At 50.3% G+C, this 55,309-nt stretch carries 62 protein-coding genes (2 of these 62 only partly in view); 34 read left to right on the top strand and 28 right to left on the bottom strand.

Annotation, left to right across the window (positions count from 1 at the left end):
• Together ACO0LG_RS18610 and ACO0LG_RS18605 are read left to right on the top strand one after the other, a co-directional pair.
• Positions 1–1,025, top strand: the 3' portion of a protein-coding gene (locus ACO0LG_RS18610) for an alpha/beta hydrolase family esterase (RefSeq protein WP_423029049.1). Its footprint begins 70 nt before the window's first position; only the last 1,025 of its 1,095 coding nucleotides appear in the window; its start codon lies off the left edge, out of view; its stop codon occupies positions 1,023–1,025.
• Between the two features lie 227 nt (positions 1,026–1,252).
• Positions 1,253–2,161 carry a hypothetical protein gene (locus ACO0LG_RS18605; protein ID WP_423029048.1) on the top strand — a complete coding sequence of 303 codons (909 nt, stop codon included), beginning with the start codon at positions 1,253–1,255 and terminating at the stop codon, positions 2,159–2,161.
• Positions 2,162–2,428: 267 nt separating this feature from the next.
• On the opposite strand, the gene ACO0LG_RS18600 is transcribed toward ACO0LG_RS18605, so the two are convergent.
• Entirely contained in the window at positions 2,429–2,869 is a 441-nt protein-coding gene (locus ACO0LG_RS18600) for an NINE protein (RefSeq protein ID WP_423029047.1), read from the bottom strand.
• Positions 2,870–3,054: 185 nt separating this feature from the next.
• Here ACO0LG_RS18600 and rpsP point away from each other — a divergent pair, with 185 nt between their 5' ends.
• The 10 genes from rpsP to ACO0LG_RS18550 all read left to right on the top strand — a co-directional run bounded on the left by rpsP (position 3,055) and on the right by ACO0LG_RS18550 (position 10,030).
• Complete coding sequence (gene rpsP, locus ACO0LG_RS18595; protein WP_110255824.1) at positions 3,055–3,306, top strand: 30S ribosomal protein S16; 252 nt, start codon at positions 3,055–3,057, stop codon at positions 3,304–3,306.
• A 17-nt stretch (positions 3,307–3,323) separates the two neighbouring features.
• Complete coding sequence (rimM, locus tag ACO0LG_RS18590; protein WP_423029046.1) at positions 3,324–3,866, top strand: ribosome maturation factor RimM; 543 nt, start codon at positions 3,324–3,326, stop codon at positions 3,864–3,866.
• Positions 3,867–3,891: 25 nt separating this feature from the next.
• A complete protein-coding gene (trmD, locus tag ACO0LG_RS18585) occupies positions 3,892–4,638 on the top strand; it encodes a tRNA (guanosine(37)-N1)-methyltransferase TrmD (RefSeq protein ID WP_423029045.1) in 747 nt (248 codons plus the stop codon).
• A gap of 132 nt (positions 4,639–4,770) precedes the next feature.
• The gene (gene rplS / locus ACO0LG_RS18580) at positions 4,771–5,154 is read left to right on the top strand and encodes a 50S ribosomal protein L19 (protein WP_186954768.1); all 384 of its coding nucleotides are present in this window, start codon (positions 4,771–4,773) and stop codon (positions 5,152–5,154) included.
• 125 nt (positions 5,155–5,279) lie between these two features.
• Positions 5,280–5,948 carry a CoA pyrophosphatase gene (locus ACO0LG_RS18575; RefSeq protein ID WP_423029043.1) on the top strand — a complete coding sequence of 223 codons (669 nt, stop codon included), beginning with the start codon at positions 5,280–5,282 and terminating at the stop codon, positions 5,946–5,948.
• Positions 5,949–6,067: 119 nt separating this feature from the next.
• The gene (locus ACO0LG_RS18570) at positions 6,068–7,018 is read left to right on the top strand and encodes a CobD/CbiB family protein (protein ID WP_423029041.1); all 951 of its coding nucleotides are present in this window, start codon (positions 6,068–6,070) and stop codon (positions 7,016–7,018) included.
• A gap of 97 nt (positions 7,019–7,115) precedes the next feature.
• Positions 7,116–7,589, top strand: a complete 474-nt coding sequence (locus ACO0LG_RS18565; RefSeq protein ID WP_423029039.1) for a GFA family protein — start codon at positions 7,116–7,118, stop codon at positions 7,587–7,589.
• On the top strand, positions 7,589–8,158 hold the full coding sequence (locus tag ACO0LG_RS18560) for a GNAT family N-acetyltransferase (RefSeq protein WP_423029037.1): 570 nt from the start codon (positions 7,589–7,591) through the stop codon (positions 8,156–8,158). Before ACO0LG_RS18565 ends, ACO0LG_RS18560 begins: the two co-directional genes overlap by 1 nt.
• A gap of 65 nt (positions 8,159–8,223) precedes the next feature.
• Positions 8,224–9,297, top strand: coding sequence for an acyltransferase family protein (locus ACO0LG_RS18555; protein ID WP_423029035.1), 1,074 nt, complete (start codon positions 8,224–8,226; stop codon positions 9,295–9,297).
• 97 nt (positions 9,298–9,394) lie between these two features.
• Positions 9,395–10,030 carry a tetratricopeptide repeat protein gene (locus ACO0LG_RS18550; RefSeq protein ID WP_423029033.1) on the top strand — a complete coding sequence of 212 codons (636 nt, stop codon included), beginning with the start codon at positions 9,395–9,397 and terminating at the stop codon, positions 10,028–10,030.
• Positions 10,031–10,058: 28 nt separating this feature from the next.
• On the opposite strand, the gene ACO0LG_RS18545 is transcribed toward ACO0LG_RS18550, so the two are convergent.
• The 5 genes from ACO0LG_RS18545 to ACO0LG_RS18525 form a co-directional block, all read right to left on the bottom strand.
• Positions 10,059–10,286 carry a hypothetical protein gene (locus tag ACO0LG_RS18545; protein ID WP_423029031.1) on the bottom strand — a complete coding sequence of 76 codons (228 nt, stop codon included), beginning with the start codon at positions 10,284–10,286 and terminating at the stop codon, positions 10,059–10,061.
• A 133-nt stretch (positions 10,287–10,419) separates the two neighbouring features.
• Positions 10,420–11,124 (bottom strand): hypothetical protein, encoded by a 705-nt coding sequence (locus ACO0LG_RS18540; protein WP_423029029.1) that lies wholly within the window; start codon positions 11,122–11,124, stop codon positions 10,420–10,422.
• A 1-nt stretch (position 11,125) separates the two neighbouring features.
• Complete coding sequence (locus ACO0LG_RS18535; RefSeq protein ID WP_422971018.1) at positions 11,126–11,623, bottom strand: RNA polymerase sigma factor; 498 nt, start codon at positions 11,621–11,623, stop codon at positions 11,126–11,128.
• Between the two features lie 20 nt (positions 11,624–11,643).
• Positions 11,644–12,906, bottom strand: a complete 1,263-nt coding sequence (locus tag ACO0LG_RS18530) for an acyltransferase family protein (RefSeq protein ID WP_423029027.1) — start codon at positions 12,904–12,906, stop codon at positions 11,644–11,646.
• A 6-nt stretch (positions 12,907–12,912) separates the two neighbouring features.
• A complete protein-coding gene (locus ACO0LG_RS18525; protein ID WP_423029025.1) occupies positions 12,913–13,692 on the bottom strand; it encodes a LolA family protein in 780 nt (259 codons plus the stop codon).
• A 183-nt stretch (positions 13,693–13,875) separates the two neighbouring features.
• Here ACO0LG_RS18525 and ACO0LG_RS18520 point away from each other — a divergent pair, with 183 nt between their 5' ends.
• The 5 genes from ACO0LG_RS18520 to ACO0LG_RS18500 all read left to right on the top strand — a co-directional run bounded on the left by ACO0LG_RS18520 (position 13,876) and on the right by ACO0LG_RS18500 (position 16,194).
• Positions 13,876–14,292, top strand: coding sequence for a DUF2946 domain-containing protein (locus tag ACO0LG_RS18520; protein WP_423029023.1), 417 nt, complete (start codon positions 13,876–13,878; stop codon positions 14,290–14,292).
• Positions 14,293–14,405: 113 nt separating this feature from the next.
• Complete coding sequence (locus ACO0LG_RS18515; protein ID WP_423029021.1) at positions 14,406–14,981, top strand: SCO family protein; 576 nt, start codon at positions 14,406–14,408, stop codon at positions 14,979–14,981.
• A 22-nt stretch (positions 14,982–15,003) separates the two neighbouring features.
• On the top strand, positions 15,004–15,453 hold the full coding sequence (locus tag ACO0LG_RS18510) for a copper chaperone PCu(A)C (RefSeq protein WP_423029019.1): 450 nt from the start codon (positions 15,004–15,006) through the stop codon (positions 15,451–15,453).
• A gap of 10 nt (positions 15,454–15,463) precedes the next feature.
• On the top strand, positions 15,464–15,667 hold the full coding sequence (locus tag ACO0LG_RS18505) for a hypothetical protein (protein WP_423029017.1): 204 nt from the start codon (positions 15,464–15,466) through the stop codon (positions 15,665–15,667).
• On the top strand, positions 15,664–16,194 hold the full coding sequence (locus tag ACO0LG_RS18500) for a YcnI family protein (RefSeq protein ID WP_423029015.1): 531 nt from the start codon (positions 15,664–15,666) through the stop codon (positions 16,192–16,194). Before ACO0LG_RS18505 ends, ACO0LG_RS18500 begins: the two co-directional genes overlap by 4 nt.
• 107 nt (positions 16,195–16,301) lie before the next feature.
• On the opposite strand, the gene ACO0LG_RS18495 is transcribed toward ACO0LG_RS18500, so the two are convergent.
• Entirely contained in the window at positions 16,302–16,721 is a 420-nt protein-coding gene (locus ACO0LG_RS18495; protein WP_110257224.1) for an organic hydroperoxide resistance protein, read from the bottom strand.
• A gap of 233 nt (positions 16,722–16,954) precedes the next feature.
• On the bottom strand, positions 16,955–17,407 hold the full coding sequence (locus tag ACO0LG_RS18490) for a MarR family winged helix-turn-helix transcriptional regulator (RefSeq protein ID WP_423029013.1): 453 nt from the start codon (positions 17,405–17,407) through the stop codon (positions 16,955–16,957).
• A gap of 172 nt (positions 17,408–17,579) precedes the next feature.
• On the opposite strand from ACO0LG_RS18490, the gene pyrF reads away from it, so the two are divergent.
• A complete protein-coding gene (pyrF, locus tag ACO0LG_RS18485; protein WP_423029011.1) occupies positions 17,580–18,401 on the top strand; it encodes an orotidine-5'-phosphate decarboxylase in 822 nt (273 codons plus the stop codon).
• Positions 18,402–18,408: 7 nt separating this feature from the next.
• Here the strand turns inward: pyrF and ACO0LG_RS18480 are convergent, their stop codons facing one another.
• The 3 genes from ACO0LG_RS18480 to ACO0LG_RS18470 form a co-directional block, all read right to left on the bottom strand.
• Positions 18,409–19,173 carry a substrate-binding periplasmic protein gene (locus ACO0LG_RS18480; protein WP_423029009.1) on the bottom strand — a complete coding sequence of 255 codons (765 nt, stop codon included), beginning with the start codon at positions 19,171–19,173 and terminating at the stop codon, positions 18,409–18,411.
• A 165-nt stretch (positions 19,174–19,338) separates the two neighbouring features.
• Positions 19,339–20,427, bottom strand: coding sequence for a porin (locus ACO0LG_RS18475; protein WP_423029007.1), 1,089 nt, complete (start codon positions 20,425–20,427; stop codon positions 19,339–19,341).
• Between the two features lie 418 nt (positions 20,428–20,845).
• Positions 20,846–24,487, bottom strand: coding sequence for a hydantoinase B/oxoprolinase family protein (locus tag ACO0LG_RS18470; RefSeq protein WP_423029005.1), 3,642 nt, complete (start codon positions 24,485–24,487; stop codon positions 20,846–20,848).
• Positions 24,488–24,966: 479 nt separating this feature from the next.
• On the opposite strand from ACO0LG_RS18470, the gene ACO0LG_RS18465 reads away from it, so the two are divergent.
• From ACO0LG_RS18465 to ACO0LG_RS18430, 8 genes are all read left to right on the top strand, one after another.
• Positions 24,967–25,929, top strand: coding sequence for a TRAP transporter substrate-binding protein (locus tag ACO0LG_RS18465; RefSeq protein WP_423029003.1), 963 nt, complete (start codon positions 24,967–24,969; stop codon positions 25,927–25,929).
• A gap of 244 nt (positions 25,930–26,173) precedes the next feature.
• Positions 26,174–27,451, top strand: coding sequence for an ABC transporter substrate-binding protein (locus ACO0LG_RS18460; protein ID WP_423029001.1), 1,278 nt, complete (start codon positions 26,174–26,176; stop codon positions 27,449–27,451).
• 134 nt (positions 27,452–27,585) lie between these two features.
• Positions 27,586–28,452 carry a branched-chain amino acid ABC transporter permease gene (locus ACO0LG_RS18455; RefSeq protein WP_423028999.1) on the top strand — a complete coding sequence of 289 codons (867 nt, stop codon included), beginning with the start codon at positions 27,586–27,588 and terminating at the stop codon, positions 28,450–28,452.
• Between the two features lie 20 nt (positions 28,453–28,472).
• Entirely contained in the window at positions 28,473–29,543 is a 1,071-nt protein-coding gene (locus tag ACO0LG_RS18450) for a branched-chain amino acid ABC transporter permease (protein WP_423028997.1), read from the top strand.
• A complete protein-coding gene (locus ACO0LG_RS18445) occupies positions 29,540–30,253 on the top strand; it encodes an ABC transporter ATP-binding protein (RefSeq protein ID WP_423028995.1) in 714 nt (237 codons plus the stop codon). Before ACO0LG_RS18450 ends, ACO0LG_RS18445 begins: the two co-directional genes overlap by 4 nt.
• Complete coding sequence (locus tag ACO0LG_RS18440) at positions 30,253–30,957, top strand: ABC transporter ATP-binding protein (protein WP_423028993.1); 705 nt, start codon at positions 30,253–30,255, stop codon at positions 30,955–30,957. Before ACO0LG_RS18445 ends, ACO0LG_RS18440 begins: the two co-directional genes overlap by 1 nt.
• A 105-nt stretch (positions 30,958–31,062) precedes the next feature.
• Positions 31,063–32,709 (top strand): methyl-accepting chemotaxis protein, encoded by a 1,647-nt coding sequence (locus ACO0LG_RS18435; RefSeq protein ID WP_423028991.1) that lies wholly within the window; start codon positions 31,063–31,065, stop codon positions 32,707–32,709.
• Between the two features lie 163 nt (positions 32,710–32,872).
• Positions 32,873–33,436: a winged helix DNA-binding protein gene (locus tag ACO0LG_RS18430; protein WP_423028989.1), complete on the top strand. Its 564-nt coding sequence runs from the start codon at positions 32,873–32,875 to the stop codon at positions 33,434–33,436.
• 57 nt (positions 33,437–33,493) lie between these two features.
• On the opposite strand, the gene ACO0LG_RS18425 is transcribed toward ACO0LG_RS18430, so the two are convergent.
• On the bottom strand, positions 33,494–33,769 hold the full coding sequence (locus tag ACO0LG_RS18425; protein ID WP_423028987.1) for a hypothetical protein: 276 nt from the start codon (positions 33,767–33,769) through the stop codon (positions 33,494–33,496).
• A gap of 245 nt (positions 33,770–34,014) precedes the next feature.
• On the opposite strand from ACO0LG_RS18425, the gene ACO0LG_RS18420 reads away from it, so the two are divergent.
• Entirely contained in the window at positions 34,015–34,872 is an 858-nt protein-coding gene (locus ACO0LG_RS18420) for an HDOD domain-containing protein (RefSeq protein WP_423028985.1), read from the top strand.
• A 28-nt stretch (positions 34,873–34,900) separates the two neighbouring features.
• On the opposite strand, the gene ACO0LG_RS18415 is transcribed toward ACO0LG_RS18420, so the two are convergent.
• The 9 genes from ACO0LG_RS18415 to ACO0LG_RS18375 form a co-directional block, all read right to left on the bottom strand.
• Positions 34,901–35,647 carry a LytR/AlgR family response regulator transcription factor gene (locus ACO0LG_RS18415; RefSeq protein WP_423028983.1) on the bottom strand — a complete coding sequence of 249 codons (747 nt, stop codon included), beginning with the start codon at positions 35,645–35,647 and terminating at the stop codon, positions 34,901–34,903.
• A complete protein-coding gene (locus tag ACO0LG_RS18410) occupies positions 35,644–36,717 on the bottom strand; it encodes a sensor histidine kinase (RefSeq protein WP_423028981.1) in 1,074 nt (357 codons plus the stop codon). Before ACO0LG_RS18410 ends, ACO0LG_RS18415 begins: the two co-directional genes overlap by 4 nt.
• Positions 36,718–36,758: 41 nt before the next feature.
• Positions 36,759–37,445 carry a LiaI-LiaF-like domain-containing protein gene (locus tag ACO0LG_RS18405; protein WP_423028979.1) on the bottom strand — a complete coding sequence of 229 codons (687 nt, stop codon included), beginning with the start codon at positions 37,443–37,445 and terminating at the stop codon, positions 36,759–36,761.
• A 32-nt stretch (positions 37,446–37,477) separates the two neighbouring features.
• Positions 37,478–37,837: a LiaI-LiaF-like domain-containing protein gene (locus ACO0LG_RS18400; RefSeq protein WP_423028977.1), complete on the bottom strand. Its 360-nt coding sequence runs from the start codon at positions 37,835–37,837 to the stop codon at positions 37,478–37,480.
• A 194-nt stretch (positions 37,838–38,031) separates the two neighbouring features.
• Positions 38,032–38,403 (bottom strand): hypothetical protein, encoded by a 372-nt coding sequence (locus ACO0LG_RS18395; RefSeq protein WP_423028975.1) that lies wholly within the window; start codon positions 38,401–38,403, stop codon positions 38,032–38,034.
• Between the two features lie 125 nt (positions 38,404–38,528).
• On the bottom strand, positions 38,529–38,975 hold the full coding sequence (locus tag ACO0LG_RS18390) for a DUF2214 family protein (protein ID WP_423028973.1): 447 nt from the start codon (positions 38,973–38,975) through the stop codon (positions 38,529–38,531).
• Between the two features lie 130 nt (positions 38,976–39,105).
• The gene (locus ACO0LG_RS18385) at positions 39,106–39,876 is read right to left on the bottom strand and encodes a DUF1223 domain-containing protein (protein ID WP_423028971.1); all 771 of its coding nucleotides are present in this window, start codon (positions 39,874–39,876) and stop codon (positions 39,106–39,108) included.
• 62 nt (positions 39,877–39,938) lie between these two features.
• Positions 39,939–40,871: a fused MFS/spermidine synthase gene (locus ACO0LG_RS18380; RefSeq protein ID WP_423028969.1), complete on the bottom strand. Its 933-nt coding sequence runs from the start codon at positions 40,869–40,871 to the stop codon at positions 39,939–39,941.
• Positions 40,872–40,894: 23 nt separating this feature from the next.
• Positions 40,895–41,731, bottom strand: coding sequence for a hypothetical protein (locus ACO0LG_RS18375; RefSeq protein WP_423028967.1), 837 nt, complete (start codon positions 41,729–41,731; stop codon positions 40,895–40,897).
• Positions 41,732–41,987: 256 nt separating this feature from the next.
• Here ACO0LG_RS18375 and ACO0LG_RS18370 point away from each other — a divergent pair, with 256 nt between their 5' ends.
• The 3 genes from ACO0LG_RS18370 (at position 41,988) to ACO0LG_RS18360 (ending at position 43,751) form a co-directional block, all read left to right on the top strand.
• Positions 41,988–42,245, top strand: coding sequence for a hypothetical protein (locus ACO0LG_RS18370; RefSeq protein WP_423029206.1), 258 nt, complete (start codon positions 41,988–41,990; stop codon positions 42,243–42,245).
• Between the two features lie 13 nt (positions 42,246–42,258).
• The gene (locus ACO0LG_RS18365; RefSeq protein ID WP_423028966.1) at positions 42,259–43,104 is read left to right on the top strand and encodes a PA4780 family RIO1-like protein kinase; all 846 of its coding nucleotides are present in this window, start codon (positions 42,259–42,261) and stop codon (positions 43,102–43,104) included.
• 110 nt (positions 43,105–43,214) lie between these two features.
• Positions 43,215–43,751, top strand: a complete 537-nt coding sequence (locus tag ACO0LG_RS18360; protein ID WP_423028964.1) for a GNAT family N-acetyltransferase — start codon at positions 43,215–43,217, stop codon at positions 43,749–43,751.
• Between the two features lie 21 nt (positions 43,752–43,772).
• On the opposite strand, the gene ACO0LG_RS18355 is transcribed toward ACO0LG_RS18360, so the two are convergent.
• The gene (locus ACO0LG_RS18355; RefSeq protein ID WP_423028962.1) at positions 43,773–44,477 is read right to left on the bottom strand and encodes a hypothetical protein; all 705 of its coding nucleotides are present in this window, start codon (positions 44,475–44,477) and stop codon (positions 43,773–43,775) included.
• A 247-nt stretch (positions 44,478–44,724) separates the two neighbouring features.
• The gene (fabF, locus tag ACO0LG_RS18350) at positions 44,725–45,993 is read right to left on the bottom strand and encodes a beta-ketoacyl-ACP synthase II (protein WP_423028960.1); all 1,269 of its coding nucleotides are present in this window, start codon (positions 45,991–45,993) and stop codon (positions 44,725–44,727) included.
• A 180-nt stretch (positions 45,994–46,173) separates the two neighbouring features.
• Here fabF and ACO0LG_RS18345 point away from each other — a divergent pair, with 180 nt between their 5' ends.
• The gene (locus tag ACO0LG_RS18345; RefSeq protein WP_423028958.1) at positions 46,174–47,205 is read left to right on the top strand and encodes an AraC family transcriptional regulator ligand-binding domain-containing protein; all 1,032 of its coding nucleotides are present in this window, start codon (positions 46,174–46,176) and stop codon (positions 47,203–47,205) included.
• A 104-nt stretch (positions 47,206–47,309) separates the two neighbouring features.
• Here ACO0LG_RS18345 and phaP read toward each other — a convergent pair whose 3' ends face one another.
• The 5 genes from phaP to ACO0LG_RS18320 all read right to left on the bottom strand — a co-directional run bounded on the left by phaP (position 47,310) and on the right by ACO0LG_RS18320 (position 51,962).
• Positions 47,310–48,362, bottom strand: a complete 1,053-nt coding sequence (phaP, locus tag ACO0LG_RS18340; protein WP_423028956.1) for a TIGR01841 family phasin — start codon at positions 48,360–48,362, stop codon at positions 47,310–47,312.
• Between the two features lie 280 nt (positions 48,363–48,642).
• Positions 48,643–49,335: a TorF family putative porin gene (locus tag ACO0LG_RS18335; RefSeq protein WP_423028954.1), complete on the bottom strand. Its 693-nt coding sequence runs from the start codon at positions 49,333–49,335 to the stop codon at positions 48,643–48,645.
• A 43-nt stretch (positions 49,336–49,378) separates the two neighbouring features.
• Positions 49,379–50,686: a S8 family peptidase gene (locus ACO0LG_RS18330; protein ID WP_423028952.1), complete on the bottom strand. Its 1,308-nt coding sequence runs from the start codon at positions 50,684–50,686 to the stop codon at positions 49,379–49,381.
• Positions 50,683–51,363 carry a zf-HC2 domain-containing protein gene (locus ACO0LG_RS18325; protein ID WP_423028950.1) on the bottom strand — a complete coding sequence of 227 codons (681 nt, stop codon included), beginning with the start codon at positions 51,361–51,363 and terminating at the stop codon, positions 50,683–50,685. The genes ACO0LG_RS18330 and ACO0LG_RS18325 overlap by 4 nt, the downstream gene beginning before the upstream one ends.
• Entirely contained in the window at positions 51,360–51,962 is a 603-nt protein-coding gene (locus tag ACO0LG_RS18320) for an RNA polymerase sigma factor (RefSeq protein ID WP_423028948.1), read from the bottom strand. Before ACO0LG_RS18320 ends, ACO0LG_RS18325 begins: the two co-directional genes overlap by 4 nt.
• Positions 51,963–52,449: 487 nt before the next feature.
• Here ACO0LG_RS18320 and mrtJ point away from each other — a divergent pair, with 487 nt between their 5' ends.
• From mrtJ to ACO0LG_RS18305, 3 genes are all read left to right on the top strand, one after another.
• The gene (mrtJ, locus tag ACO0LG_RS18315; RefSeq protein WP_423028946.1) at positions 52,450–52,758 is read left to right on the top strand and encodes a JDVT-CTERM system glutamic-type intramembrane protease MrtJ; all 309 of its coding nucleotides are present in this window, start codon (positions 52,450–52,452) and stop codon (positions 52,756–52,758) included.
• A gap of 28 nt (positions 52,759–52,786) precedes the next feature.
• Positions 52,787–54,949 (top strand): choice-of-anchor D domain-containing protein, encoded by a 2,163-nt coding sequence (locus tag ACO0LG_RS18310; RefSeq protein WP_423028944.1) that lies wholly within the window; start codon positions 52,787–52,789, stop codon positions 54,947–54,949.
• A gap of 65 nt (positions 54,950–55,014) precedes the next feature.
• Positions 55,015–55,309, top strand: partial view of a TlpA family protein disulfide reductase gene (locus tag ACO0LG_RS18305; protein ID WP_423028942.1) — the 5' portion only. 218 nt of this gene lie beyond the right edge of the window; the window shows 295 of its 513 coding nt (coding positions 1–295); the start codon lies at positions 55,015–55,017; its stop codon lies off the right edge, out of view.

Genomic DNA, 55,309 nt, shown 5'->3' with positions numbered 1-55,309 from the left:
CGGCAACGCGGACTGGTGTCAGTGCGATTAAACAAACACTGGCAGCAGTCGTACCTAAGACCGTAAAACGCAATCCAGCCAGATTACTTAAAGCAGCCAAATCAGTTGCATCAACAAAATCAAAAAAATCAACGACATCAGTTGCAAGCTCAGTTCGAAGCACAGTTCAAAGTGCCAGTTTGACCTCGGGCATGACAGCTGGAATGGCAGGCTTGCGGCGCTATTACCTGTACCGTCCACCTGGCGTCACGCGCTCTGAACGTCTGCCGCTTGTGGTGATGCTGCATGGCTGCTTGCAAGATGCTGCTGCACTAGCGGCCAGCAGCAAAATGAATCAGCTTGCCGCCCGCAAGCGTTTTCTCGTGCTTTACCCTGAGCAAGAAAAACTCTCGAATGCCCAGGCTTGCTGGAACTGGTACGACACACGTTCTGGCCGGGCACAGCGTGAGGCCATGTCCATTGACGCCGTGATTGATCAGGTATGCCTGTTGCAGCCAGTGGACCAGCACCGGGTTGCGATAGCTGGGCTGTCTGCCGGTGCCAGCATGGCCGCACTGCTGGCGGTGAGCCACCCGAGACGCTTCCGTGCGCTAATCATGCATTCAGGTATCGCAACAGGACTTGCGCACTCTTCAGCAACGGCCATCATGGCAATGCGTGGGAGGCGTTTGACTGCAACGCCTCTGCCTGCCGGCATCAAGCTGCCTGCTTTGCTGGTGATACAGGGTAGTAAAGACCGCATCGTTTTTCCTGTCAATGGCACGCTGGTCGCTCAGCAATGGGCTATGCAGGCCGGTGCGAAAACTGGCAAGCCGCGCACTGTGCAACGTGGTGCGCGTTATCCATCAACGATTACTGATTATCGTAGAGAGGGACAAGTCGTCGTCAGCTTGTGTGAGGTAAATGGACTGGATCATGCCTGGAGCGGCGGTGCCAAGGGGTTTGCTTACAGTGATCCAAGGGGGCCAGATGCAACTGCCATGATCTGGGCTTTTGTTAGCAAGCAGTTTGCTTATTCACCCTGATCAATCGTGATCAATGTAGATCAATCCAATTAAATATCGATCGCTGTTGCGCGAATACATCTCCTGCTTTTATCTGCAAAAAATCCTTGACCAGTGTTAAACAACACACAGACGTAAGCCGCACTGTCGCCTATTCTGAACCTGTTCTCTGGTCATTCTTGATCAACAAAAAAACCTGAGATTTTATTGCATAAATCCTAATCAAATGAAAGAAGATGGATACCTATATGAATAACAATACTACTGAAGCAAACATGTTGGTAGTCACTCAAGAAAATGCATCCCGTACCGGTACTTCCGGTGTGTCCTGGGGGGCGGTGATTGGTGGCGCAGTGGCGGCAGCAGCGCTGTCGCTAATCTTGTTGATGCTGGGTGCCGGCCTTGGCCTGTCCGCAGTGTCGCCGTGGTCTTATAACGCGACGGTGATGGGGATATCCACAATCGCCTGGATAGGCTTCACGCAACTTGCAGCCTCCGGCATTGGTGGTTATATCGCAGGCCGCTTACGCACCAAGTGGAGTAACGTGCATGACAATGAAGTGTACTTCCGTGATACGGCCCATGGCATGCTGGCATGGGCAGTTGCCTCGTTGTTGACGGTGGGCTTGCTCGCCAGTGCAGCGCAAAGCATGCTCAGTGGCGCAGCAGATGCCGCAGGCACTGCAGTGACTGCAACAGCGGCAGTAGTGGGTAATGCCAAAGTCAATCCGGCAGATTATTTTACGGATATGCTTTTGCGTAATGAGCAAACGGCGGCCGCGCCGACCGATGGTGCCAGTGCTGGCGCCGGTAATAGCAACGGAGTGCGAACGGAAGTTGGCCGCATCCTGGCGACGGGTATTGCCAACGGCTCGCTGTCACCAGGTGATCGTGATTACCTGGCCAAACTGGTTGCCAAACGCACCGACATGACACAGGTAGATGCGACAAAACGCGTTGATACTGTATTTAATCAACTGAACCAGTCAGTTACCGACGCAAAAAATACGGCTAAAACCGCCGCTGACCAAGCCCGTAAAGCGGCTGCAAACTCTGCATTGTGGATGTTCGTGGCCTTGCTGCTGGGTGCTTTCGTCGCCAGCCTGGCAGCAACTCTCGGTGGTCGTCAACGTGACGAAGCACATGTGATTGTATAAGGCAGCAAAAATAAATCAGCAAAAACATCTGCTTAAAACTCAGCCTTGCTCCAGAACGGAGCAGGGCAAACAACAAATTATTATTATCTGGAGCCTATCATGCGTTCAATTCTGCTTTTGTTACTCGGCATACCTCTTCCTATCGTTATCCTGATTGCCTTGTTTGTACGTTAAAAAAATGTCTGCAATCAGATTGCAGGCATTGCAATAAAAAATGGCTTATCTTTACGATGAGCCATTTTCCTTGGGCGCTGCATTAGACAATTATCAGCCGTAAGCACCACCGGTATACAACAAATCAAAAGTGCGTGCGATGGCAGCAATCAAGGCAAACGCGCCTACAGCCAATGTCAATACAAGTAGCAATGCCAGTGGCCAGTTGGATTCGCTGGTCTTTCCGGATTTACTATTATGGCGGGCATCCCATTTTTCATCTGGGGTCAGTCCCATCACCAACGCTTCGAGGATGGCGATCAAAAAAGACACTAGCAAAAAGCTGTATTGAACAATATCGGGTTTGCCAAAATAGAAATAGTGGATAAGCATGCTGATCGGCAGCGTGATGAAGTGCAGCCAGCCCCATTTGTCTTTTTTTCCACCCAGGTAAAAGCGGTGCAAGCCTATGGCACCAAAGACGGCTGCCAATAAAGTTGCCAGGGTTTTATTTTTATGTGGTGTTGTATAGCTGCTTGTATCTGTGGATGTCATTGCAAAAACCATCAAAGTAGGAGCTGTGATTGTATGCGATGACGGTATGATGTGTCTCAATAGTCACGCTGATCAATAAAATCACTCTCTGGCAAGGGAAAAAGTGGGATAGTCCTTGCGACTTACTCAATAAGCGGGCTATAATCTACAGCTTTTTCCGCGTTCAGACATTTTTTGGAAATATTATGGTCGTTATTCGTTTAGCTCGTGGTGGCGCAAAAAAGCGCCCTTTTTACAACATCGTTGCAACTGATTCCCGTAATCGTCGCGATGGTCGCTTTATCGAGCGCATCGGTTTCTACAATCCAGTAGCTACTGGCAATGCAGAAACAGTACGCGTTGCAGCTGATCGCCTGGCTTACTGGCAAGGTGTTGGCGCTCAATTGTCTCCAGCAGTTGCTCGCCTGGTAGCTCAGTCCGGTAAAGCAGCAGCTTAATCGCTGCAAGCTGTATCATGACTGCTGCAGTCCATGCTCCTGATGATCTGGTCCTGGTTGGCTATATCTCGGGAGCATTTGGTATTCACGGCTGGGTAAGGATACGTCCTTATTCTGCTGATGCTGACGCATTGATGTCAGTAAAAACCTGGTGGTTGGATAAACCTGAGTTGCGTGATGTTGATCGTCTGGAAGTTAAAATCCAGGGGGAAGATGTAGTTGCGCGACTGGTGGGTGTGCCTGATAGAAATTCGGCAGAAGCACTGAAAGGTGCAACTGTGCAAATTTCTCGCAAGCATTTTCCTGCTTTGGCGTCCGGTGAATTCTATTGGTTAGATCTGATAGGTTTGCAGGTAGATAATCTTCAGGGTGAGAATTTAGGTGTGGTCAGGGATTTGATGGATAACGGTGCGCATCCGATTTTACGGGTGGCGGCAGCGGATGTGCCTGAAAATGAACTGGCGAAGCACGAACGCCTGATCCCTTTTGTAGAAGCTTTCGTCAAGGAAGTCGATCAAAAAGCAGGCAAAATCCAGGTCGACTGGGGTAGTGATTATTAACGTGATGCAATCAGAAGGCATAAGCATGCAATTTGATGTCATTACGCTGTTCCCCGAAATGTTCGCTGCCATTACACAATCAGGTGTAACAAGGCGGGCCTTCGAGCAACAAAAATGCGAATTAAAGCTGTGGAATCCGCGTGATTTTACGACAGACAGGCATCGTACCGTGGATGATCGGCCTTATGGTGGTGGCCCGGGTATGGTAATGCTGGCAAAACCCTTGCAGACCGCAATCGAGTCTGCCAAGGCGCGCCAGACTGCCTTGTCTGCAGTGGCACCCAAAGTGATTTATCTGTCACCACAGGGTAAGCCACTGACACATGAAAAGGTCATGCAACTGGCGGTAACGCCGGGTTTGGTCTTGTTATGTGGTAGGTATGAGGCGGTAGATCAGCGCCTGCTGGATAATTACGTCGATGAAGAAATCAGCCTCGGCGATTTCGTTTTGTCTGGCGGTGAATTGCCAGCCATGGCCCTGATGGATGCTGTCATACGGCAAATCCCTGGCGTCTTGCATGATGACGCCTCGGCAGTGCAGGATAGTTTTGTCAATGGTTTGCTGGATTGTCCGCATTACACCAGGCCAGAAGTCTTTGAAGATCAGGTTGTACCAGCCGTGTTAATGGGTGGCAATCATGCCGAAATCGAAAAGTGGCGACGTCAGCAAGCACTGGAAGCCAGTCAGTTAAAGCGCCCGGATTTAATCATCGCAGCGCGTGCGGCAGGCTTGTTAAGCCGTGCCGACGAAAAGTTTTTAAGCAGTTTGTAGTATTTTCCTGCTCTCGGGCGGGAATTAATAAGCGTGAATCTTCAATGATTCACATGTTAAACCCCATCCTCTACCGGGCATCAGCCAGAACCAGATTCTGCGGCGTCGGCAAGATGGTCATTGGAGTAAAAAATGGATCTGATCCAAAAATTAGAGCAAGAAGAAATTGCTCGCCTCGGTAAGAGCATCCCTGACTTTGCGCCAGGTGATACAGTAGTGGTGAGCGTCAACGTTGTTGAAGGTACTCGCAAACGTGCACAGGCTTACGAAGGTGTAGTTATCTCCCGTCGTAACCGTGGTTTGAATTCCAACTTCATCGTCCGTAAGATTTCTTCCGGCGAAGGTGTTGAGCGTACATTCCAGTTGTACTCCCCACTGATCGCTTCTATCGAAGTGAAACGTCGCGGTGATGTACGTCGTGCAAAACTGTACTATCTGCGTGAACGCTCTGGTAAATCTGCTCGTATCAAAGAGAAATTGCCAGCACGTAAAGTTGTTGCAGCAAAAGCAGAGTAATATCTGTTCTAGCCGTATTGAAAAAGGATGCTCCGGCATCCTTTTTTTATTGGCAAGCGGGGAGTTGATGTTCGCTGCCATACAAGTCAAGAATATACAGACCAACAATAAAGTTAATTGTCATTGTGAGCAAACCAGTTTTTGATCCTGAAAGCTTCCCTATACATTCATTGGGTGAAGAGAATGCTGTGCCTGTGGCACATCTTTCGCCAGCATGGTTGCGCCAGCGCTTTTTGCAGGAACGTGTATGGACACCGGAAGTTGTCGATGAGAGTTTTTTCTCCAAAAACCTGCCTTTCCGGCCTGCCTCGGTCCTGATTCCCATCGTCATGCGCGATGAGGGCCTGACCATGCTCCTGACCGAAAGGGCGGCGCATCTGAATCATCATCCTGGCCAAATCAGCTTTCCTGGCGGGCGCTATGAAGAAGAGGACCTCGATCCTGTGACCACAGCCCTGCGCGAGGCAGAAGAAGAGATAGGCTTGCAACGTGAATATGTAGAAATTCTGGGGAGTCTGCCAGAATATAAAACTGGCACAGGCTACCAGGTCAGTCCCATAGTCTCATTGATCATGCCCGGTTTCCCCATACGTACCGATCCCTCAGAAGTAGCCTCGATTTTTGAAGTGCCTTTGAACTTCCTGATGGATGGCAAAAATCATCAGCGCCGCAGCTTTGATTTACCTGACAATGCAGGCAAACGGCATTTTTATGCGATGCCATACCAGCAGCATTTCATCTGGGGCGCAACGGCGGGCATGCTGCGCAATCTGTTTCATTTCCTGCGCGCCTAAAACTCTAAAGTCTTTCCCAAGAGAACAAAGCTTCATAATCTGGGCAAATCGGTTTACACTTGCCGCATTTGCAAATTGATTGTTTGCAGCATTGCGCTGCAACATAAGCCCAGTCTACCATGACCTTTATTTCTATCCTGTTAGCGCTGTTGATTGAGCAGCTCAAGCCCTTGCGGGCAGATAACCCTATCTATACGCAAATCCAGACGCTGTCTGACAAAATCGAAGCATCCTTCAATGCGGGCAAGGTCAAGCATGGCCGCCTGGGCTGGTGGATAGTCATCGCCTCGCTGACACTGCCAACGGCGCTGATCTATTGGCTGTGCCTGCGCCTGAACCCGATTGCCGCCTTGTTGTGGAATGTACTCATCGTTTACCTGACTTTGGGTTTTCGCCGTTATAGCCATTATTTCACCTCAATACAATTGGCCCTGAGCTCTGGTGATGAGGATACCGCCAGGCGTTATCTGGCCGAGTGGACGCATCTGGATACTACCGGCCTGGAAGTGTCAGAAATTTCCCGCCTTGCCGTCGAACGTTCATTGATCGCCACCCACCGCAATGTATTTGGTGTTTTCTTCTGGTTCCTCATGCCTGTGGGTCCGGCCTGTGCTGTCATGTACCGGGCAGCAGAATATTTGTCGCGCGCCTGGAATGAGCCTGAACATATGAAAAACGAAGAATTTGGTATCTATGCGGCCAAAGTCTTTTACTGGATAGACTGGGTGCCAGCCCGCTTGACAGCTGTCGCCTTTGCCGTAGTCGGCAATTTTGAAGATGCCGTGTATTCCTGGCGCAATTATGCTGACCGCTGGTCGGATGAACTGGTTGGCATCCTCCTGTCCGCTGGTGGCGGTGCCCTTGGTGTTCGCCTTGGTGAGCCAGAAGAAAAAGCCATGGTCTTGCAAGCAGATGCGACAGCAGTCGATGTCGATAGCCTGGAGCTGGAAAGCCAGCCGGGAGCTGAAGCCTCACCCCGCGCCTTGCAAAGCGCAGTCGGCCTGGTCTGGCGGGCATTATTGTTGTGGATGCTGTTGTTATTGCTCCTTTCCTTCGCAGTCTGGATATAATTTAAAAGCTGGCTCTGTTAAAACGGTGCCAGCTTTTTTGTTATGACAGATCTGAATATCGCGTGATGATATTCAGAGTAGAAGGAGCATCATCTTTATGTCAGAGAGCTTTGCAGGCCAGTGCCAATGTGGCGAAGTGCAATACCAGGTAAAAGGTGAGTGCCTGACTTTGTTCACCTGCCATTGCCAGGATTGTCAGCGGCAATCATCCAGTGCTTTTGGCATGGCACTCTGGATACGTCTTGGTGAGATGCTGTTAAAGACTGGCCAGCCCAAATTATGGCTGCGAAAAATGCCTTCCGGGCGCGAGATGGAGTGCAGCTTCTGTCCGACTTGTGGCACACGCTTGTTTCATCGACTGCTGGGCCAAACAGAGATCATCAGTATTAAACCGGGTACACTGAACGATACCAGCAGTTTGCAAGCGGTTGCTCATATCTGGACCAGGAGTGCACAACCCTGGTTGAATCTGGATAAAGATTGCTTGCAATACGCTGGTAATCCAGACGATTTCCAAACGCTGATTGCAGCGTGGGAAAACAAAATTTTTCCGGATAAAATGAAACAATAATGAAAAAAATTACTGCCCCTGGTATCTGCCTGCGTGCTTATGGGCTTGATGATGCTGACATGTTTGCTGCCGTAGTCCGTGAATCAATAGAAACCGTAGGTCGCTGGATGGGCTGGTGCCATGCTGATTTCAATAGTGACCACGCTCGTGACTGGTTTGCGGCATGCGATAAGGCGCGTGAAGAAGGCACGGCCTATGAGTTTGGTATCTTTAGCGAAGATGGCAAAGTATTGTTGGGTGGTGCGGGCTTGAACATGATCAGCAAGCTGCATAATTACTGCAATCTTGGCTACTGGGTCAGGCAGTCTGCGCAAGGGCGGGGCATCGCGAGTCAGGCGGCGATATTGCTGGCAGACGCGGGCTTTAAGCAACTGGGTTTTTACCGCATAGAGATTGTCGCTGCCGAAGGTAATGTCGCCAGCATTGCCGTTGCAAAAAAAGTTGGTGCGCAACTGGAATGCATGGCACGTAACCGCCTGGTGGTCAGCGGTGTACCAGTGACGGCCGCTGTACATGCATTATTGCCGCAAGACTGGCAGGCCAAATTGAATTATCTGGTACAAAAATAAAAGCTTGCGGGCAGCAGCTTGCAGGCATCAGCCCGCAGCCCGCTTGCTTCCATCTATGGAGATCCATGTCAGAGCGCAACACCAGTATCGATATTGCCAAAGGCATAGGCATCATCCTGGTTGTCTTTGGACACAACTGGATCATCGCGCATGATCATGGCGAGCTGTTCCGCATTATTTTTTCTTTCCACATGCCCCTGTTTTTCTTTTTGTCCGGGGCTGTCTTGCATCAGGAGACTGGTTTCAAAGACTTCCTCGCCTTCAAGATTGATGCGCTATTAAAACCCTTTTTCGTCGTGCTGTCAGTGTGGGGGCTGGCACGCATAGTCTGGTCAGGCATCGATGCCCGGGGCTATTTTCTGGGTATGTTATATGGCACAGGCAGTACCATAGAATGGGTGCCGCTGTGGTATTTACCCCACCTGTTTCTGGCCATTATATTCGCCTGGATAATTTTGCGTCTTATGCACCGTCTGCGGCCCGGCATGTTGTTGCCCTCACTGAGTATTATCATCCTGTTAGCCTTGGGCATCATCATGACTCAGCAATTTGCCGGGATGGATACCCAAAAGTTTGAAAGTCTCAATCTTGTGCTGGGGAACCGGCAGCACAATTTCCCCGGCTTGCCGTGGAGTCTGGATCTGGCAGGTGTCAGTACCGCTTTCATTTTGCTTGGTTATGTCATGCATGAGCATGTCATGCGCTTTCGATTCCAGCCCTGGATTTTTGAGATTGCCTTGCTCCTGTTCGCTGCCTTGCATTTCTTTTTTGATGAGACCATAGACCTGAACATGCGCCAATATGGCAACTGGTGGGTCTCAACCGCCCAGGCCTTACTGGGTATCTACCTGGTGCTGTCGCTATCGAGTTGCCTGCAATATGCGGGCAAGCCAGGTAAGGTACTGGCTTATCTGGGCACCAGCAGTTTATTCATCATGATCTTCCATTCTTGGATAGAGTGGAAAGTATTTGGCCTGCTGTCGCGGGTGAGCACATATGCCTATCTGAACGCGAGCCTGGCATTTGTGGCTGGACTATTGCTACCCCTGTTGTTATTGATGCTGGTCAAAAAGAACAAGTTCTTGCATAGCCTGCTCTTGCCCAGAACTCATGTACCCAAAGTGCGCGGCAGTACCTGATCAGACCGTGTGCGTTTGCGTTTGCTTTTACATATTGCGCTAAATTGATTATTAATTTGCGATGCATGTACCAAGGTCAAAAAGGACAGTGACTATCATGACCAGTGAGCTCCTCGATGAGATTTATAAACGTGCAGAAGATCTGTCAAAGACAGATCTTCATCCCAGCCATGTGGTAGAACTTTTGGAAGTATATGTAAAATCACGTCCCCAGCACGCCAGGGCCTGGTCACTCTATGGTGTGGCTCTCAAGGATCTGAGCCGGAATAAGGAGAGTTTGCAGGCCCTGATCACCGCCTATGAGCTGGCACCCGAAACTTACAAGGGGTTCGTCGCAATGCAGATTGCTGTATTGGTGCAGGATTTTCAGTCCCCCAAAGATGCACGTCCCTGGTTTGAGGCGGGTTGCAAGCATGCCGATATTGATCATGGCTGGCCATGGATACTCAAGGGGGCAAACCTCTTGTACATGGAGGAATTTGATGCAGCGATTAGCTGTTTCGAGACAGCTTTGCGTGAAGATCATGACTTGAAAGATGAGGCGTATTTCAATTTGGGCCTGGCTTACCGCGCACAAGGCAGGTATGAACAGGCAATCGACAGTTTTAAAAGTGCACTACAGATTAATCCCGCTCATGAAGAAGCGATTAATGCACTCGCCGGGATGGATAATTTGCTTGAGACATTCAGGCTGATAGCAGAGTACAGAAAAAATTCTGGTGAAATACATTAAATTAATTACTCAGCATATTTCAACATATTCATGCGACTAATTTATTGGCCAGCCTGCCCCAACGGTACACGGATATAACTGCCACTGAGTAATTGCAATTCAAACGGCTGGCCTGCATCGGCAATCGTCTCATCACTGTTGTATCCCGGGGTTTGCCTTCCATGTCACCACGTTCAAGCGGGTTTTTCCCCATTGTCTGTACGGGTTCTGTCAGCGTGACCAGCGCATCAATACCCTGCGCTAAAGCAGGGGGCAAGTTCAGAGCAAGAACAAGAGCGGCGAGATTAAGGCACAAACGCATGTGTCACCTGAGAGCCAAAGAAAGCGAAGTGATGTCTTTAAAAGTGGACCATAAAGATAACATAATTAATAGAAACGGATTTTAAGAATCAGTTGCTTTGATTGCTGGCGTGCGTGCTGAATTCATCCGGCATTTCTTCAAACTGTGCAATCCTGGCCAAGAATTGGCGTGTCCGGATAATGTCATTACCTGCCAAGATATCGGTAAAAGCCTGGAAGCGGACAGAGTGCTGCAAGCGGCCCGACAACAATTTGGAAATACCTATTGCCAGCGGGATGAACAAGACGCCACCTAACAGGCTGGGGCCGATGAAGTTAGCGGTTTTAAGGTACAGATCTACGCCAAATACACCCTTGAACAGCACCAGTATGAAAGGAATGAACCAGACTATCTGCCCCAGCAAAAATGCCCACTTGAGCAGGTTCAGGCGCCTGGTCTTGTGTTCTGCCAACTGCTTTTGCACGACAGTGACGGGCTGACTAAAATCCATGTCCTGCAAGGCATGGCGCAAGCGGTGATTGCATATCGGCATGGCGACGGTCCATGCCAGCAGGGCAAATGCAGGCAAGGCAAATTGCCAGTTGCTGATGTGATGCGAAAGAAACCAGATCAGGTATATCAAGACTGGTGTGCCAGCGATGATTTCATATTTATCTGTCCAGCTCCATTTAGCGATGTCGCGCCTATGCTGCTCCAGCAAGGATAATCGCAGCATCTGGGTATTCATTCTGACGGCCTGTTCCAGGCGCTGGTCGCGGGCTTGCCATTCGGTTTTCAAGAGATCGAGATTCATGTCAGCTACTTTCTGCAAAACGGGTTTGCAATTTCTGTTTGATGCGCGTCATGCGCGTGGCAACATTGGCGGCACTCAGCCCCATGATGCTGGCGATTTCGTCATTGCTGTGGCCATCCATGAACAACAGGATCAGGGCGCGGTTAAGTTCATCAAGCTCGCTGATGAGTTTATCAAGCGTGCGCATATTGTCACTCTGGGCGTTGTAAAGCTGGTCTGCCTCGGCAATGTCGAGACCAAATTCTTCCAGCGGCAGGGTATCGCGTACCTGTCGCGTCTCACTGCGGTAGTGTGATATAGCGACATTCATGGCGATGCGGTACATCCAGGTAGAAAACAGTACACGCTGATCAAAACTGCGAAAAGATCTCCACAACTGCATGACCATGTCCTGCACCAGGTCACGCCTGTCTTCTGCTTGGCGGCAATAGCTATAGGCGAGCTTATACAGCAGGCGTTTATGCGCGGCGAGTTGCTGCAAGAAGAGTTCTTCGTCCATATGCCCGTTCATATACTCGTTCATATACCCCGGGCCCTCGCAGGCCGCGGGCCATTCAAGTGCTTGCCTATCCAGGTAAACCTGACCAGATAGTGATAACTGAGCAAAGCCACAGCCAGCGTCCCCAGCAAGACCGCTGCCAGTTTGATGGCCCAATGCCACTCACTGCGCGACACCAAAGCCTGCAAAGCCATCACCAAGGGCAGGTGCACCAGATAAATCCAGTAAGATGCATCAGCCAGATAGCGTACCCTGGTGTTTGCCTGCCTCATGCAGCTTAACGCCACACCAGTCAGGCCAAAACAAAAATGCCAGGCAGCCGCCGCATATAGCCAGGCAAAAATCAATTTGCTTTCATCGTGCACTGCGGGCACCAGTCTTGGTACCAGGCCGCCCAGATAAAGACAGATAGCGCTCATCAATAGTGCAAGACCCAGGTGCCAGCGCCAGCGTTGCTGCCACCGTGGCAATGTAGCAGGTGATTGCTGCAACATCCAGCCAAAGCCAAACGCCATGCCAAAACTGACCCAGGCTGCCCGGCCAGGGTAGAGTGACTGATCTGGCGTAGGCACGCCAAACCAGCTCACCCAGTAAGGCGTATAAAACAAGGCAAGCGCCACCGGCAGTGCCAGCAACATGGGGCCAAGCCAGCCTGACATTACGGGCATGAGCCAATCTGCGCAGCGTCTCATTTGCGGCAAGATACCCAGTTGCCTGCAGACAGCCCAAAGACCCAGATATATCACATACAGCAGCGTCAGCATATACAAAAACCACAAGTGCGCAAGCGGGAAACTGTCAGCCGTAAAAGCCGGTGGCGGCGGTGACTTTTGTGGCAGGCTACCGCCATTGCGCACCCAGGCAGCCAGCACGATGGCGGCAACGATCGCTGCAAATATCACAGGCCAGCCAAGTAGCAAGGGCAGGGTGATGCGTTTGAGCCTGTCCTTGATAAAACCAGCCCAGCCTTTCTTTTGCAAAACCAGGTGGGCAAAATAACCAGCCAGCATAAAGAATAAAGGCATCCTGAACATATGGATGACAAAAAACACTGGTCCAAGCAGCTGGGTTTTTTGATCGTCACTGACCATCCAAAAAAATGTGGCGCCAGGCAAAAAAGAAATGCTCGCATGCAAAAGCATGCCCAGCAACAAAGCCCCGGCACGCAAGGCATCCAAGCCATGCAGACGCTCGCCAGTTGCTGCCGTTTGCACGGTACTGACATGTGCAGGTAATGTAGATTGGTTTGCATTACCTGCATTAATAGTGGCATCGCTCTGCATGATGGCTCAGTTCGCTAAATTCGCAGCGCGTTGAAAACGGCTGGCAGCAATTGCCGGATTATTTTCCACCGCATCCACCACTATGCTCATGCGCTGCGCAGAACCTTTGGTACCTATCTCAAAACGATAAGCCACCATCAGGCCATCATGCAGGCGATAATCACTGGTATAGACTTCCAGCTCAGTCATGCGACCCATGACAGGGCGCTTTTGCAGGCGCTTGATCTCCAGAAAACTGTCGGCATCCAGATAGATAGTCGATTCACCCGTAGCAGGAATGCTGACCTTCAGCACATGCACACGCCGCCCATCAAGCTTCTCCATACCCGCATATTGCAAGGGGAACCCGCGCTTTTGCGACGCCACCAGTATCCCGTCAAAATAACTTTCTTCGAGCATGGCAGGCAATTCTTCGGCTGATAAATCAACCGCCTTTTTGCCACTAGTCAGAAAGGGGTCTATCTTCCACGCATCTTTACCATCATAAGCCGATACCTGTGTTTGCCCTTGCACCAGCACATCCCGCCGTAACAGGTTGGGGCGCTTTGCTTCTACTGTCACCGGTATGTCAAACGGCGCCATCCCTATGATGCGCAATTTAACGCGGCGCGACTGCGACTTGCTCACATCCCCCAGCGCCGCCAGATGCGCTTGCATCACGCGCTCCAATGTTATATCGGCATTGGCTGGCAAGCTGGCTTTGGCAGGCTGCGCAAATGCGCTGCAAGACCAGCATGCATAAAATAAGACAAGTATAAAACCGCGCATTAAAATCAAACCGTACATGATATCTCCCGGAAATAATGAGTTCATGTCTAGCGAGCTTGATGCATAGCTTCGCTAAACCCTTGCTCTGTTATTCGCCGGGGATAAGAAAAATTTACAGTTTTTCTGAAATTTTTTTTATAGACATGAGAGCACGAATTCTCATGCATGGTTAATCAGCTCTGCATTGGTTATAATCTGCCCATGCGCATTTCTTCCTCATTCCGGCACCTGACGATATGGCTTGCATGTCTTGCCTTGTTGCTCAATGGTTTGCTGCCAGCCATGGCTGGCGGGATGGGGGCGGGCGTGCCTGTTGTCGTTGCGCCTGGGGTTGTCGAGGTTTGTAGTGTTGAGGGTGTCAAGCTTGTTGATGCCGTGACGGGCAAACTGATCAAACTGGTTGCGGGCAAGTCTGCGCAAGACAAGCAGCATATGGCGGCGCATTGTGCTTATTGTGTGCCGCACGCAGGGCATGATTTTGTGTTGCCTGGTGCTTTGTCCTGTCCGCCAGAGGGTAAGTTGGCAGAGGCAGCGCCTTTGTTGTTTTATCAATCTCCCCACGTTTTATTCATCTGGACGGCGGCGCAGCCGCGTGGCCCGCCTCTCCATCTGGTTTGATTCTCCCTGCTGTTTTGCCCCTTGCTCACCGGTGTTGTTCGTGAGCAGGTAAGACGATATCAATCCATCATCTCATTATGATTAATGGCGATGAATGAAGAAAAGAAATCAACATGAAACGTCGTTCTGTACTGACCCTGCTGGGCAGCCTGTCTTTGCTGGCTTGCAGCCGCACGCCTGTGACTTTTACCGGCATTGATATTACGGGTGCCAATTATGCCAATGATTTTCATCTGCGCGGGCATGATGGCAAGGACTACAGCCTTGCCAGTTTCAAGGGTAAGCATCTGCTGATATTCTTTGGTTTTACCCAGTGCCCGGATATTTGCCCAACAGCCCTGAGCCGTGCAGTACAGATACGCAAATTGCTGGCAGACAAGGCTGAGCAATTGCAGGTTATTTTTATTACTATAGACCCGGAAAGAGATACACCTGAATTGCTGGCACAATACATGAAAGCATTTGACCCCAGCTTTTTGGGCCTGTATGGCGACATGAAAGAGACGCAGGAAGCGGCCGCAGCCTTCAAGGTGTTTTACCAGAAGGTGCCCAGCGGCAGCTCTTATACCATGGACCATACCGCAATCAGCTATGTGTTTGATGACAAGGGCAAGATACGCCTGGCATTGAAGCACGAACAAACCGCAGATCAATGTGCAGCAGACTTGCGCACACTGATGACTGCCTGAACTACATTAAAGGAAAAAAACGATGAACAAAATCAATAACATCATGATGGCGGTAGCTACTACTGTATTTGCCATCTCTGCACAGGCACAGGTCACGGTCAGTGATGCCTGGGTGCGTGCCACGGTTGCGCAGCAAAAGGCGACAGGTGCTTTCATGCAGATCAAGTCCGTCAAGGATGTGCGCCTGCTGGAAGTGCGCTCGCCAGTTGCAGGTGTGGCCGAAATTCATAAAATGGAAATGACCGACAATATGATGAAAATGCGCCCCGTCGATGGTATAGACCTGCCTGCCGGCAAGTTGGTGGAACTCAAACCCGGCTCTTACCACATCATGCTGCTGGACCTGAAGGCGCAGGTCAAGGAAGGGGATGTGGTACCTGTGACCCTGGTTGTCGAGGGCAAGGACAAGAAGCGTGAAACCCTGGAGATCAAGGCTATCGCCAAGCCCCTGAACCAGGCAACGCCACATTGATGGAGGCCATATGAGTACAAGCAGAAGAGCAGGGCGTAACAGTTTTATCGAGCTGTTGCAGTGCTTTAATGTTGCGGCAATCTGTGCGCTGGCAGTGTGGCATGCCTATGCATTTTATTTGCATCAGGCCATGTCGCGCGTAGCCAGGCCAGCCGAGATAGAGTTTTTGCCATTGCCTGCGCATCAGCAAACTAACCCGAGGATAATCACATGAAAAAATTTCTGTTTATCAGCATGTTCACCGCAAGCAGCCTGCTGGCACAGGCAGCCCATGCCCATGTTACGCTGGAGCAGGCTACTGCTGCCGCAGGCGCCTACCATAAGCTGACATTCAAAATCGGCCATGGTTGTGAAGGTAGTGCTACTAATGCGGTCAGGGTCAGCATTCCTGAAAATGTCAGTGGTGCCAAACCCATGCCCAAGGCGGGCTGGAAGATCGATACCAGTGTACAAGCGCTCAGCGTACCTTATAACTCGCACGGCAAAACTATCACTCAGGATGTGCGTGAAGTTAGCTGGACAGGCGGCCCTTTGCCTGATGCTTATTATGATGAGTTTTCAATACAGGTGAAATTACCTGAGAAAGCAGGCAAGGTGTATTTCAAGGTCACGCAGTTATGTGAAAAAGGCAGGCTGGACTGGGTGGAAATCCCGGCAGATGGCCAGACTGCCAAAGGCTTGAAAACACCAGCACCAGTGTTGGAAATATTAGAAAAAACAGAAGTAGCGCATCACCATTAAGTATTTTTGTGCGCTTGAAAAATCCCCCATCGTGAAAACACGATGGGGGATTTTTTTCTTATTCACATGCCGTGGCCCGATTTGTCTGCCGAGTCTGGCACATGAATTTACAGGATATTCAAAGTTACTTCGATATTGCCGCGCGTTGCATTGGAATATGGGCACACTTCATGTGCCTTGTGTACCAGGGCTTCTGCTTCGGCACGGTCCATACCAGGCAGACTGACGTTCAAGGTAACAGCCAGACCGAAGCCGCCTTTGCCATTTGGACCTATGCCAACCAGGCCATTGATGGACACGTCAGCAGGCAGTGCGATTTTGCCAGCGGCGGCAACAAATTTCATCGCGCCGATAAAGCAGGCGGAATAACCGGCAGCAAACAATTGCTCAGGATTGGTGCCTTCGCCACCTGCGCCACCCAGTTCTTTTGGTGTCGTCAATTTGACGGAAAGTTGATTGTCGCTGGAAACGGCGCGGCCATCACGACCGCCAGTTGCTGTTGCATTTGCTGTGTAAAGTACTTGCATGGTGAACTCCTGATGTCAATTGACTGGTTGATTTACTGCTTATTTACTAGATTATTAAGTTCGACCGCTGAGTCGATGAATGAACTATAGCGAACAATTTAATTGTGTGCAATCTAAATGTCGATTGTCTTTTTCTATCATCGCGATAGCATCAGTAAGCCAGAATAGTACAAACGATGAGAAATGTTAAGTATTTAGTAATTGATGGAATCATTAACTCAAGAATGATTCGGTCAAGGATTTAATAATTCATTGCGCAAATCACTGAGCTGGCTACGCAATTCCATCAGCGTCTCCTTGCTCTGCCCACTGGCGCAGAGGATTTTTTGTGGAATGTCGAGCGCAGCGTTTCTTAAATCCTTGCCTGCAGGTGTCAGGGTAATCCTGACCTGGCGCTCGTCAGTCTCGTCGCGATGCCTTTGCAGCATGCCATTGGCTTCCAGCCGTTTCAGTAAGGGCGTCAGCGTGCCTGAGTCAAGGAACAGGGCATGGCCTATGTCTTTGACCAGCACATCATCCTGTTCCCACAAGACCAGCATGACCAGATATTGCGGATAAGTCAGGCCCAGCTCTTCAAGCATGGGCTTGTAGGCCTTGGTCAGCGCCAGTGAGGATGAATACAGGGCAAAGCAAAATTGATTTTCCAGTGCCAGCATGTTGACGGGTGTTTCTGCGGGTGTTTTCATTTTTGGGACTCTGGAAAAATTCTTAAATGGATCATATGCAAGCATGATAAACAGTTTTTGTCAGCGCCGTGCTGAACTTGCTTGCACGCAGGCTGACTCCTGAGGAGGTGCTGCAAGGTATAATGTCGGCCATTGCGCGTGCACTGCCACGCCCCACTGTAGGAGGTAAACCGTGACTTTCATAGAAAAACTTTCCGCTGTCTGGACAGCCAATAATTCCCTGCTGTGCGTAGGCCTTGACCCTGATGTCAGCCGTTTCCCGGCAGAGATAGCTGGTAAACCAGATGCCATTTATACATTCTGCAAAACCGTGATTGATGCGACCGCAGAGCTGGCTTGTTCCTTCAAGCCACAAATCGCCTATTTTGCTGCCCTGCGCGCTGAAGACCAGTTGGAAGAAATCTGCCGCTATATCAAGACTACTTATCCGCATATTCCAGTGATACTTGACGCCAAGCGTGGCGATATAGGCGCAACAGCGGAGCAATATGCGCGCGAAGCTTTCGAGCGTTATGACGCAGATGCTGTGACAGTCAATCCTTACATGGGTTTTGATTCAGTCGCGCCTTACCTTGAGTGGAAAGACCGTGGCGCCATCGTGCTGTGCCGCACTTCCAATGCGGGTGGCTCTGACCTGCAATTTCTTGATGTCGGTGGCAAGCCCTTGTATCAACATGTGGCGCAACTGGTGGCGGATAAATGGAATACCAATGGCCAATGCGCACTGGTGGTGGGTGCTACCTTCCCAAAAGAACTGGCGCAGGTGCGCGCAGTCATCGGTGACATGCCTTTGCTGGTGCCGGGCATAGGTGCCCAGGGTGGCGATATTGCCGCGACTGTGCAGGCAGGTAAAACAGCAAATGGCACAGGCATGATGATTAATTCTTCACGGGCCATTTTGTATGCCCAGCCAGTTGCTGGTGAAAGTACGGTTGATGCCATCCGCCGTGTGGCTTTAGAAACACGCGACGCTATCAATGCACACCGTGAATAAATGATATTCACCGGGGTATCACGATATCCCGGTATTTCTTCATGATCAAATCATAGTAACCATTTTGCTTGAGCAGCTTCAAGACCTCGTCCAGTTCATCCCTCAGCGCTTCAAAATGCGCCTTCTTGGCAAAGCCGAAGTAGGTTTCCTGTTCCTGTAAGACAGGGTGGAGCACCTTGGAATTATTCAGCAAGCCCATTTTCTTCATGTCATGAATAGCCCCAAAATGGTTGCTGATGAGGATATCGAAGCGCTTAGCCAGCGCCATGTTGATGGCATTGGTCTGGTCGCTGGCCAATTCTACGCTTAACAAACCGCTCTTGCTGAATTCATCAAACTTGCTGCCATAACTCATACCCCTCACTGCACCAAACCTGTATTGCGACAGGTGGCTGAGTTCGCCATCAAAGCTAATATTGCTATCATTCTTCACCCACAGGCTGATGGTCAGCAGCAAGACGGGTTCCTTGGTGTAGGTGATGAATTTTTCGCGTTCAGGAGTTTTGAAAGCCGTAAAGATGCGATCAACTTCACCGCTTTTTACTATCTCCAGGCTGCGCCGCATGGGGTAGACATGGATGGTGACCTGATGCCCCATCAGCCGGAAAGCTTCTTTAACGATATCAACGGCGATGCCTTTAACCTCACCTTGTTCTACATACTCGTAGGGTGGGGAACTCAGACTTGCCAGTTTGAAAGTGGCGGCAATACTATCCGGAGTGAGCAGCAGGGCCAGCACGATTGCCAGCAGCGATAGAAAAATGGTGCGCATCTGGTTACCTCTTTCAGATGCCACACTCATCAGGTGGACGCGCAAAAATGTGGTGAAATCCGGATGGCAATGAGTCTGCGCAAAAGACGCAAACTCATTGCCCGCAGCAAAGTCAATTCATTGTGTCGCTTGATAATGTGCGCTTATTTTGCATTGTGATCTGCATTAGAAACTGTGACGTATGCCCACATGCAGGGCACTGTCACCGGAACCGGCTTCAATGGCGCTGCCTACTGTGTAGCCAGCACCATTCTTGTTGTCTATCTTTGCGTAAGCCCCATACAGATCCGTTCGCTTGGACAATGAATAGATATAGGCCACTGCCAGTTGGCTTGCGTCCTGATTTTTCACGGTCTTGTCGTCTTTGCGGATATACGATGCCAAAATCTTGTTGTTACCAAATGGCACAGTTACACCCAGTAAGAAATCTGTGGAATCTGTTGAAGCTGTCGGTGCAATCAGGCTGCCGAAAGGATTGGCTGTATTGCGCAATGGTGAGCTGTTCAGGCCTTTGTTAACGCCGTAGGCCAGATGGGCTTTGGCCATACCAAAATCGTAGGTGGCAGCCAGCAAAGTGGTCTTTCCATCGTCCGTATTTTTCAGTATGGCCGTGTCATTGTTGCGGTTGTGGTAGCCCAGACGCACAGCGAAGGGGCCAGAGGTATAGGCAATGGCAGCACCAAGCTGGCGACTGGCAGAGTTATCACCGGCAGTTTCGCCAAAGCCATATGCCAGCTCACCCGTCAGGCCATCAAAAGAAGGTGTGACATATTTCAAGGTATTGTCCATACGGCTGGAGCCTGTGCCGGAATTAGGCATGATGTTGGCGGCGTCACCCGCGAAACCGGTACCAAAAGGATCTGCAAAAGCCAGTGTCAGGTATTCTGGTGTGTACTGACGACCAGCAGTCAGCGTACCAAAATCACCCTTGACGCCGACATAGGCCTGACGTCCAAACATCAGGCCACCCTGGCCCGATGAGCCTGTATCGACATTGATGCCGCTTTCCAGCAGGAAGAATGCAGACAGACCGCCACCCAGATCTTCAGTGCCTTTAAAGCCCAGACGAGAGCCGGAACCGATGCCACTGGTCAGTTTACTGACAGAGCCTGCGCTGCTGCCTCTTTCCAGCGCGATGCCCATATCGACGATGCCGTAAATGGTCACAGAAGATTGTGCAGAAGCGGCGCTGGCAAAAATGCCAGTAGCGCCAATGGCGCTAAGTAAGGCTAAAGCAAGGGAGGTCTTTTTCATTTGATTCTCTCAAAAAATAGATAAGGAAACGATGTCGCTGTTAAAAGAATCGCCGTTGCTATGAAGCTTCACTGGGTGAATGCATGCTTGCGCGCTGCGTATCCATTTGATCCGGGATCAGCGATAAGGGCGATTACCAACCGAAAATCCTGTGATTGCAGTCGGTAATTTATTATCGATGAAAAATAAGATATTTACATATAAATTATTAATAAAACGTTGATAAATAATTGAAAATGCGTTGTTAAAAAGTTGAAATTGAGTAGAGGGAAATATTTTTAATGAAGAATCTTGTCTAAAGATTTTTAGACATGCGTTTAAAAAAATAGCCAGTGACATGCCGTCACTGGCTATTTTTTCTTAGCTCATGCTTTCGCCGTAAATGATGGGATGAGGAATGATATAAATCATATAAAAATCATGCCTTGCCATACCCACCACCACCCGGCGTTTCAATCACGAAAATGTCGCCAGGCTGCATCTCGGTGCTGGCAACAAAACCCAGCTCTTCAGTCCGGCCATCATTCCTGAAGACATAGTTTTTACCGCAGGCACCAACGGCACCGCCGGCGGCACCAAAGGGCGCATACACGCGATTATTCGAGAGTATTGAAGCCGTCATCTTTTCCAGGAAGCGTATCTTGCGCACGCCGCCATTGCCACCATGCCAGCGGCCAACACCGCCTGAATCTGGCTTGATTTCATAGCTCTCCAGCCTGACGGGGTAGCGCCATTCCAGTATCTCCGGATCAGTCAGGCGTGAATTCGTCATATGCGTTTGCACTACGTCGGTACCATTGAAACCTTCACCCGCACCAGAGCCACCAGAGATGGTTTCATAGTATTGATAATCATCATTACCAAAGGTGAAGTTATTCATGGTGCCTGGTGAAGAGGCCACCACACCCAGCGCACCGTAGAGTGCATTGGTGATGCAACTTGAGGTTTCCACATTGCCGGAGACTACAGCTGCCGGATAGCGTGGATTGAGCATCGAGCCTTCAGGGATAATGACTTTGAGTGGTTTCAAACAACCGGCATTGAGCGGGATGTCGTCGTCAATCAGGGTCCTGAACACATATAAAACCGCAGCCATGCAAATCGCGCTCGGTGCATTGAAATTGTTATTCAGTTGCGGCGAGGTGCCGGTGAAATCGACTTCGGCAGAACGTGATGCATGATCTACGCGAATGGCAACCTTGATGATTGCACCATTGTCGAGCTTGTATTCATAGCTGCTGTCTTGTAATGCGGTGATGACACGTCTTACCGCTTCTTCTGCATTGTCTTGCACATGACCCATATAGGCCTGCACGACATTGAGGCCATAGTGCTGCACCATCTTGAGCAATTCATCGACACCTTTCTGATTGGCGGCAATCTGTGCCTGAAAGTCAGCCAGGTTTTGATGGACATTGCGGCAAGGGTATTTGCCGGAAGAGAGCAGGGCGATGGTTTCTTTTTCCAGTAACTTGCCCGCGCTGACCAGTTTGAAATTATTGATCAACACACCTTCTTCTTCCACTACCGTGCTGTCTGCCGGCATGGAGCCAGGTGTGATGCCGCCTATGTCGGCGTGGTGGCCGCGTGAGCCTACATAAAACAGCACTTCGGTGCCTTCTGCATTAAATGCAGGTGTGATCACCGTCACGTCAGGCAGGTGTGTACCACCGTTGTACGGGTCATTGAGCATATACACGTCACCCGGCTGCATGCTGCCTGCATTGGCGCGGATGATGGTCTTGATACTGTCGCCCATGGAACCCAGATGCACAGGGATATGTGGTGCATTCGCAATCAAATTGCCTTCTGCGTCAAACAGGGCGCATGAGAAATCCAGACGCTCTTTGATATTGACCGAGAAGGCCGTATTTTGCAGGCGCAAGCCCATTTGTTCGGCGATACTCATGAACAGGTTGTTGAATACTTCCAGCATCACCGGGTCGGCCTTGGTACCTATGGCCTGCCGTTTGGGGCGTGCTTCCAGGCGGGTGAATACCAGATGATTAAGTGCGGTGACTTCTGCACCCCAGCCTGGTTCTATGATGTTGGTGGCATTTTTTTCTGCAATGATGGCCGGGCCCTTGATTTTGTCACCAGGGCGCATGTCGTCACGGTCATACAAACCTGTGTCATGCCATTGTCCGCCTGAGAACAACCGGACGATTTCCACTGGCTGCAAAGCCTGATCATCTTCTCTTGGCGGCAGGTAGTCAGGGCTTTCATTACCTTCACCAGAGTGTCCTATGGCTTCTACAGAAATCGCTTCAATGACGAGCTGCTTGTTGGACATAAGGAATGAATAGCGTTTTTTGTAGGCAGATTCAAACTGATAAGTCATGCTGGCAATATCCTGCATGGCCACCACGATAACAGAGTCAGTACCCTCATAGCGCAAGTGCACACGCTGCTTGACGCTGAGGTTTTCTGACGCAACACCCTGGCTCAGTAAATCATTGCTGGCTGCATCGGACAAGCGCGCCAGTTCTTTTTCCAGTGCGGGTATGGAGGTGGGCGCCAGCGGCAATTCCATGGCCAGTTCGCGCATGGCAGTCTGGTCTGCCAGGCCCATGCCATAAGCAGACAAGACACCTGAGAATGGATGGGCAAATACCTTGGTCATGCCCAGCGCATCTGCCACCAGGCAGGCATGCTGGCCGCCTGCGCCACCAAAGGTAGTCAGGGTATAGTCAGTCACATCATGGCCGCGCTGTACAGAGATAAATTTAATGGCATTGGCCATATTGCCAACCGCAATTTCAATAAAGCCCTCAGCTACTTCTTCAGGGGACTTGCGTATGCCTGTGGCTTTTTCTATCTCTGCTGCCATGGCGGTGAATTTTTCTACAACGGCATCACGGTCAAGTGACATGTCTGCTTTGGGGCCAAACACTTTGGGGAAATAAGTTGGCTGGATTTTACCCAGCATCACATTGCAATCAGTCACCGCCAACTGACCACCACGCCGGTAGCTGGTAGGGCCGGGATTGGCACCAGCACTGTCCGGGCCCACGCGATAACGGGTACCGTCAAAATGCAGGATGGAGCCGCCGCCAGCAGCAACGGTATGTATGCTCATCATCGGTGCCCGCATCCTGACACCGGCAACCTGGGTTTCAAACTCACGCTCGAACTCACCAGCGTAGTGAGATACGTCAGTCGATGTGCCGCCCATGTCAAAACCGATGATCTTGTCAAAACCTGCAGTCTGGGCAGTACGCACCATGCCAACGATGCCGCCTGCCGGGCCTGACAAGATAGAGTCCTTGCCCTGGAAGCGGTGAGCATCTGTCAAGCCGCCATTGCTTTGCATGAAGAACAGGCGCACGCCATCCATCTTGCTGGCGACCTGGTCAACATAGCGGCGCAGAATAGGGGACAGATAGGCATCCACTACGGTCGTGTCACCACGCGAGATCAGCTTCATCATCGGGCTGACCTTGTTGGAAATCGAAATTTGCGTAAAGCCCGCTTCAGCGGCCAGCTTACCTATGATGTCTTCATGCTGGGTATGTCGGTAGCCGTGCATGAGCACAATGGCCAGTGCGCGGTAACCATCTTTATAGAGAGTAGCCAATTCATTTTTGACCTCAGCTTCATCCAGGGCTTGCAACACATTGCCATGTGCATCGATGCGTTCATCAACTTCCACGACTTTTTCATATAAGAGTTCTGGCAAGACGATATGGCGGTCAAACAGGCGAGGGCGGTTTTGATATGCAATGCGCAGGGCATCGCGAAAACCTTTGGTAATAATGAGCGCAGTCGGGTCACCCTTGCGTTCCAGCAGGGCATTGGTGGCAACGGTGGTGCCCATCTTGACGGCAGACACCAGCTCAGGCGAAATATTCTGGTCGGCTGTCAACCCCAGCAGGCCCTGTATGCCTGCAACGGCTGCATCTTTATATTGTTCAGGATTTTCTGACAGCAGTTTATGGGTCAGTAATTTGCCATCCGGGCGGCGCGCCACGATATCGGTAAACGTACCACCTCTATCTATCCAGAATTGCCAGCGTTGATCTTCAACGAAGTCATTGTGTGCCTGTTTCTGTTCGTTCATTTTGCAACCACCTTTCATAAAGAGATGTTGCCGTTTTGCCGGCAAAGTCTTATCTCGGTCTGGAGCCATTTCCGCCCGGGCCTGCAAACTTTGTGTCAAAAATCAGACATATATTTGTTTGCATTTTATGCCGGGAAATATCAGAAGTAATGGATACCTAATATTAAAAAAGCAAAAATTTCACTGTTCTTGTGCATTGCCGCCACTGCGTGGTGCAGTTCTTTTCATTCTGGTTTTCATCTTAATAACAGCAAGGAAAAAAAATTTATAAACATCTTGTAGATTTTTCCTTTGATGATATTGTAGTAGTTATTGAGATTAAATGTAAGATATTTTATTGACGTTTTATCGATAAAACGTTTACGATATAAATGTAGAAGCGCACATGGAAGAGGCAAATGATGTCGGATTCAATTAGCAACAAGCTTAGTTTTTCCTGCGTATTTGCTCTTTCTCGCAAGAGATTTGCTGGTATTTATATGTTGGTGGCAGCAGTCATCACTACAAATGCACAGGCTGAGGCGATGGATATACGCATCGCCACCGCCTATGCTGCAGATAACTTCCAGACCATGAATTTGCAACAGTTCGCCAGGGAAGTAGCAGGTGCCAGTAATGGCCAGGTCAAGATGACTGTGTTTCCTGCTGGCAGCTTATTAAAACCGGCAGAGATATTTCCTGGTGTAGTGAACGAAAAAGCCGAGGCTGGTGAAGTCATCATGTCCAGCCTGGCAAAAGAGATACCGGTGTTTGGGCTTGATTCTTTACCATTCACCGTCAGGGGTTATGAAGATGCACATAATCTGTGGATGGCTTCCAAAACGGAAGTGGAAAAAGCACTGACCAAGCGTGGTTTGAAGTTACTGTATTCAGTACCGTGGCCACCTCAGAATCTGTATTCCAAAAAGCCGCTGAGTTCGCTGGCAGATTTCAAGGGTATGCGCATGCGTAGTTATAACCCGGCCAGTGAGCGCATCGCCGAGTTGGCAATGGCGACTGCAGTACCAGTACAGGTGATAGACCTGGAAAAGGCGATCGCCAGCGATAAACTGGATGTGATGATTACCTCAAGCTGGACCGGGGTAGAAACCAAGGCCTGGAGCAAGATGGCGTATTACTATCAAGCGAACGCATGGATACCAAAAAATATTGTCTTCATCAGCCAGAAAGTGTTTTCCAGATTAGCTGCCGAGACGCAAAAGAAAATGATGGATGCCGCCCAGGCCGCAGAGAAACGCGGCTGGACTATGAGCCGCGAAAGTGATGCTGGCTTTGAAAACCAGCTACGCAATAACAAGATCAAAGTAGATCGGGTAGATGCACTATTAAGAAATAACCTCGACAGGCTGGGAGAACAGTTTGTCAGGGAGTGGTTAAAAACAGCAAGCAGCGAAGAAGTATCGATTTTGTTGAAATACACGACTGAAAGGTCGATGAAGTAAATCTTTGGCTGACAAGTACCAAGGAATCTTTGATTAAGTGTAGCGAGCGGCGCTAGTTTTGGGTTAAGAAGCGCAGTCGTACGATTGTACGGCGAGCATCGCAGGCCCAAAATAGCGCCGCGCAGTAACTTAATCAGAGATTTCCTGGCGAGTGCAGGCAAAGGCAGATGTGGCAGCATAGGAAATGGCTCTCTTCAGAGTAAGAGTAGAGGGCTTACATTTAATTAAATTGGAGCGTTTAATAATGTTTACAAATACCATCAAAAAAATTGCCCGTGCCGGCCTTCTGGTCAGTTTGGGGCTCAGTTTTTGCTACTCTGCCTATGCGCAGCAAGAAATCAAGATAGGCGTTATCTATCCATTGTCCGGTGCTGCTGCATCCTCAGGCAGTGAAATGAAAAACGCGCTGGAACTGGCTGCTGATATCGTCAACAACGGTGCCAAAAGTGTTCCCAACCTGCCATTTTCTGCTGGTGGTGGCTTGCCTAATCTGAAGGGTGCAAAAATTAAACTTGTATTTGCTGACCACCAGGGTAATCCGCAAATCGGCGCGACTGAAACAGAAAGGCTGATTACGCAGGAAAAAGTAGTCGCCATCGTTGGTGCCTACTTTAGTAACGTGACGGCAACGACCAGCCAGGTGGCAGAAAAATACAAGATCCCCTATGTGAATCCTGAGTCATCTTCATCGACGCTGACGCAGCGCGGCTTCAAATGGTTTTTCCGCACTACAGCCCATGATGATTTGTTCGTTCATAATTTCTTTGAATTTTTCAAAGAGCTGGAAGCCAAAAAAGGCATCAAGGTCAAGCAACTGGCCACTTTCAATGAAAACACTTTGTGGGGTAATGAGACCACCAAGCTGGAAACCAAGCTGGCAGCAGAAAAAGGCTACAACCTGGTAAAGACGATCGTCTATCCCGCCAAGAGCACGCAACTGACTTCTGAAGTTCAGCAATTGAAATCAGCCAGCCCGCAAGTCGTCATGCAGTCTTCTTACTTGGGTGACGCCATCATGTCCATGAAAACCTATAAGGAACTGGGCTTTTCACCTGACATGATCCTGGCGAACAATGCTGGCTTTACCGATACAGAATTCCGTCGCACGCTGGGCAAGGATGCTGATTACGTCATCACCCGCGAAGTCTGGTCACCAGATCTGGCAAAAAATAATCCGCTGATAAAACAAGTCAATGATTTGTATAACAGCAAATACAAGGCTGACTTTACCGGCAACTCTTCGCGCACTTTTACTGGTCTGATGACACTGGTTGACGCGATTAACCGCGCCGGTTCTACCGAGCCAGAAGCCATCCGCAAAGCATTGACTGAAACCAATATCCCTGCCAATAAACTGATTATGCCTTGGAAGGGTGTGAAGTTTGATGAACATGGTCAGAACGTTTTGGGTTCCGGCATCCTGGTGCAGATCATTGATGGTAAATACAACACAGTATGGCCGTTTGACCTGGCGACCAAGGATGTGGTGTGGCCAATGCCTAAGTGGGATCAACGCAAATAATAAAGCTCGTAAAACATGAAACATGCTCGCCGGGCCCTTGGCTGGGTGAGCAAAAAGATACTCAGTAAATTGTCTGACGAATACCTGACGTCGGTTTTACATAGCTATACATAAGAGGAAGTGCGAGGAGAAATATGTCCCTTGAAATTATTATTCAAACCCTGGCGTCAGGGATCTTGATCGGTTTGATCTATGCGCTGGTGGCGATAGGGTTGACGCTGATATTTGGCGTCATGGATGTCGTCAATTTTTCCCATGGTGAATTTCTGATGTTCGGCATGTATTCCAGTTTCTGGATGTACTCGCTGTTTGCATTGGACCCCATATTTACCCTGCCTTTAACGGCGCTGTTTTTATTTGCGCTTGGTGTCATCCTGTACAAACTGATCATCAAAAAGATCACCAATGCACCCATGCTGTCGCAGATTTTTACTACCTTTGGATTGATGATGTTGTTCCGCGGTCTGGCGCAGTTTTTCTGGAAACCAGACTTCAGGACGGTTGATCATTCCATCGTGTCTGGCGCGGTACAAATATTCGGCATACAGGTGGGCATGCCGCAGGTGACTGCGGGTGTCGGAGCTATTCTGGTAACGATGGGCATTTATCTGTTCCTCACCAAGACCCGTGCCGGTGCTGCGCTGGAAGCAACCGCTGCAGACAAGGAAGCCGCACAACTGATGGGCATAGATTCACAAAAAATGTTTGCCATGGCCTGGGGCATAGGTGCGGCTTGCGCTGGTGTGGCGGGTGCTTTGCTGTCCACCTTCTTTCCCATCTTCCCGGAAGTGGGCGCGAACTTCATCCTGATTGCTTTTGTGGTGGTAAACCTGGGTGGTTTCGGTAGCGTAATTGGTGCCTTGTTTGCCGGGATTATTGTCGGTGTCATTGAGGTCATGGGAGGTTTCCTGATCGGGCCGCAATATAAATTGGCATTGGTGCTTGGCTTGTTCCTGGCGGTGTTGATGTTCCGTCCGCAAGGACTGATGGGTAAGCAATAGCGTAGAAAAAAGGTAGAGATATGAACATACAAGACAAAACCGTGATCTCGGCGCATGAATTGCTGGCACCAGACTCACATGGCAATTCATCGGTGAAGTACATACTGCTGGCCCTGTGTTTGGTTGCTGCGTTGCTGGTACCTGTGGTGGTTAAAGACCCGTCACACCAGAATCTGGCAATATTGATTTTGATGGCTGCACAATTGGGCGTTGCCTGGAATATCGTTGGCGGTTATGCGGGCCAGGTCTCGCTGGGGCACGTCGCCTTTTACGGGCTGGGTGCTTACACCTCGACACTGCTGTTGACGCAATTTGGCCTGAACGCCTGGGTGGCCATGATCTGTGGTGGCGTATTGGCGGCGGCAATCAGTCTCATCATAGGCTGGTCATGCTTTCGCCTTAACGGACATTACTTTGGCATGGCAACCATTGCGGTGGCTGAAATCATCCAGATCATTTTTACCAACTGGGAATACGCTGGCGCTGCCGTTGGCCTGACCATACCGATGGACCAGCAAGGCTGGGGCAGCATGATATTTACCGACAAGGCACCGTATTACTACATCGCCCTCGGCCTCTTGCTGGTGACGCTGGCAGTGAATTACTGGATAGAACACAGCTATCTTGGCTATTACTTCCGCGCCATCAAGGATGAACCAGATGCTGCGCGCAGTCTAGGTATCAACCTCAGCCGCTACAAGCAAATCGCTTTTGCCGTCAGCAGCTTCTTTACCGCCATTGGTGGCAGTCTGTACGCTCAGAAGGAATTGTATATAGACCCAGGCTCAGTCCTGCACACAGGTCTGTCGATCAAGATGGCACTGGTATCTATCCTGGGTGGGGTAGGTACTTTGCTGGGACCAGTCATCGGTGCAGGTGTACTCACTTTCATTGAAGAAGGTACGCGTGCCCTGTTTGGTGGGTCAGGTCGTGGTACTGATCTGGTGATTTATGCAGCATTGATCGTGGTGATTGCCGTGTATTACCCGACAGGCGTATTGGGCTGGATCAAGCAATTTTTTGCGCGCAGAAAAGCCGTCAAGGCGCAAAAGGAACAAGACGTACAAGAAGCAAAAAGGGAGGCAGCATGAGCTTGTTGCGAGTAGAGAGCGTCAGCAAACGCTTCGGCGGCATCACCGCCAACCAGGATGTCTCATTTGAAGTGGGCGCGGGCAAGATCGTCGGCCTGATAGGTCCGAACGGTGCAGGCAAGACCACGATGTTCAATTGCATTGCCGGATATGCGCCGCCAACTACCGGTGAAATCTGGATGAATGATATCAAGGTATCCGGCATGCGCCCTGAGCAATGCGCGCGCGCTGGCATAGGCCGCACCTTTCAGGTGGCACGTACTTTCACCAGCATGACAGCGCTGGAAAACGTCATGGTAGGTGCCTTCCTGATCAACAAGAATGTGGGTGATGCGAGACAAAGTGCGGCAAAATTGTTGAGCTTTGTCAACCTGGGCCAATTCAAGGACAAGCCTGCCGGCAGCATGACCATCAGTGAACAGCGCCGCCTTGCCGTGGCACGCGCGCTAGCCGTCAGGCCGCGATTGCTGCTGATGGATGAAGTCATGGCGGGTTTGAATCCGACGGAAGTCAAAGAGACGGTGGACGTGGTCTTGAAAATTCGTGAAGAAGGCATTTCCTGCCTCATCGTAGAACACGTATTGGAAGGCATTATGCCGATTGCAGATGCCATTGTCGTGCTTGATTATGGCAAGAAGATAGCCGAAGGTAGTCCTGAACAAGTATCTAACGATCCCAAAGTGATCGCTGCTTATCTGGGAGATGAATGATGCTGCAAGTAAGAAATCTGAGAGTCAGTTATGACGGTGTGCTGGCCTTGTCCAAAGTCGATATCGATGTAGAAAAGGGCAAGATCGTCGCCCTGGTCGGCGGTAATGGCAATGGCAAGACCACCACTTTGCGGGCCATTGCCGGTTTGAATGCGGCGGATGCAGGCCAGATCGTATTCGATGGCAAACCACTGGAAAAAATCCCGGCCAGCAAACGGGTGGGACTGGGGCTGTCGCTGGTACCGGAAGGGCGGCGCATCTTTGCCCGCCTGACGGTGGAAAGGAATTTGCAACTGGGTGCCTATACCCGCCGTGATGATGACGAAGTGGCTGAATCCATAGACACCATGTACACGCTGTTCCCTATTCTTAAAGAAAGGCGATATCAACTCGCCGGCACCATGAGTGGTGGTGAGCAGCAAATGCTGGCGATAGGCCGTGGCCTGATGGCGAAACCAAAATTGTTGTTACTGGATGAACCATCCTGGGGTATCGCTCCGAAATTTGTCACCAAGGTGCTCGACACCATACAACTGATTAATCAGCAGGGTATGTCGATACTGCTGGTCGAGCAAAACCTGCATAAGGCGCTGGCAATTGCGCATAACGGTTATGTCATACAGACCGGCCGTATCGTCATGCAGGGTACGGGGCAGGAATTACTCAACAATGACGATGTCAAAAAGGCGTATCTAGGCGTCTGATCCATATGAAGTTGAACGGACCGACAGCAAGTGCCAGCACTTGCTGCTGGTTTGTTGCGCCCTGGATTTTGGCAGGAATAATGTTTTACTCTTTAGGGGCTAACCATGCTGAACAAGTATATCAGGAACTGGAAGATAGGCCACAAGCTGGGCCTGGGTTTTGCATTTGTCATCTTGCTCATGCTGGCCCTGACTGTGACGGGATATACACAATTGGGTCGGGTCAACCAGGGCGTGAATCTCGTCGTCAAGGAGGTCTACCCCAAAACAGCGACAGTCAACCGTATCAAGTCTGATCTTGATCATATCGCCAGAAGTATCAGGAATCTCTTGCTGCTGTCTACGCTGAATGAAAGAAAGTCCGAGCAGGCGGCAATAGACAAATCAGGCAAACAGATAGAGCTTGATCTGGCGCAGTTTGGCAAACAGGCCAGCTCAGCAGAAGAGAAAAAACTTTTGCAGGCCGTGCTGACAGCAAAGCTGCGCTATCAGCCTGTGCTCGATAAATTCCTCAAGCTGGTGGTGGATAATGAAGTCGAGCAGGCCAAGGACCTGGTCTTGCCCGAGATCGCTCCTTTGCAGGACCAGTATTTTTTGGCACTTGATCAACTCGTGGCCTTACAGGCCACTCAGATGGAGCGCAGCGGTAGTGATGCAGCCTCTATATCTGGTGCCGCACAGATAATGATGATCATCTTGCTGGCGTTTGCAGGTGCAGCGGCAATCCTGATCGCCATCTTTACGACCAGGGCGATTACCGCTTCATTGAAAGCGGCTATCCTGCTTGCCGAGTCGGTAGCGGGCGGCGATTTGCGGGCTGACATAGAAGTCAGGAATAATGATGAAACAGGTCAATTGCTGACATCGCTGAACCAGATGAGCCAGAGTCTGATTAATACCGTAGGCCAGGTCAGGAAGAGTTCAGAAAATATCGGTCTTGCCTCACGCGAAATTGCCAATGGCAATATGGATTTATCCAACCGTACCGAGCAGCAGGCATCTGGTCTGGAAGAAACTGCGGCGTCGATGGAACAACTGACAGCGACTGTCGGCCAGAATGCAGAAAATGCCGCCCAGGCACATGATTTGGCTGGCAAGGCTTACCAGCATGCGAGCAAGGGTGGCAAGGTGATTGATCAGGTAGAACTCACCATGGGCGCGATCAAGGCCAGTTCCAATAAAATAGTGGATATCATCGGTGTCATTGATGGCATCGCTTTTCAAACGAATATCCTGGCCCTGAATGCCGCAGTAGAAGCTGCTCGTGCCGGTGAAAACGGGCGTGGCTTTGCGGTGGTGGCTGCAGAGGTACGCAACCTGTCGCAAAGATCAGCCAGTGCTGCGAAAGAGATCAAGACTTTGATTGCCGATTCAGTCGGGCAGGTGGATGCCGGTGGTAAACTCGTCAATGAAGCCAGCCTGACCATGCGCGATATCGTCAGCTCAGTCCAGCATGTGGCCCAAATCATCAGTGAAATCAGCGCGGCCAGCCATGAACAAAATACCGGCATCGTACAAGTCAACCAGGCCATCAGCATGATGGATCAGATGACACAGCAAAATGCAGCACTGGTAGAGCAGGCGGCTGCCGCAGCCAGGAGCATGCAGGATGAAGCAGAATTGTTGGTCGATACTGTGGCAGTTTTCAAGCTGGAAAAAGCCATACAGGCAAGTCCGGCAAGGGTGGATATATCGGTACATGCAAGACCGGCACTGCGCATGTCCAGTACTAGCAAAGTGCTGCCTGGTTAAGGTGAATATGGCAGGCGAAGTATGAGGGCTGTGGATAAAAACATAAAATATCGATTTTTTATTGATAAATCAATGTGAAAAGACTGACTTTTTGCTCAAAGAAGATAAAATCAGACTATGAATTACGCCAGTCTTTTATTCAATTTATCTTTAAAGAATCATTATGTCCACGACCAAGCCTGTCAAAAAAGCCACCCCAAGTCCGGCTGCATCTACTGCCACGCCGAGGGTACCTATCGTCTCCTCTTCCCATCTGGCTGAGGGCAGGAGTGCAGAATTGAGTGAATTTGAATTTGGAATGATTATCGCCAGCAATGCCTTTAACCGCTGGGCGGTCAGGTGCATGGCTGCGGTGGGTATGAAAGACATGACAATCACCGATGTGTTAGTGCTGCACCATATCAACCACCGGGCGCGCGAGAAAAAATTGGCCGATATCGCCTTCATCCTGAATATTGAAGATACCCACATCGTCAATTATTCATTGAAAAAACTGCAAGCCCTTAAACTTGTGCAGACAGAAAAGCGTGGCAAGGAAATCCTGTATTCGACCAATGAAGCAGGCCGTGATATCTGCCGCCGTTATTCTGAAGTGCGTGAACAGGTACTGGTATCCGCATTGACTGGCGATGGCACCGAGAGTTTCGAATTAAGCGAACTGGCGCGTTTCCTGCGGGTCTTGTCTGGCTTGTATGAGCAGGCGGCCAGGGCTGCGACATCTTTGTAGGCGTCTTATGATCCCCCCCCTTTGCTGCATTAGCTGCCAAGGAGGAGTTGGTTGTAGTTATTGCTCTTGTTGCAATTGCCTGGCTTGCTTCTGGTTCTTTTTGAGATTGATCGCCAGCAAGATGACGATGAGTTTAAAGATCATGAAGGCAATGAAAATACTCAAGGCCAGCGGCAAGATCATCAGGGCAACGGCAATTGCCACGCAGATCGCTGCTAAATGTGGTAGCGGCAATGCCATCATTGCGACAAAGGCTTTGCGGCAAAAATAATAAAATTCGTGAGCAGCCTGGCGCATCAGCACGAATAATTGTTCAGTTTGAGCAGATTTCATTTTATTTCCTTTTATTTTCTGGTTTTATGATGTTACAGCGATGAGTACAGATTACGCCTTCGCGCACTTATCTGCATGGGCTATGCGACGAACTGCAGAAATGCGGGATCAAGAGGTGGTCAGTACCTGTTAAACGAATTTACCCGGTCTCATAATGGATAATTCATGTAAGCAGACTTTGCCAAGCCTGCATAAACAGGTTTCGCAAGGTACAATAAAAAATCGTCAGCATCCTTATTGCTATCATGACAGACCAGAAAAACACTGAATTCGCTTTCCTTGAAGCCTTTACTGCGGAATTGTCTGCCAAAAAGCTGGTATTCCCCACGTCTTTGGGGGCAACCATGAAGATCAGGAAGGCGCTGAGCCAGGCAGACATCTCCACGGACATGGTGACACGCATCATAGGTACTGAGCCAGTTTTGTCTGCCAAAGTGCTGCATTTGAGTAATTCTGCCAGCTTTAATCCCCAAGGCAGGAAAATCACTGATCTGCGTTCTGCCACCAATTTGCTGGGGTTTTCTGCAGTACGCAATCTCGCGATCTCCATAGGCATGAAGCAACTGGCAGAGAATAAATACAATGGAAGCCTGTCTGCCCAGATGGATGGCCTGTGGCGGCGCAGTCTTCGCGTAGCAGCCCTGGCCATGGTGATTGCCAGGACCTATACCCGCCTGAGTGCCGACAAGGCCATGCTGGCTGGTTTGCTGCACGATATAGGTAAGTTCTATATTTTGAATCGCGCCAATCATTACCAGGAGTTGTTCAGTTCCGAGCAGGTGCTATGGGATTTGATCGATCACTGGCATGCCAGCATAGGCAGCGCGATACTGGAAGATTGGGAAATTTCTGAAGATATCCGTGTTGCCGTGCTTGACCACCGTGATCATCAGCCTGGCCCGACGCATAAAGTTGGCCTCATTGATGTGGTCACCGTAGCAGACTTCCTGGATGCGCATTTCGTCAATGAAAGCATCGCCGAACTGGACTGGAATACCGTACCAGCCAGTTTCAAAATACTGAATATCGATAAAGATAATATTGATGCCCTGATGCAGGAAACCAGGACCGAACTGGCTTTGGTTTTGAAGGCTATTAACTAGAGTTGCAATTCCGGCTTCAATTCTGGTTTCAATTCAGCAATGCTCGTATACGTTCGTAACCAGCACGACTAACCGGTACTTGCTCGCCATTTTTCAGGACAGCAACCTGGCTGTCCTTGCTGGTCTTTTCCATCGCTTGCAATGCACTGATCTGTAACAGGAAAGAACGGTGCACGCGTACGAATTTGCTCGCATCTAGTTGCGCTTCCAGATCAGACAGGCTCTGGGTTTTCATGTACGACTTACCGGCTGCGTGGATAAGAATATAGTCATCCTGCGCTTCAACATAATCTATGCTTTCCAACGACACCACATGCACCTGGCCACGGTCACGTATCAGCAGGCGTTGCAGTTTTTCGCTTTGCTGCGTCACTAACGTTTGTATGGCTTGCGTTGATGACAGGGTTTGCTCTGCGAGCAGCTTGCGTGCCTTGATCAGTGCCTCATCAAAACGTTGTTGTGAAAAAGGTTTCAATAAATAATCGACCGCATGCAGATCAAATGCTTTCAATGCGTATTGATCATAGGCAGTCGTAAAGATCACGCCACTGCGCCTGCCAGTTAATTCGAGCACTTCCAGCCCTGACAGTTGCGGCATTTGTATATCCAGCAAGACCAGGTCAGGATTGAGTTTGCTGATGGCATCGACGGCTTCCAGCCCGGTCTCGCATTCACCTATTATTTCTATATCCGGGTGCGCACGCAAGTACTCTTGAGACAATCTTCGGGCCAGTTCTTCGTCATCGACGATCAAGACTTGTAAGCGCTTATTCATGTTTGTTCATGATTGTGTGGTTCAAAAGGCAAGGCTATTTCCAGTATAAATTTTTTGTCTGACCGCTGCCAGCTGACGCGCGCCTGTTCTCCATACAAGGCCAGGAAACGCTGACGCAGATTGCTCAGGCCCAGTCCATTGCCTGTGCTGTTACCTGGGTCAGCGCTGACTGGATTTTCTACTGCAATATGCAACCACCGGTCACGTTGAAATATCGCGACATTGATAGTGCCGCCCTTGGGTAAATTGCGTATGCCGTGCTTGATCGCATTTTCCAGCAGGGGTTGCAATATCATCGGCGGGATCAGCGCAGTTTCTGCTTCAGTAGTAACTTCAAATTCCATGCCCAGTTTTTTACCAAAGCGGATTTTTTCCACTGCCAGGAAATTTTCGCAGAGTAGCAATTCTTCTTTCAGGGTGATTTTTTCTTTCCCCGCTATCGCCAGGGTTTGCCGGAAAAAATCAGCAAGTGCGATCGTCATGGTACGTGCGGCAACGGCATCAATCGTCGTCAGGGCACTGATGGAGTTGAGACTGTTGAACAAGAAGTGCGGATCAATCTGTGAGCGCAAAACTTGCAGTTCAGCGTCCCTGGCCAGCAGGCGTGATGCCGCTTCTCGCCGGTCTGACTCACGGATATTGTCGAAAGCGATGTACACATCAAATGCCAGCAACGCCAGCAGGTAAACGGCAAAGCCGGTGATGAAGAACAGCACCGATAAATGACTGCTCACATGCAGTACTTCCACATCATCTGACGCCAGCACCAATACCTTGTTCCAGCCGTAGCAAAGCCCCAGCCAGCTTATGCCAGAAATCAAGGATGCACTGGCAAAAACCAGCGTCGCCAGGCTGAAACTGCGGCGATTGAAGGGCAGTGAGCGACAAACAAAATAAGCTGAAGAAGTCAGGAAGCTGCCAAACAGCGCCATTGGCAAAGCAAAGATCAATGCAAACGACCAGTTTGCCAGATCAGCTGCCACCAGCAATCTGGCGATCAGCACGCCTGTCATCATCCAGGCAGTGAGATAAACCAAAAAGCGGCGGCGGTCTGACAAAATAGGGTGCATGCAGTGACTTCTTAGTTATTGACTTCTTAGTTATTGACTTCTCAGTTAGTGACTTCAACACCACCCATGACGGCATAACCCTTGATGTAAAGCTTTTTCGCATTCAACATGGGCGGTACCGTTTTATCATCAAAGCCACCGAGTATGGGCGAGCCGTGTGACACCACAGTCCAGTCGTTTGGTACTTTCAGGACGATGCCACCCCACATGGCAAAAACATTCAGGGTCGCTTCTGATTGCATGGACGCGGTGCGTAAATCCAGTTCTACTCCACCCATGATGCAATTGATTTCACCCCCACGAAATTCCTGTGAACTGTTTTGTAACTTGTTGCCACTCATGACAGCGACGATATTGCAAACAGCATCCTGATTCGTGCCATTGTTGATTATTTTTTCCTGATCGCCGATCTTGCCTTTGAATATCACCATCAGACCAGCAAAAATCAGGAAAACAGGCCACCAGTCACGCATGCGGAAATAAATGATGCCCATATGATGCAGGATCAGCAAAGCACCCAGGCCAACAAAGCCACAGCCTATGATATAGCCAGCCGTGGTGTCACTTTTTGATATTTTCAAAGCACCGACGAAGATGAAGACCAAGGGCCAGAAGTGGAAGACTTCACGTACGTTAAACAGATTCAGGTTGTCTAACAGCGCCAGCGCACCAAAAATCAGGAGCATGGCACCAAGCAGTATGCGGCCCTGGGGATTATCGTTTTTCATGATAGTGATCCAAAAATTGTGAGCGTTAATTTTTATTTCTGTACTTCTCTGCTGGCTAGCAAACCACCGACGAGATGCTGGATGCCAAAGGCAATCAAGAGCAAAGGCCAACTGCTGCGGAAGTTCCAGCCCCACAGCTGTTCTATGGATATATACAGCCACAGGGCAAATACCAGGCTGAAGCAACCTTTAGCAATATGCTCAGGCTTGCCGGGACTGACAATATCAACCACGCCGCCAATGGCGATCATGGCTGGCAGTAAAAACCAATAATCAAAGGCGCGAATCAAATCGAGGCGGTCCATCAAAAAGACACTACCCGCGACGATCAGGGTCAGGCCAAAAAACAGATTACCCTTGCTGGGACGCTGTGCTTCAGAATTGCCAGACATATCTTATCCTTTCATTCATCAAAAACTTCTGTGTTTTTGTTTCATGAAACGAGAATACTGAAAGCGCGGATGCTTGTCGCCTCAATTTCGGCGAATGACGGTGCTTCGTCGGTGACTGACGAAAAGCTGATGGAACGAGGTTGGATATGCCGGCAGAGTCAGCAATGTATCAACAGGGCTGACTGGCTATAGCTTTAGCTCAGCAACTGTATGAAATGCTCGGCAGTACGTACGATGCGCTTGGATTCAGTGCCAAACACATCATGCGTCTCTTGCACGATAAATTCATTGGAGCCCTTGGTGCAATACAGCAAACCACGGAAATTCGTGCCCAGATAGGTAAACGGCGCCAGCTTGGTCTTGACTGGCACGTCGCTCCCTATCAGGGTACGCAGTTTGCGTTCAACGTCATACAGGCTTTTTTCATCCAGGGTGACCGTCGCGCCCTTGGGCGTGGGGAAAGTCGACTGAAAGGACGGACTTTGTCCCATGGGATTTCTGAAGGTGATTTTGATACCCAGTTTTAAAAACTTGGATACTGCAGTGAAGTCATTTTCGTCGTACATGGCAATGTCCCGGATTATCGTGCCCGCAAGTAGGTTGGCAGCACTTTATGGTATAGAAAGATTGCCAGAAATCAGTTATTTGCACAACTTTTCTTGTGTGAACATGAGTCAAAAAGACGGGCGTTTTACATACTGTAACCCTTGGCCATCAGCACTGCACCTGCAAGTATGAACAGGATGCCAGCCAACTCCAGCTTCAAAATCGTTTGTACGGTGTTGGCTTGCGCCTCAGGAAATACCGGCAACTGGTTTTGTTTTACCACTTTGCCCCAGCGCAGGAACACCAAAGTGGGGTAGACAGACAGCAAGCCCACGATGATAAAGGCAGTCATCTTGAGCAAGAATGCATGATTATGCAGATAGTAATCCTGGCCTTTTTCAAAGTACATCACACGCAAGACACCCAGCACGATGATGAGCATGGCGCTCACGCCATAGATACTGTCGATAAAGCGCAGACTCCTGGCCGATGAGACAGTCAGGGGCTGGCGCACCAGCACGAGTTCTGCCAGCAGCATGCTGACCAGGGTAAAGGCAGCGATATGATGCAGCAAGGCGACGATGATATTCATAGCGATGGCTCCTTTGACGGCTGGCAGGGTAGTGCAGGAAGTCTAAGCCATTTATGCCTTGCTTGCTTAAAAAATAAGATCAAGCTTGTGAACTTTGTCGCCAGCCACCCAAAATCTGGCGTGAGCAGTGTTATTGCTGCATAGCATCACAGAGCGGCAGGCTAAGCGCCTGCAGGATATTGCCTTGTTTGTCCTGGGCAAACGCCAGCACTGAGAGGTTCTTGCGTTTGGCATTGGTTGGCACATTCAGCTGCGTGGCAAAACTTGCCGGCTTGCCAGCGGTGAGTGGGTAAGTGTCACCCCATTCCCTGGCGACAAAGTCATGCTGCAAAGTGGCGCTGCGGTTTTCACCCGCCTGTATCTTGCTGACCAGGCCTTGCTCAAGCAGGGCAAAATGCAGCTTTGCATCTTGCATGCTATTGCCTTGCAAATTGAAGTACAGCTTGTTGTCGGCGAGTTTTTCTATCCCCAGGCGTAGTGATGCCGTGGCTGGTTTTTGATTAATTCGGCGGATGTCATCTGCCATGCCATTGCGCCAGCTACGCAGTTCTTTTCCGGCGATGAAGATTTCTGGCGTATAGACAGTGCGGCTATTCGCCAGATCAGCCAAAGTCCTTTGTCTGTCGGCATAAGTCTTTTTGGCAAACACATCTTTCCAGCCCAGGTAATCCCAATAATCAACATGCAGGGAAACGGGAATGACCTGCTCACTGTTCAAGCCTGTGCTTTGATACAGACGACTGATGGTTTTGTCGGCGGGCGGGCAGCTATCGCAACCCTCAGAGGTATACAACTCAAGCAGGGCAACGGTGTGTGCAGAGCTGGATTTACTACAGATTTCTGCGGCTTGCATATTGCTAACGGCACAGGAAAAAACGGCAAGTAAGAGCAGGGCTTTCATGAACTATCCTCAGTGGGTGGATATTCATTGGTCGTTGCCTGCCGGGTTTCCTTACATACGTTTTATTGGACTGCCTGCTTTTTCCAGTCCGCATAGTTTTGCGGGACATTGACGTCTGGCACCATGATAGTTGACAGGCTTAGCTTGAGTGCGGCCAGTTCTTCTTCTGGGTCAACGTAACCAGCAGACAAGGGCAGGCTGAGCAGCTTGTCCTGCAATGCAGAAAATTGCAAGGATGGATGCTGGTCTGACAAAGCCTTTATTGTATGTTCATTGACCTGATTCAATGCACCCTTGATGGCATACACAATGAGGTTGTAGCTGTCAGGTGAACGCGTCCAACTGACCTGGCTTGCAAACTGCTGGCGCAAGCGGCTCAACATGCCAGTCAGGGCACTTGGTTTGCCCCAGACATTGGCGACCATGATGCCGTTCTCCATCAGGTTAGCATGGCAGATCGCATAAAACGCTGCCGTATTCAAGTCCGCTACCAAGCCATTTTCATCATAGGCGTCCAGCAGCAAGACATCGGCATCATAAGTATTGTCCTGCAAGTGAGTCACTGCATCGCAATGGATTACTTGCAGGCGTTCATCGTCCGGCGGCAGCATGAATAGCTCACGCATGGCGATCACGTCTGCATTGATTTCCAGCACAGTGATGCGGCAGTCTGGCAAATGGCGATAGCAATACTTGACCAATGAGCCACCGCCCAGGCCTATCAGCAGGATATGACGAGGCTGTGGGTGGAACATGAGCATGCCCATGACAGTGCGTGAGTAGGCACATACCAGTTCATCCGGCGCATCCAGCTTCATCGCGCTTTGCATGCACTTCGGGTTCAGATACATGATGCGTAGATTGCCATCATCGAAGTGAAAGGGGCGGCCCTCGTGCACTTTTTGTATTTCTTCGAGATGGCGGATATGCTCGCGTTCAGCCGCTGGCACCTGTTTCAGGAACAGGCTGGAAAGGCTTTTCCGGGGTTTTTTCATATCCGCCTCCTTTAAGTTGCTGTTCAACCTGCCAGTTGGGCTTTCAGTGCCGCAATTTGGCTCAGCAATTCACTGTTCTCAGTTTGCAAGTGCATAACTTGTTGACGCAGGCTGCTGAGTTCATCTGCATTTCCAACATTGCTGCTGGCGCTGTCTTGCCTGCCTTCCATCGCTGCAGGCGCAGCCGCTTCAGCGGCAACAGCTTTGGCAGGTGCTTTTTGCTCACGCACTTTTTCCCTTACCTGACGGGCGGCCTGTTGCAATTCCTTGCGGCCACCGGCAACAGCGGCGACTTGATCTTCATTGGGCAGCGAGGCAATTGCAGCTGCCGCACTGATGGAGATTGTGCCGTCGCGCACGGCTTGCACAAGTTCAGGTGTAGCGGCTTTCTGGATTTTTTCTATCTGTACTACGGCATTGCTGCTGATACCTGCCAGACGGGCGATTTCCTGTCGGCTTTGCGTGGGCTTGACCACAGGGACGGCAACATCGCTTTCCGCATTTTCTGAAGGAGCCTGCTCCTCCTGCGCCTTCATACGGGCCAGGACGATTTCTTTTTTGCGCAAGGCCAGCATGCCGCGCTGGAAGTCAGTCACACTACGGCGACCCAGATGATTGTCTATCATCCACAATTGCACGTCTTCGATATTACTGAAGTTGTCGTTTTGAACAATATTGTAGGGCAAGTTATGACGCTGGCAGATCGCATAGCGGTTATGCCCGTCTATGAGGATATCACCCCAGCATACCAGAGCGTCACGGCAGCCCTCAGTCAGGATACTGCGCTCCAGAGCAGTAAATTCATGCTCGGTCAGGGGGTCTATATAGGCGCGCAGGGCCTCATGAATGATAATACTCATACAATAATATCCAGGCTGGAATGTTTCGGGGAAGGCGGCATTGTAGCCGAGAACAGGCGTAACACCGTTGTCAGCTGGTAGCGCGTGTACAATACTGCTCTTTCGGCGTAATCTTTCAGGCGTGGTGAGCGTAACAAGCGCCATGGAGCACGCCCATTTTATTGATCAAATTCGTTGTAAAAATTGCCATGGGTGAAATGCATCCACAGCCGCAGTTTCCAAACGCACTTCATGACAGACAGGAAAAACCAGCATGATGACCTATGAAGAATATCTGGATGAAGTCACGACTTTAATGACAGAGAGATTTGACCTCAGCGACGATGAAGCCATCAAACATGTGATGCGCGCCCAGGCCGCTGAGTTTTTTAGCAAGCATGACGATATTCCGGAAATGCGCACCCAAGAGCGGGCAGAGCAGGATGCCAAGACGATTTATGACATGCGCAACAAATCACGCGGTCATGCTCCAGTCAAGCTGGTAAAAACTGGCGGCAAGCCCCGCAAAGCCTGAGCACGCTGACCGGATGAAAACACCAAAACGACTGCTGCCCCTGCAGGAAGAAGGTTTGATCGACGAAGTCATGCGCCAGCTCATGAGTGGCAAGGAAGCCACTGTGTATGTCGTGCGCTGTGGCGAGGAAATTCGTTGTGCCAAGGTCTATAAGGAGGCCAGCCAGCGCAGCTTTAAAAATGCTGCCTCTTACCAGGAAGGCCGCAAGGTCAAGAACAGCCGTCAGGCCCGCGCCATGGAAAAAGGCACGCGCTATGGCCGCAAGATGCAGGAAGAAGTCTGGCAAAACGCCGAGGTCGATGCTCTGTATCGCCTGGCTGCTGCCGGCGTCAAAGTTCCTAAACCCTATATCTGCCATGAAGGCGTATTATTGATGGACCTGGTGACAGATGCCGATGGCAATGCCGCTCCCCGCCTCAACGATGTCGAATTGACGCCAGAACTGGCACGGAAATACCATGCCCAGCTATTGCACCAGGTTGTGCTGATGTTGTGTGCTGGTGTCATCCATGGTGATTTGTCTGAATTCAATATCCTCGTCGATGAAGAAGGACCAGTCATCATCGATCTGCCACAAGCGATTGATGCCGCCAGCAATACCGAGGCTGGCGTCATGCTGGAACGCGATGTGAACAATCTGGCGACGTACTTTGGCCAGTTTGCGCCAGAACTCAATGGCAGCAAGTTTGGCAAGGAAATCTGGAAGCTGTTCACCGCAGGCTTACTGACACCCGAAACGGTATTGACTGGCATCGTTGCACAAGACACCCGCCCGGTTGATCTGGGCGCTGTCATGGAAGAGATTGAGTCAGCCATCTTTGAAGAAAAAGAACGGCAAAGGCGTTTGCTGGAAATGTAATCCTTTAATTATGTGGTGGCGATAATTTCCAGGCTTGATAGGAACTCTCGCCCTTGATCCTTGTCCATCCTTTACATTGGTAAGCAAATGCAATTGTTTAGTACAGGGAGATGAGTATGATTATAGGAAGTTGTTTTCACCTTCGCCACGTCAGAAAAGAGGATGTTACGGCGCTGACGGATATGATGAATCACCCCGATGCCAAGGGTGATTTCTTATCTCAGGAATTGCTATTGCCAGGTGCGGCAGAGAAGAAATTTGACGATGAATCACGTTCCAAAGAGCAGTCGGAGACGTTGTTAATCATCGATGAAAACGGCAAGATGATAGGCCGTGTTTTTCATTTCAAGACGGTGCCATATTTTAATTCCCGCGAAATCGGCTATGGCATGTTTGTCAAAAACCTGCATGGCAAAGGCATCATGACCGAAGCTGTGAAATTGCTCAGGGATTATCTGTTCAGTACCATGCTGATCAACCGCCTTGAAATCCACATGAACACTGACAATATCGCTTCAGAAAAAGTGGCGGTCAATTGTGGTTTTCAAAAAGAAGGCGTCGCACGCGGTGCGATTTTTACGCGCGGCAAACACAGGGATATTGCCATGTATGCCCTGCTCAGGGATGAATGGGAAAAACTGGCGTAGTCAGTTTAGTTTCATCACGCTTCATTTCTTAACCGGATAAATCTTGAGCAAAGCAGTATTGATTTTACGCATTTGCTCAGTCGTCACATCCTTGCTGCAAACGATGTAACGGTTCAAGCCTGAAGGCATGCCTTGCAAATCCATTTGTGTGGTCTGGTTCAGGCTTTCTTCCTTGTCTTTCAGGTATTCCCAGTCTTCCCTGTCTATCAACATATAGGATGCGCGGTTGGCTGCAACCATACGTGCCATGATCATGGGCAGGGTAGTGCTGCGTTCGACTTTGTTCTTGGTGGTGACGAACATCGCATCAAGTTCAGGGCCATAAGAAACGGCATCAACGATGCCCAGTGTCAGGCTGGGGTCAGACATCAGGGACTTCAATGTCGGATGAGCGGCGACCAGTTTGGTAGCAACAGGGCTGACCAGCAAGGTATGCGGCGGGTCAGTATGAAAAATCTCGGAAAACTGCACCAGTGCTTCTCTCTCGGCGATTCTGTACCAGCCAAATGAACAATAGTTTTTGGTGCCACCAGAAAAATTACTCCAGATACGTTTTGCCGGTTCTTCGACAAAACGATAGGGGATTTGAGCGTTGCTGAAAACCTGTTTGGCACGTTCCAGTAGCACACCTTTTTCTACGCCATTTTCCAGGTATTGATGGGGCGGTTTGATACGCCATGCAACAGTGATGGCATCTTGTGCAAATACATTTTGAGCTAGTGTCAAGATGCCCGCCGTACATATCACGCCCGTTAACTGGTAAAGATTCATTTTATTATCGCCAGATGTTTGATTCATTCTAAGCGATCAAATGACACTGCAAGGGGATTTCAACCCTAAAAGACGGGGAATAAATGTAATTTTTGCTTCAGAGATACATTTTTCATGATTGTCTGCGATACTTGTAGGCCACAGCGTCAATCACTGACCCTGCGGCCTGCATTTCAAATTTTCTTCCAGCGCACCATAAAAATCAAATGCGACGGAATACAAGACTGGCATTGACACCACCAAAGCCGAAGCCATTGGAGATTGCATAGTCCGTAGCTATTTTTCGTGCCGATCCGGAGACTATGTCTATGCCCGCCGCTGCCGGATCAGGCTGCACCAGGTTCAGTGTCGGCGGTGCGATCTGGTCGCGCAGGGCAAGCACGGTGAAGATCGCTTCCACGCCACCAGCCGCACCGAGTAAATGCCCGGTCGAAGATTTGGTGGCAGATACTGCGGGGCCGCGGCCTGTTCCGAATATCGCCCTGATGGCAGCTAGCTCACTGATGTCGCCTACTGGCGTTGATGTTGCGTGGGCGTTCAAATGCCCTATCTGTCCGGGTATTAGTCCGGCTTGCCGTATCGCCAGTTCCATGGCGCGCCGGCCACCGTCGCCATCGGCTGGCGGAGACGTCATGTGATACGCGTCGGCGCTGGTGCCATAGCCCAGCAGTTCTGCAATCGGCGTGGCGCCCCGGCGCAATGCATGTTCGAGTTCTTCGATAACCAGCATGCCTGCTCCTTCTCCCATGACAAAGCCATCACGCTCCATATCAAAGGGGCGCGATGCCTGTGAGGGATGTTCATCAAAGCTGGTGGACATGGTTCTTGCGGCAGCGAATGCGCCAAAGCTGACGCGGTCTATACAGGCCTCGGCCCCGCCACACAAGGCAATATCGGCTTCGCCAGCACGTATCAGACGCGCTGCGTCGCCAACCGCCTGCGCACTGGCGGCGCAGGCGGTGACAGGTGCGCCTAGCGGGCCACGAAAGCCATGGCGTATGGAAATGTGCCCGGCTGCCATATTGGCCAGAAAACTCGGGACGGTAAATGGGGAAAGCCGTTTTGGTCCGCGACCATCAGTGGTTCTCACGGCATCGACGATAGCACCGAACCCGCCCACACCCGAGCCGACGATGGTTGCCGTCCTTTCACGTTCGCTGTCGGTGCCGGGCTGCCAGCGTGCCTGGTTCAAAGCCTCTTGCGCTGCGGCCAGGGCAAACAGGCTGAACCTGTCCATTTTCTTGTGGTCCTTGGGTTCCACAGAGAGGGCAGGGTCGAATCCCCACGGACGGTCTGGCGATAAGTCCGGCACGAGGCCAGCAACTTTGGCTGCAATCCCTTCAGTGACTTCTTCAGGCAGTAAAGCCAAGCCTGAATGTCCATTCAAGAGACGTTGCCATACAGTTTCGACACCGCAGCCCAGCGGCGACACGATACCCATGCCTGTCACGACAATTCGTCTTGTGTTCACATCATGCTCCTGTTTTGATCAATGAAAATGCGCAGATAGCGATAAGCAAAATACGCCATGCAGCGGCCAAGCACACACCGCAGTTGCCGTAGACATCATGGATAAGTATAGGTTGGTAGTGAAAAAAGAATCGGCACATCACGCCAATGAATATGCAAAATGCGCCATAATGAGAGAACTATGACGCTATCCTGGCAAAGCACTCTTACTGTTTCAGCCCATTTCCTGCATGGCATGCTGCACTTTGTGCGCACCCATCATGGAGAAAAAGTGGCAGCGCAGGTATTGGCGAGCGCGGCTATTCCTCAGTCTCTGCTGCAGCAGCCTGATGCACGGCTGACGCGTCAGCAGTACGTCTCGCTTTACAGGACAGTAGCGGCGACACTGGATGACGAGATGCTGGGGCTGTGGTCCCGGCCTATCCGTACGGGTACCTTGAAATACCTGATGCTCAGCCTGCTGGACGCGCCGACGGTGCTGGTCGCCTTGAATCGTTTTGTCCGCTTCTGGAATTTGTTGCTGGATGATTACCGGCTGCAGATTTCAACCAAAAATAATCTGGTAAGGCTGGCTCTGGCAGAAAGAACACTTGGTACGCAGGTCACGCCACTCGGGCATGAGTTGATGATGAAGCTGATACACGGCATCGCGTCCTGGCTGCTGGGCAGGGAGATCAACCTGCACCGTGTCGAGTTCAGCTTCGCCAGACCCAGGCATGCGGATGACTATGCCTTCCTGTATCCAGGTGAGGTGAGCTTCGATGCTGGCATGACCGGCATTTACTTTTCATACCAGGACTGTGCTGAACTGTTCAAACGCGAAAAGCACGAGCTATGGGCATTCCTGAAACGTGCACCGGAAGACTGGACCTTCAGTGCATGTCATCGCGCTTCGGTAGCCGCCAAAACGCGCGAGTATCTTGAGCAGCATATCGCCCAGCCAGTGACAATACAGGATCTTGCAACCGCATTGCATACTTCCGTGCGTACGCTGAACCGTCGATTCGCTGAGGAAAGAACGCATTTCCAGGCGGTGAAAGATGGATTGCGACGGGATATTGCAGTGCACAGGTTGACAAACTCGAACACGGCAATAGCAGCGCTGGCCTTTGATCTTGGCTTTTTCGACGCCACTGGTTTTTGCCGTGCATTCAGACATTGGACCGGCAGTAGCCCTTCTGATTATCGAAAGGGCAGCCGTCAGGATGAGTGACGATGAGAAAAGGCCACTACTCTCAGATATGACAAAGCCGCGGTGCTGATCAACGCTGATCAGCACCGCGGCTTAATTTTTATTGCTTACTTTGCGTACTTTGATTATTGACGAACTGGCTTCTTGGCACCTGTGGCGGCACTGGATTTGGCCTTGTAGGATGGTTTTCCGTTATTGGCCGGAAACCCAGGGCCTTTCTTCAAATTGGGCGTGGCTGGAAATGGGAATTTCACAGCAGACTTTTTCTCAGTGCTGGCTGCAGGTTTGCTGTCTGCTTTAATTGACACTGCAGTGTCTGGCGCTTCAGCTTTTGCGGCGGGCTTTTTAGCTGGGGTAGTTTTCTTGTCCAAAGTTTTTTCTATTGTAGATGTCGTTGTTGCTGGCACTGTTGGCGTAATGACTGGAACAGGCGCAGCCGGTGCTGTTTCAACTATTGTACTGGTTTTCAAAGGTTTTTTTGCTGCTTCAGTTTTGGCCGGTTTGCTTGATTTTGTCGCTATTGGTTTGATCGCTTCGGGTTTGATCACAGTTGGCTTCACCTCAACTGGTTTTACTTCAGTTTTTACAGCCGGTGCTTTGGCAGCGACTTTGGCTGCTGGTTTATCTGCCATTTTGGCAACAGATTTCGGCTTCGCCGGTGCTTTTGCCGGTTTGACTTCTGGCTCAGTCAGTAAAGTTAATTGCTTGGTCGCTGCGATAGGTTTGGCTGCGATTTTTTTGACCAACGGTTTTGTCGCCGCAACAGATGCAGCTTTGACGGCTGGAGTAACAACTGATACCGTAGCAATTGCAGCCTTAGTAACTATAGCTGGAACAACTGCTTCCGCAGTATCTTGCTTGCTGACGATTTGCCATAATCCTGCCCTGGTATCACTGTTGATGCTTGCCAGTTCGCGGCCATAGGACAGGATTTTTTCAAACTGTGGCTGAGCTTGCGAGCGGCCCAAGTCCAGTAATTGTTGCGCTTGTGTGGCAGCAAGCAATTCATGGGTCACGCTATTCGCATTTTCCAGAGACTGTTTGGCGGTATTGAAATTCAGGGCGATCAGTTTTTCCAGACCGCCAAAGGCCAGTTGTGACCACGCCTGGAAAACGGCAATTTGTTTCGCCAATTGGTTCTGGGCAGCAGATGATAATTGTTCAGTAAGCAAAGACATGAAACTCTCCAGAGTAGGGATGAAGCATCAATAAGATAAGGTAGAAATTTTTAAAACGATATTTCGCTTTAAACAACCAAAAAAATGACGCAATGCAGCATTATTTGTTAATAACGCATTTTAGCGCTTGCCTGCTTAATTTGTAAGCATTATTTTTGCATCGCAATATCTGTTGATGAAATATTGCTGTATTGAAGAAAAATCAAGGGACGCTGAAAGTTTGGGCCAGTCTGCTTTGCCTAATAGCAAATACGGCAATTAACGAAATACGGCAAATCCGTCAGAATAAATAGCTGGCACTGAATACCAGTCTGTTGCGGGAATTGTTCTGGTACTTTCCTGTGCTGTAACTTTGCTGTGGTCTAGTGATGCCGTAAGCCAGTTGCAACTTCCAGGAAGAGAAATTGCTGCCTACGCCTATGCGCACATCCACGCGATTGCGGTTGACCAACCCGACTTTACCGTCTGGATAAACTAGCCAACCTATGTGGGAAAACAGATCCAGATGTTCTTGCAACTGGTAGTCTGTATTGGCTTCCAGATACAGACTTTTTGCATTGAGGCCTATGTAATTGGGCGAGTAATATATTCTTGCGCTGAGATTATCGAACATCAGACCGGTAAACACTTCACCGTAATTGAGGTCGGTAGATTTGGGGACAAGTGCCGCTATAGCGCCAGACTCCCAGATCAAACCGCTGCGCAGCCGTTGAGAAAATCCCGAATACAGCAAAATTTGTTCACCGTCGCTGCTATTCCCATTCAATTTAACTTTTGAGCCGAAAGCACCAGCATACCAGCCGTCTGGCGCATCATAGACCAGGTTTAATTGCGCCACTGGCTGCGCATTACTCAGCGAGATACCGCGATAGCTATAGTCAGATGCAAGCGTGATACTGCCACTGACTTGTGCACATGCCTTGCCAGCAACAGCAAAGATGGAAAAGACCAGGATCACACAAAATTTAAGCAATACCATTCCTTAATGAAGATACATGGGACATAACGTATGTCTGCTAGGGTTGATGTGCTGCCGTTGCTGAAGAGGGCGTCAAATGGCAAGAGCAGGCACATTTATTTGTCAGTTTGCTGAGAGTGGCACACAAGTTGACTTGCCCACTGATATTAGCGTCACCCTGGCTCACCGGATTAACCACCAGGTCAGCACGTATTTGTGCGAGGCTGGCTGATGGCTTCAGTTCACTGAGCAAGGCCATCATGCCCGAGATATGCGCGGCTGAATAAGATGAACCAGAGACAAAGCTCCAGCGTGCCCCCGGCGCTGTCGTAGGAATATCACGCCCCGGCGCCACGAGTATGTCATTCGCCAGCAAGCTGGTTTTGCTGTCTGCCACCGCAAACACGCCGGGATGTGAAGCTGGGAAACCGCCATCAGCACGGTTGGGGTCCATGGCACCGACTATCTTGATATTGCGGGAAATGGCAGCATCCAGCAATTGCTTCAACAGGCGGTCAGGCGGGCCAGACAAACTCATATTAATCACTTGCGCACCCTGTGTCAGGGCGAAATTGAGTGCCTTGCCCAAGGTGAAGCTATTGCACCTGGTTTTATTTTCTGGTTCTTGCCAACAGGCCCTGAGTGCCATGACATGCGTATTCGGGGCGATGCCCTCTATACCTATACCATTACCAGCACGCGCCGCGATAACGCCAGCCACGCCGGTGCCATGATTCTCGCCCACATAGGGATTACCATCGATGAAATTTTGATTGAGCGAGATTTGCCCGGCCAGATCAGGGTGCTTGATTTCTACCCCGCTGTCGATAACGGCGACTACCACATTGCGGCCAGTCGCAATCTTGCGTATCTCATTAAGCTGCCAGTATTTGTTCGCGGGTTGGACCGGGAACAGAGGGTCGCTTTTTGCCTGTGCATCAAAGGTATTAATGGTCTGCACCCAGGCCACGCGCACATCCTTGCTCAGGCTGGCAATGGTTTGTTCTTCATCTATGGCATCGCTTTCTTCCATGACAAAGCAATCCACATTCAGTACTGGCATGGGCCAGTCTTCCAGCAGCTTGAGGCCATGCGCGCGTGCCAGTTCTTCAGCGATACGGCGGCGTGCGGTGCGGCTGACATCATTGCTGTATCCGCCGCTATAACTGACATCCGGGCGAAAATGTGGTGCTGGCAAATGCAGCATGACCAGTATCCGGCGTTTGACTTCAGATGCTTTGGCTGAGCTCTGTTCCTGATCAACTGCACTTTCAGCGCTGGCCAGCTTGCTGCCTGACAACGCTGTCAATGCGAGAAAAAAGCAAAGACCGAATTGACTCAGGCTATTACTCCAGCGAGGTTTCATTTTGTATCTCCCGAACCCAGGGATTCAACCAGTTCTATCCCCGCTTCAGAACGCAGCTCCTTGATACTTTGCGCCAGCCTGGCATCATCGACATTAAGTAAATAGGCATTGGTGACCGTGGGGCCATCAATGATGCGGGCGTCGTTGATAGACATGATGCGCTGTATATCTTTGACGGTTGTTTCAGGTTTAAACACAACCACGATATTACCGGAAGAACGCTCACCGTTGCCAAGTACGCGATAACTGCTGTCGTCCTGTTTGGGCAGCGCCATAAGCGCGACCAGTCCAACAATGACGGCGGTTTGGGTGACCATGACTGCCATTCCCCAGCGCGTGGCAGTCTTGTCTTCTCTCTTGAACATGGACAGCAAACGCGCCAGGAAATTATTTGAATGTTTGGCCGAGGTTGACTGCACCTGCTTATCCAGCCTCGGTAACAGGCGGGCGAGGGCTCTATCCACATTGGGAACTGTGCTTGCCGCCGGTTCACCAGCCTTCAGCTTTTGTTGCCATTGCAGATCATCCTGACATCCAGTACAGGTTTGCAAATGCGCTCGCACCAGTTGCTGTTCATCAGGCTGCAGGGTATTGACGACATACCAGGGCAGCAAGTCCTGCACCTGGCTATGGGCAGCTTCATCATGCGGATGAAGCTGGTTTGTTTTCGTGTTCATAAAATTTCCTCCATGCTGTTGGAAAGCATGAGTCTCAAACGCTGTCTGGCGTGGAACATCCGGGTCTTGACGGTATTGACCGGGCACTCCATGGTTTCAGCAATTTCCTTGTATCCCATCTCATGGTAGTAAGTGAGGCTGACGACTACGCGTTGTTCCATGGGCAGGGCACGCAGGGCACGGTTCAGGTCAGCATCGAGCTGCTGGGCTGACATCTGCTGCTCTGGCTCGTACCTGGTTTCTGCTGCATGATGCTCAAAATTGGATTCGATTGCTTCATCAAAATGATGTATCGCCTTCAAAGCCTGGCGATAGGCTATCGCAAATATCCAGGTGGATACGCGAGAAGTATGGTTAAAGCTGGGTGCTTTTTGCCATACCACCAACATCGTATCGTTGACTATTTCTTCTATCAAATGCGTATCGCGTGTCATCTTGTCCAGAAATCTGGCCAGCCTGGCAAAGTACAGGCGATACAAAGCCTCAAACGCCTGGCGATCGGCGTTTGCAATCAAAGTGATCAATTCAACTTCCTGCGCTTCCGGGGTATCTGTACGTTTCTTGTCAGTTTTACCTCGCCATCCCCAATTCTCAAACATGCCTGCACTCTCCTCGATTAGCTGTTAATACCTGCTCAGGTAGAAAAGGTTCATGACAGCTTAAAAAATTTTGAAATCAGGCTGATGAGGATTTGTTGTTTAAATGATACTTATCAATGCTATTGGTCTGTTCACCGGATTGCGTCAAGGCGCAAGCACCTTCACTGAGTTACTGATTGTAGCGCATCGTATGACGCTATTTTCTATCTTCTCCCACCATATCTCCACTTCAAATTTTCTTCGTAAAAATTCTCCCGCAAGTCCACAAACTGCGGACTTTTTTCTCGCCTTAAAAAAATATTTAATTTTTCTTTGAACCAATGTCGATGATTGGCGTATTAACCGCTTGAAACAAACGGAGAAGTCTATTTTTTTCATATGCTGAAAAAAACTTTTTTCTATCTACCAGCATTGCTTATCAATGAATCTCATCTCTCCTCTTTTTGTTCAGCAAGCGATGTGTGGAAATCAGTTGTGGACAGTGGATGTGACAACTCTCCTGCGGCTCTTGTTGCTGTCTCCGGTTCTTGAAGAACTGGTCGTGCGTGCCGGTTTGCAGCAATACCTGATAGGACGGTTTTATCAGTCGGGTAGCTATATAAAGTTAATGCCGGTGTTGCTATCAGCAATGGCGTTCGGCGTTTTGCATGTGGCATCAGGCTGGGCAGTAGTATCGGCAGTTTTTTTACCGGGCTTGATGCTGGCGATGATGTATCAAGCTACGCGTGACTGGCGCTTGTGTGCGTTGATCCATGCCGTATTCAATGGAATGGCTCTTGGTGTTTGCATGCAGTAAAAATTTTAATCATTGAAGGGAAACTATGATGAACTTGCATTTTCGTTTTATGCGCCTGCTGAGGCAGGGTGTTGTGCTGGGGGTTGCTTTGGCTGTGAGCATATCGGCAGCCCATGCTGCTGACGCCCTGAATGGCAAAAGCCTGTACTTGAACGGCCCGACTGCTGGCGGCACCAGCTGTACTGCCTGCCATGGTGCCAGTCCGGCCAATAACGTGAATGGCATTTTGCGCGGAGCGAATAATCCCACGGAAATCAGCAATGCTTTTGCACAGAACAAAGGTGGGATGGGCAGTTTATATAACAATAAATTCAGCCAGGCTGAAATTGCCGACCTCGCTGCATTTATCGGTAACCCTGCCGTAGTAGCCGGGCCTATCGCCACAGTGTCGCCCGCCAGTCTGGTGTTTACCGGAACCACTGTAGGCCAGACCAGCATTGCCTTGAGTACTACTCTCAGCAACACCGGATCTGCTGCCTTGAACATCACTTCGATTGCACTGACAGGTGGATCAGCTACGGACTTTACTCTTGCTGGCGGTAGCTGCGCAGGTGGCAGTTCACTGGCACCAAGTGCCAGTTGTACCGTGCTGTCCACATTCAAACCGACAGCGCAGGGTAATCGTACTACCAGCATCAGTATCAACCATAATGCAACAGGCGGTGTTAGCCTGGTTACGCTGAGCGGTACTGGAAATGCCGCTGCCCAGGCTGGACTGACAGTGTCAGCCAGCAGCCTGAATTTTGGTACGCTGCTGGTGAATGCGGCTTCTGCTGCGCAGACGGTTACGATCAGCAATAGCGGTCAGGCAGCGTTGAATTTCAGTTCCATCGCTTTGAGCGGTGCCAATGCAGGTATCTTTGTCGTAGGTGGCACTTGCAGTACACAGACTGCGGTTGCCGCAGGCGGCCAGTGCACCATCACCTTGCAAGCAACACCGGCCACTGCAGGTGCTTTTGCAGCAGCATTGAATATCGCCAGCAATGCCTCGAACGGCAATGCTGTCATCAGCCTGGCAGGCAGTGCAGCAGCGGCCACGCCAGCCATTACCGCAACACCCAGCGTGCTTGCCTTTGGTGCGCAGACAGTAGCTGGTTCACCAGTGACACAACAGATCAGTTTGTCCAATACCGGTAATGTCGCACTGACTTTCACGTCAATCAAAATCAGCGGTGCATCTGCAATTACGCTGGGTGCAGGTAATACTTGTGGCAGCAGCCTCGCAGTTAGCGCGAGCTGTAATGTGCCTGTGGTATTCACACCGACGGTCGAGGGGGATGTTAGCGCCAGTCTGGCTGTGACATCAAATGCTGCGCCATTGCAGGTAGGCATTACAGGCACGGCGACCAGACAGGCGGTTGCGAAACCAGTCCTGTCAGATACCGGCACGGTACAGTTCAGTGACACACAAGTTGGCACCAGCTCTGACAAGCATACGACCACGCTGAGTAATACCGGTACTGCGGCACTGAAAATCACCAGCCTGGTTTTGAACGGCAGCCAGCTCAATGACTTTTTATTGGCAGGTACATGCGCCGTGAATGGCACGCTTAGCCCGGCAGCCAGCTGCACCATCGATACCAGCTTCAAGCCTGGCAGTGCTGGCAGCAAGGCAGCAAATGTCTTGCTGGTGACCGATGGTGGCGCGCAACTCAGTCTGGGACTGGCAGGCACTGGCATAGCCATCCCTGTCAAGACTGTTACGTTGAATATCAATCCACAATCCTTTGATTTTGGCTCAACCACGATAGGTAGTGTCAATTTGGTGAAACGCTTCACGCTGACCAATCCGGGTGCCAGTGCCATAGCGCTGACAAATGTGGCCTTCAGCGGTGCATATACAGCGGTGGTGGATAGCTCATCCTGCCCACGCTTCCCGTTCAGCCTTCAGGCAAATACCTCATGCGAACTGGCAGTCAGTTATGCACCAACAAATGCAGGCACCAATAATGGCGGCGTCGTCATCAGTTCTTCTGACACCAGCGCAACCTGGAGCATAGCCTTCGCAGGTACTGCGGTGAATGCTGTCACCCCAACGGTGACAGCCAATGCACCAAGAAATGAAGGCGGCGGTGGTTGCTCGGTTGCCCGTGATGGTAATGACCCCATGTTGCCTGTCCTGATGATACTGGCTGCTGCTGTCGTCATCTGGCGCAGGAAGCAGGCGCGTCGGGCCAGATTACAAGATTAATCAGTAAGGCCGGACTGCGGTCCGGTTTTCAGGTTTCAGGATAAGAAAACTATAGGATCAAGAATATGAAATTCTCTATGAATATAGGCAAAAGACGCCTTGGATTTGGCATTGCTGCGCTAGTCATGGCAACCTCAGCAATGGCGCTGGATAAAGGTAGTAACGCCCCGGTATTTGACCTCAAGGGTGTGGAAGGCAATATCAACCTGGCGAAATATCAGGGCAAGTTGGTGTACCTGGATTTTTGGGCTTCATGGTGTGGCCCATGCCGTCAGTCTTTCCCTTGGATGAATGAGCTGCAATCCAGATATGGTGCCCAGGGTTTGCAAATCATTGGTGTCAACCTGGATCAAAAAAATG

Origin of the sequence: Undibacterium sp. Ji42W, assembly GCF_049340405.1 — a bacterium.
In the GTDB taxonomy this organism is placed as follows: Bacteria; Pseudomonadota; Gammaproteobacteria; order Burkholderiales; family Burkholderiaceae_D; genus Undibacterium.
This window is presented reverse-complemented; position numbering and strand designations above follow the sequence as displayed.

Excerpts from the sequence above, each read along its gene's own strand:
- ACO0LG_RS18510 (WP_423029019.1), top strand. The coding sequence starts at position 15,004 with ATGAACAAAATCAATAACATCATGATGGCGGTAGCTACTACTGTATTT.
- ACO0LG_RS18460 (WP_423029001.1), top strand. The coding sequence starts at position 26,174 with ATGTTTACAAATACCATCAAAAAAATTGCCCGTGCCGGCCTTCTGGTC.
- ACO0LG_RS18425 (WP_423028987.1), bottom strand. The coding sequence starts at position 33,769 with ATGAAATCTGCTCAAACTGAACAATTATTCGTGCTGATGCGCCAGGCT.
- ACO0LG_RS18500 (WP_423029015.1), top strand. The coding sequence starts at position 15,664 with ATGAAAAAATTTCTGTTTATCAGCATGTTCACCGCAAGCAGCCTGCTG.
- ACO0LG_RS18550 (WP_423029033.1), top strand. The coding sequence starts at position 9,395 with ATGACCAGTGAGCTCCTCGATGAGATTTATAAACGTGCAGAAGATCTG.
- ACO0LG_RS18450 (WP_423028997.1), top strand. The coding sequence starts at position 28,473 with ATGAACATACAAGACAAAACCGTGATCTCGGCGCATGAATTGCTGGCA.
- ACO0LG_RS18515 (WP_423029021.1), top strand. The coding sequence starts at position 14,406 with ATGAAACGTCGTTCTGTACTGACCCTGCTGGGCAGCCTGTCTTTGCTG.
- ACO0LG_RS18455 (WP_423028999.1), top strand. The coding sequence starts at position 27,586 with ATGTCCCTTGAAATTATTATTCAAACCCTGGCGTCAGGGATCTTGATC.
- ACO0LG_RS18470 (WP_423029005.1), bottom strand. The coding sequence starts at position 24,487 with ATGAACGAACAGAAACAGGCACACAATGACTTCGTTGAAGATCAACGC.
- ACO0LG_RS18415 (WP_423028983.1), bottom strand. The coding sequence starts at position 35,647 with ATGAATAAGCGCTTACAAGTCTTGATCGTCGATGACGAAGAACTGGCC.
- ACO0LG_RS18400 (WP_423028977.1), bottom strand. The coding sequence starts at position 37,837 with ATGTCTGGCAATTCTGAAGCACAGCGTCCCAGCAAGGGTAATCTGTTT.
- phaP (WP_423028956.1), bottom strand. The coding sequence starts at position 48,362 with ATGTCTTTGCTTACTGAACAATTATCATCTGCTGCCCAGAACCAATTG.
- ACO0LG_RS18570 (WP_423029041.1), top strand. The coding sequence starts at position 6,068 with ATGACCTTTATTTCTATCCTGTTAGCGCTGTTGATTGAGCAGCTCAAG.
- ACO0LG_RS18530 (WP_423029027.1), bottom strand. The coding sequence starts at position 12,906 with ATGCAGAGCGATGCCACTATTAATGCAGGTAATGCAAACCAATCTACA.
- ACO0LG_RS18395 (WP_423028975.1), bottom strand. The coding sequence starts at position 38,403 with ATGTACGACGAAAATGACTTCACTGCAGTATCCAAGTTTTTAAAACTG.
- ACO0LG_RS18360 (WP_423028964.1), top strand. The coding sequence starts at position 43,215 with ATGAGTATGATTATAGGAAGTTGTTTTCACCTTCGCCACGTCAGAAAA.
- rplS (WP_186954768.1), top strand. The coding sequence starts at position 4,771 with ATGGATCTGATCCAAAAATTAGAGCAAGAAGAAATTGCTCGCCTCGGT.
- ACO0LG_RS18390 (WP_423028973.1), bottom strand. The coding sequence starts at position 38,975 with ATGAATATCATCGTCGCCTTGCTGCATCATATCGCTGCCTTTACCCTG.
- ACO0LG_RS18320 (WP_423028948.1), bottom strand. The coding sequence starts at position 51,962 with ATGTTTGAGAATTGGGGATGGCGAGGTAAAACTGACAAGAAACGTACA.
- ACO0LG_RS18495 (WP_110257224.1), bottom strand. The coding sequence starts at position 16,721 with ATGCAAGTACTTTACACAGCAAATGCAACAGCAACTGGCGGTCGTGAT.
- ACO0LG_RS18420 (WP_423028985.1), top strand. The coding sequence starts at position 34,015 with ATGACAGACCAGAAAAACACTGAATTCGCTTTCCTTGAAGCCTTTACT.
- ACO0LG_RS18445 (WP_423028995.1), top strand. The coding sequence starts at position 29,540 with ATGAGCTTGTTGCGAGTAGAGAGCGTCAGCAAACGCTTCGGCGGCATC.
- ACO0LG_RS18600 (WP_423029047.1), bottom strand. The coding sequence starts at position 2,869 with ATGACATCCACAGATACAAGCAGCTATACAACACCACATAAAAATAAA.
- ACO0LG_RS18560 (WP_423029037.1), top strand. The coding sequence starts at position 7,589 with ATGAAAAAAATTACTGCCCCTGGTATCTGCCTGCGTGCTTATGGGCTT.
- rimM (WP_423029046.1), top strand. The coding sequence starts at position 3,324 with ATGACTGCTGCAGTCCATGCTCCTGATGATCTGGTCCTGGTTGGCTAT.
- ACO0LG_RS18405 (WP_423028979.1), bottom strand. The coding sequence starts at position 37,445 with ATGAAAAACGATAATCCCCAGGGCCGCATACTGCTTGGTGCCATGCTC.
- ACO0LG_RS18345 (WP_423028958.1), top strand. The coding sequence starts at position 46,174 with ATGACGCTATCCTGGCAAAGCACTCTTACTGTTTCAGCCCATTTCCTG.
- ACO0LG_RS18555 (WP_423029035.1), top strand. The coding sequence starts at position 8,224 with ATGTCAGAGCGCAACACCAGTATCGATATTGCCAAAGGCATAGGCATC.
- ACO0LG_RS18480 (WP_423029009.1), bottom strand. The coding sequence starts at position 19,173 with ATGCGCACCATTTTTCTATCGCTGCTGGCAATCGTGCTGGCCCTGCTG.
- ACO0LG_RS18440 (WP_423028993.1), top strand. The coding sequence starts at position 30,253 with ATGCTGCAAGTAAGAAATCTGAGAGTCAGTTATGACGGTGTGCTGGCC.
- ACO0LG_RS18375 (WP_423028967.1), bottom strand. The coding sequence starts at position 41,731 with ATGAGTATTATCATTCATGAGGCCCTGCGCGCCTATATAGACCCCCTG.
- ACO0LG_RS18475 (WP_423029007.1), bottom strand. The coding sequence starts at position 20,427 with ATGAAAAAGACCTCCCTTGCTTTAGCCTTACTTAGCGCCATTGGCGCT.
- ACO0LG_RS18525 (WP_423029025.1), bottom strand. The coding sequence starts at position 13,692 with ATGTACGGTTTGATTTTAATGCGCGGTTTTATACTTGTCTTATTTTAT.
- ACO0LG_RS18410 (WP_423028981.1), bottom strand. The coding sequence starts at position 36,717 with ATGCACCCTATTTTGTCAGACCGCCGCCGCTTTTTGGTTTATCTCACT.
- ACO0LG_RS18310 (WP_423028944.1), top strand. The coding sequence starts at position 52,787 with ATGAACTTGCATTTTCGTTTTATGCGCCTGCTGAGGCAGGGTGTTGTG.
- ACO0LG_RS18370 (WP_423029206.1), top strand. The coding sequence starts at position 41,988 with ATGACCTATGAAGAATATCTGGATGAAGTCACGACTTTAATGACAGAG.
- ACO0LG_RS18430 (WP_423028989.1), top strand. The coding sequence starts at position 32,873 with ATGTCCACGACCAAGCCTGTCAAAAAAGCCACCCCAAGTCCGGCTGCA.
- ACO0LG_RS18435 (WP_423028991.1), top strand. The coding sequence starts at position 31,063 with ATGCTGAACAAGTATATCAGGAACTGGAAGATAGGCCACAAGCTGGGC.
- ACO0LG_RS18505 (WP_423029017.1), top strand. The coding sequence starts at position 15,464 with ATGAGTACAAGCAGAAGAGCAGGGCGTAACAGTTTTATCGAGCTGTTG.
- ACO0LG_RS18385 (WP_423028971.1), bottom strand. The coding sequence starts at position 39,876 with ATGAAAGCCCTGCTCTTACTTGCCGTTTTTTCCTGTGCCGTTAGCAAT.
- ACO0LG_RS18380 (WP_423028969.1), bottom strand. The coding sequence starts at position 40,871 with ATGAAAAAACCCCGGAAAAGCCTTTCCAGCCTGTTCCTGAAACAGGTG.
- trmD (WP_423029045.1), top strand. The coding sequence starts at position 3,892 with ATGCAATTTGATGTCATTACGCTGTTCCCCGAAATGTTCGCTGCCATT.
- ACO0LG_RS18535 (WP_422971018.1), bottom strand. The coding sequence starts at position 11,623 with ATGGACGAAGAACTCTTCTTGCAGCAACTCGCCGCGCATAAACGCCTG.
- ACO0LG_RS18605 (WP_423029048.1), top strand. The coding sequence starts at position 1,253 with ATGAATAACAATACTACTGAAGCAAACATGTTGGTAGTCACTCAAGAA.
- ACO0LG_RS18325 (WP_423028950.1), bottom strand. The coding sequence starts at position 51,363 with ATGAACACGAAAACAAACCAGCTTCATCCGCATGATGAAGCTGCCCAT.
- ACO0LG_RS18540 (WP_423029029.1), bottom strand. The coding sequence starts at position 11,124 with ATGAATCTCGATCTCTTGAAAACCGAATGGCAAGCCCGCGACCAGCGC.
- ACO0LG_RS18490 (WP_423029013.1), bottom strand. The coding sequence starts at position 17,407 with ATGAAAACACCCGCAGAAACACCCGTCAACATGCTGGCACTGGAAAAT.
- rpsP (WP_110255824.1), top strand. The coding sequence starts at position 3,055 with ATGGTCGTTATTCGTTTAGCTCGTGGTGGCGCAAAAAAGCGCCCTTTT.
- ACO0LG_RS18565 (WP_423029039.1), top strand. The coding sequence starts at position 7,116 with ATGTCAGAGAGCTTTGCAGGCCAGTGCCAATGTGGCGAAGTGCAATAC.
- ACO0LG_RS18330 (WP_423028952.1), bottom strand. The coding sequence starts at position 50,686 with ATGAAACCTCGCTGGAGTAATAGCCTGAGTCAATTCGGTCTTTGCTTT.
- ACO0LG_RS18465 (WP_423029003.1), top strand. The coding sequence starts at position 24,967 with ATGTTGGTGGCAGCAGTCATCACTACAAATGCACAGGCTGAGGCGATG.
- ACO0LG_RS18365 (WP_423028966.1), top strand. The coding sequence starts at position 42,259 with ATGAAAACACCAAAACGACTGCTGCCCCTGCAGGAAGAAGGTTTGATC.
- ACO0LG_RS18520 (WP_423029023.1), top strand. The coding sequence starts at position 13,876 with ATGCGCATTTCTTCCTCATTCCGGCACCTGACGATATGGCTTGCATGT.